57 protein-coding genes (1 of these 57 running past the window's edge) are annotated in these 57671 nt (G+C 31.4%); 25 read left to right on the forward strand and 32 right to left on the reverse strand.

All coding sequences use genetic code 11. The features are described 5' to 3' along the window. Positions 1-168 precede the first annotated feature (168 nt). From B0A57_RS03865 to guaB, 3 genes are all read right to left on the reverse strand, one after another. Positions 169-2103 carry a DEAD/DEAH box helicase gene (locus tag B0A57_RS03865; RefSeq protein ID WP_011963925.1) on the reverse strand — a complete coding sequence of 645 codons (1935 nt, stop codon included), beginning with the start codon at positions 2101-2103 and terminating at the stop codon, positions 169-171. Positions 2104-2203: 100 nt separating this feature from the next. Next, complete coding sequence (locus tag B0A57_RS03870) at positions 2204-2776, reverse strand: non-canonical purine NTP diphosphatase (protein WP_011963926.1); 573 nt, start codon at positions 2774-2776, stop codon at positions 2204-2206. 132 nt (positions 2777-2908) lie between these two features. Next, entirely contained in the window at positions 2909-4381 is a 1473-nt protein-coding gene (gene guaB / locus B0A57_RS03875) for an IMP dehydrogenase (RefSeq protein WP_034098607.1), read from the reverse strand. A gap of 223 nt (positions 4382-4604) precedes the next feature. Between guaB and B0A57_RS03880 the strand changes: the two genes are divergently transcribed. Both B0A57_RS03880 and B0A57_RS12365 read left to right on the forward strand, forming a co-directional pair. Next, positions 4605-5297, forward strand: coding sequence for a helix-turn-helix transcriptional regulator (locus tag B0A57_RS03880; RefSeq protein WP_038466812.1), 693 nt, complete (start codon positions 4605-4607; stop codon positions 5295-5297). An 8-nt stretch (positions 5298-5305) separates the two neighbouring features. Further along, positions 5306-5461, forward strand: coding sequence for a DUF3307 domain-containing protein (locus B0A57_RS12365; RefSeq protein WP_228463455.1), 156 nt, complete (start codon positions 5306-5308; stop codon positions 5459-5461). Positions 5462-5917: 456 nt separating this feature from the next. On the opposite strand, the gene B0A57_RS03895 is transcribed toward B0A57_RS12365, so the two are convergent. Then, positions 5918-6784, reverse strand: coding sequence for a hydroxymethylglutaryl-CoA lyase (locus B0A57_RS03895; RefSeq protein ID WP_011963928.1), 867 nt, complete (start codon positions 6782-6784; stop codon positions 5918-5920). 22 nt (positions 6785-6806) lie between these two features. Further along, a complete protein-coding gene (locus B0A57_RS03900) occupies positions 6807-7859 on the reverse strand; it encodes a quinone-dependent dihydroorotate dehydrogenase (RefSeq protein WP_011963929.1) in 1053 nt (350 codons plus the stop codon). Between the two features lie 322 nt (positions 7860-8181). Between B0A57_RS03900 and B0A57_RS03905 the strand changes: the two genes are divergently transcribed. Both B0A57_RS03905 and B0A57_RS03910 read left to right on the forward strand, forming a co-directional pair. Continuing rightward, positions 8182-9366: a hypothetical protein gene (locus B0A57_RS03905; protein WP_011963930.1), complete on the forward strand. Its 1185-nt coding sequence runs from the start codon at positions 8182-8184 to the stop codon at positions 9364-9366. 53 nt (positions 9367-9419) lie between these two features. Beyond that, the gene (locus tag B0A57_RS03910; RefSeq protein WP_123960874.1) at positions 9420-10052 is read left to right on the forward strand and encodes a hypothetical protein; all 633 of its coding nucleotides are present in this window, start codon (positions 9420-9422) and stop codon (positions 10050-10052) included. A gap of 45 nt (positions 10053-10097) precedes the next feature. Here B0A57_RS03910 and ytxJ read toward each other — a convergent pair whose 3' ends face one another. The 6 genes from ytxJ to B0A57_RS03940 form a co-directional block, all read right to left on the reverse strand. Beyond that, a complete protein-coding gene (gene ytxJ, locus B0A57_RS03915) occupies positions 10098-10484 on the reverse strand; it encodes a bacillithiol system redox-active protein YtxJ (protein WP_034098620.1) in 387 nt (128 codons plus the stop codon). Positions 10485-10546: 62 nt separating this feature from the next. After that, positions 10547-11248, reverse strand: a complete 702-nt coding sequence (locus tag B0A57_RS03920) for a response regulator transcription factor (RefSeq protein ID WP_011963933.1) — start codon at positions 11246-11248, stop codon at positions 10547-10549. Between the two features lie 3 nt (positions 11249-11251). Then, positions 11252-12835, reverse strand: coding sequence for a sensor histidine kinase (locus B0A57_RS03925; RefSeq protein WP_011963934.1), 1584 nt, complete (start codon positions 12833-12835; stop codon positions 11252-11254). 68 nt (positions 12836-12903) lie between these two features. Next, on the reverse strand, positions 12904-13488 hold the full coding sequence (gene coaE / locus B0A57_RS03930; protein ID WP_034098622.1) for a dephospho-CoA kinase: 585 nt from the start codon (positions 13486-13488) through the stop codon (positions 12904-12906). A gap of 1 nt (position 13489) precedes the next feature. Next, positions 13490-14488 carry a glycosyltransferase family 2 protein gene (locus B0A57_RS03935; RefSeq protein ID WP_034098669.1) on the reverse strand — a complete coding sequence of 333 codons (999 nt, stop codon included), beginning with the start codon at positions 14486-14488 and terminating at the stop codon, positions 13490-13492. 87 nt (positions 14489-14575) lie between these two features. After that, on the reverse strand, positions 14576-16819 hold the full coding sequence (locus tag B0A57_RS03940) for a T9SS type A sorting domain-containing protein (RefSeq protein WP_034098624.1): 2244 nt from the start codon (positions 16817-16819) through the stop codon (positions 14576-14578). Positions 16820-17453: 634 nt separating this feature from the next. Between B0A57_RS03940 and B0A57_RS12305 the strand changes: the two genes are divergently transcribed. Beyond that, entirely contained in the window at positions 17454-17645 is a 192-nt protein-coding gene (locus tag B0A57_RS12305; protein WP_202819396.1) for a DNA cytosine methyltransferase, read from the forward strand. Between the two features lie 843 nt (positions 17646-18488). Here B0A57_RS12305 and B0A57_RS03955 read toward each other — a convergent pair. Both B0A57_RS03955 and B0A57_RS03960 read right to left on the reverse strand, forming a co-directional pair. Beyond that, entirely contained in the window at positions 18489-19406 is a 918-nt protein-coding gene (locus B0A57_RS03955; RefSeq protein WP_011963938.1) for a bifunctional metallophosphatase/5'-nucleotidase, read from the reverse strand. Between the two features lie 37 nt (positions 19407-19443). Beyond that, positions 19444-20223, reverse strand: a complete 780-nt coding sequence (locus B0A57_RS03960; protein ID WP_011963939.1) for a 5'-nucleotidase C-terminal domain-containing protein — start codon at positions 20221-20223, stop codon at positions 19444-19446. 57 nt (positions 20224-20280) lie between these two features. Between B0A57_RS03960 and B0A57_RS03965 the strand changes: the two genes are divergently transcribed. The 8 genes from B0A57_RS03965 (at position 20281) to fabV (ending at position 27940) form a co-directional block, all read left to right on the forward strand. Further along, positions 20281-20799 carry a DUF6913 domain-containing protein gene (locus B0A57_RS03965; RefSeq protein ID WP_038466802.1) on the forward strand — a complete coding sequence of 173 codons (519 nt, stop codon included), beginning with the start codon at positions 20281-20283 and terminating at the stop codon, positions 20797-20799. A gap of 4 nt (positions 20800-20803) precedes the next feature. Beyond that, positions 20804-21685 (forward strand): 4-hydroxy-tetrahydrodipicolinate synthase, encoded by an 882-nt coding sequence (gene dapA, locus B0A57_RS03970; protein WP_011963941.1) that lies wholly within the window; start codon positions 20804-20806, stop codon positions 21683-21685. A gap of 100 nt (positions 21686-21785) precedes the next feature. Continuing rightward, on the forward strand, positions 21786-22580 hold the full coding sequence (locus tag B0A57_RS03975; protein ID WP_011963942.1) for an outer membrane protein assembly factor BamD: 795 nt from the start codon (positions 21786-21788) through the stop codon (positions 22578-22580). 9 nt (positions 22581-22589) lie between these two features. Beyond that, positions 22590-22904, forward strand: a complete 315-nt coding sequence (locus B0A57_RS03980) for a DNA-directed RNA polymerase subunit omega (RefSeq protein WP_011963943.1) — start codon at positions 22590-22592, stop codon at positions 22902-22904. A gap of 7 nt (positions 22905-22911) precedes the next feature. Next, the gene (gene coaBC, locus B0A57_RS03985; RefSeq protein ID WP_011963944.1) at positions 22912-24120 is read left to right on the forward strand and encodes a bifunctional phosphopantothenoylcysteine decarboxylase/phosphopantothenate--cysteine ligase CoaBC; all 1209 of its coding nucleotides are present in this window, start codon (positions 22912-22914) and stop codon (positions 24118-24120) included. Beyond that, positions 24113-25000, forward strand: coding sequence for a type IX secretion system protein PorD (gene porD, locus B0A57_RS03990; RefSeq protein ID WP_011963945.1), 888 nt, complete (start codon positions 24113-24115; stop codon positions 24998-25000). The genes coaBC and porD overlap by 8 nt, the downstream gene beginning before the upstream one ends. Before the next feature lie 9 nt (positions 25001-25009). After that, positions 25010-26662, forward strand: a complete 1653-nt coding sequence (gene recN / locus B0A57_RS03995) for a DNA repair protein RecN (RefSeq protein ID WP_038466798.1) — start codon at positions 25010-25012, stop codon at positions 26660-26662. Positions 26663-26749: 87 nt separating this feature from the next. Next, positions 26750-27940: an enoyl-ACP reductase FabV gene (gene fabV, locus B0A57_RS04000; protein WP_034098629.1), complete on the forward strand. Its 1191-nt coding sequence runs from the start codon at positions 26750-26752 to the stop codon at positions 27938-27940. Positions 27941-28267: 327 nt separating this feature from the next. On the opposite strand, the gene B0A57_RS04010 is transcribed toward fabV, so the two are convergent. The 8 genes from B0A57_RS04010 to rpsF form a co-directional block, all read right to left on the reverse strand. Next, the gene (locus B0A57_RS04010) at positions 28268-28546 is read right to left on the reverse strand and encodes a hypothetical protein (RefSeq protein WP_034098631.1); all 279 of its coding nucleotides are present in this window, start codon (positions 28544-28546) and stop codon (positions 28268-28270) included. A gap of 8 nt (positions 28547-28554) precedes the next feature. Continuing rightward, entirely contained in the window at positions 28555-28683 is a 129-nt protein-coding gene (locus tag B0A57_RS12405; RefSeq protein ID WP_256948353.1) for a hypothetical protein, read from the reverse strand. 321 nt (positions 28684-29004) lie between these two features. Continuing rightward, positions 29005-29700, reverse strand: a complete 696-nt coding sequence (locus B0A57_RS04020; protein WP_038466795.1) for a hypothetical protein — start codon at positions 29698-29700, stop codon at positions 29005-29007. Between the two features lie 86 nt (positions 29701-29786). Then, positions 29787-31787 carry an NAD-dependent DNA ligase LigA gene (gene ligA / locus B0A57_RS04025; RefSeq protein WP_038466792.1) on the reverse strand — a complete coding sequence of 667 codons (2001 nt, stop codon included), beginning with the start codon at positions 31785-31787 and terminating at the stop codon, positions 29787-29789. A 72-nt stretch (positions 31788-31859) separates the two neighbouring features. Further along, positions 31860-32333, reverse strand: a complete 474-nt coding sequence (locus B0A57_RS04030) for a DUF6495 family protein (protein ID WP_011963953.1) — start codon at positions 32331-32333, stop codon at positions 31860-31862. A 141-nt stretch (positions 32334-32474) separates the two neighbouring features. Then, complete coding sequence (gene rplI / locus B0A57_RS04035; RefSeq protein ID WP_011963954.1) at positions 32475-32918, reverse strand: 50S ribosomal protein L9; 444 nt, start codon at positions 32916-32918, stop codon at positions 32475-32477. A 65-nt stretch (positions 32919-32983) separates the two neighbouring features. Next, positions 32984-33280, reverse strand: coding sequence for a 30S ribosomal protein S18 (gene rpsR, locus B0A57_RS04040; RefSeq protein WP_011963955.1), 297 nt, complete (start codon positions 33278-33280; stop codon positions 32984-32986). Positions 33281-33285: 5 nt separating this feature from the next. Next, positions 33286-33627, reverse strand: a complete 342-nt coding sequence (gene rpsF, locus B0A57_RS04045; RefSeq protein WP_011963956.1) for a 30S ribosomal protein S6 — start codon at positions 33625-33627, stop codon at positions 33286-33288. A 168-nt stretch (positions 33628-33795) separates the two neighbouring features. Between rpsF and B0A57_RS04050 the strand changes: the two genes are divergently transcribed. After that, complete coding sequence (locus B0A57_RS04050) at positions 33796-34488, forward strand: LytR/AlgR family response regulator transcription factor (protein WP_011963957.1); 693 nt, start codon at positions 33796-33798, stop codon at positions 34486-34488. A gap of 66 nt (positions 34489-34554) precedes the next feature. Here the strand turns inward: B0A57_RS04050 and priA are convergent, their stop codons facing one another. The 4 genes from priA to nadC all read right to left on the reverse strand — a co-directional run bounded on the left by priA (position 34555) and on the right by nadC (position 39725). Further along, positions 34555-37005: a replication restart helicase PriA gene (gene priA / locus B0A57_RS04055; RefSeq protein ID WP_038466787.1), complete on the reverse strand. Its 2451-nt coding sequence runs from the start codon at positions 37003-37005 to the stop codon at positions 34555-34557. 474 nt (positions 37006-37479) lie between these two features. Next, on the reverse strand, positions 37480-37908 hold the full coding sequence (locus B0A57_RS04060; RefSeq protein WP_034098643.1) for a DUF2147 domain-containing protein: 429 nt from the start codon (positions 37906-37908) through the stop codon (positions 37480-37482). Continuing rightward, on the reverse strand, positions 37905-38852 hold the full coding sequence (locus B0A57_RS04065; RefSeq protein WP_034098645.1) for a YihY/virulence factor BrkB family protein: 948 nt from the start codon (positions 38850-38852) through the stop codon (positions 37905-37907). Before B0A57_RS04065 ends, B0A57_RS04060 begins: the two co-directional genes overlap by 4 nt. A gap of 15 nt (positions 38853-38867) precedes the next feature. Continuing rightward, on the reverse strand, positions 38868-39725 hold the full coding sequence (gene nadC / locus B0A57_RS04070; RefSeq protein WP_011963961.1) for a carboxylating nicotinate-nucleotide diphosphorylase: 858 nt from the start codon (positions 39723-39725) through the stop codon (positions 38868-38870). A 202-nt stretch (positions 39726-39927) separates the two neighbouring features. Here nadC and hmpA point away from each other — a divergent pair, with 202 nt between their 5' ends. From hmpA to B0A57_RS04100, 6 genes are all read left to right on the forward strand, one after another. Further along, the gene (gene hmpA, locus B0A57_RS04075; protein WP_034098647.1) at positions 39928-41133 is read left to right on the forward strand and encodes an NO-inducible flavohemoprotein; all 1206 of its coding nucleotides are present in this window, start codon (positions 39928-39930) and stop codon (positions 41131-41133) included. Between the two features lie 7 nt (positions 41134-41140). After that, positions 41141-41560 (forward strand): Rrf2 family transcriptional regulator, encoded by a 420-nt coding sequence (locus tag B0A57_RS04080; RefSeq protein WP_011963963.1) that lies wholly within the window; start codon positions 41141-41143, stop codon positions 41558-41560. Between the two features lies 1 nt (position 41561). Next, entirely contained in the window at positions 41562-41777 is a 216-nt protein-coding gene (locus tag B0A57_RS04085) for a hypothetical protein (protein WP_080731710.1), read from the forward strand. Positions 41778-41851: 74 nt separating this feature from the next. Next, a complete protein-coding gene (gene rlmH / locus B0A57_RS04090) occupies positions 41852-42325 on the forward strand; it encodes a 23S rRNA (pseudouridine(1915)-N(3))-methyltransferase RlmH (RefSeq protein ID WP_011963965.1) in 474 nt (157 codons plus the stop codon). A 34-nt stretch (positions 42326-42359) separates the two neighbouring features. Then, positions 42360-43247 carry a glycosyltransferase family 2 protein gene (locus B0A57_RS04095; RefSeq protein ID WP_011963966.1) on the forward strand — a complete coding sequence of 296 codons (888 nt, stop codon included), beginning with the start codon at positions 42360-42362 and terminating at the stop codon, positions 43245-43247. After that, the gene (locus B0A57_RS04100) at positions 43248-44174 is read left to right on the forward strand and encodes a glycosyltransferase family 2 protein (protein WP_034098651.1); all 927 of its coding nucleotides are present in this window, start codon (positions 43248-43250) and stop codon (positions 44172-44174) included. Here B0A57_RS04100 and B0A57_RS04105 read toward each other — a convergent pair. Together B0A57_RS04105 and B0A57_RS04110 are read right to left on the reverse strand one after the other, a co-directional pair. Then, a complete protein-coding gene (locus tag B0A57_RS04105) occupies positions 44145-44564 on the reverse strand; it encodes a sugar 3,4-ketoisomerase (protein WP_034098653.1) in 420 nt (139 codons plus the stop codon). The two genes, B0A57_RS04100 and B0A57_RS04105, sit on opposite strands and share 30 nt — an antisense overlap. Further along, positions 44565-45662, reverse strand: a complete 1098-nt coding sequence (locus tag B0A57_RS04110; protein WP_034098655.1) for a glycosyltransferase — start codon at positions 45660-45662, stop codon at positions 44565-44567. It lies immediately after the preceding gene. 44 nt (positions 45663-45706) lie between these two features. Here B0A57_RS04110 and B0A57_RS04115 point away from each other — a divergent pair, with 44 nt between their 5' ends. Continuing rightward, positions 45707-46843: a glycosyltransferase gene (locus B0A57_RS04115; protein WP_034098657.1), complete on the forward strand. Its 1137-nt coding sequence runs from the start codon at positions 45707-45709 to the stop codon at positions 46841-46843. Between the two features lie 182 nt (positions 46844-47025). Here B0A57_RS04115 and B0A57_RS04120 read toward each other — a convergent pair whose 3' ends face one another. Beyond that, positions 47026-49245, reverse strand: coding sequence for a RelA/SpoT family protein (locus B0A57_RS04120; RefSeq protein WP_034098659.1), 2220 nt, complete (start codon positions 49243-49245; stop codon positions 47026-47028). Between the two features lie 225 nt (positions 49246-49470). Then, positions 49471-50259 carry a TrmH family RNA methyltransferase gene (locus B0A57_RS04125; RefSeq protein WP_038466781.1) on the reverse strand — a complete coding sequence of 263 codons (789 nt, stop codon included), beginning with the start codon at positions 50257-50259 and terminating at the stop codon, positions 49471-49473. A gap of 293 nt (positions 50260-50552) precedes the next feature. Here B0A57_RS04125 and B0A57_RS04130 point away from each other — a divergent pair, with 293 nt between their 5' ends. From B0A57_RS04130 to B0A57_RS04145, 4 genes are all read left to right on the forward strand, one after another. Next, complete coding sequence (locus B0A57_RS04130) at positions 50553-51158, forward strand: trimeric intracellular cation channel family protein (RefSeq protein ID WP_011963973.1); 606 nt, start codon at positions 50553-50555, stop codon at positions 51156-51158. A 224-nt stretch (positions 51159-51382) separates the two neighbouring features. Then, positions 51383-52360: a GNAT family N-acetyltransferase gene (locus B0A57_RS04135; protein ID WP_034098662.1), complete on the forward strand. Its 978-nt coding sequence runs from the start codon at positions 51383-51385 to the stop codon at positions 52358-52360. Then, positions 52357-53460 (forward strand): DegT/DnrJ/EryC1/StrS family aminotransferase, encoded by a 1104-nt coding sequence (locus B0A57_RS04140; RefSeq protein ID WP_034098664.1) that lies wholly within the window; start codon positions 52357-52359, stop codon positions 53458-53460. Before B0A57_RS04135 ends, B0A57_RS04140 begins: the two co-directional genes overlap by 4 nt. Beyond that, complete coding sequence (locus B0A57_RS04145) at positions 53461-54735, forward strand: O-antigen translocase (RefSeq protein ID WP_034098667.1); 1275 nt, start codon at positions 53461-53463, stop codon at positions 54733-54735. 293 nt (positions 54736-55028) lie between these two features. On the opposite strand, the gene B0A57_RS04150 is transcribed toward B0A57_RS04145, so the two are convergent. The 3 genes from B0A57_RS04150 to trmD form a co-directional block, all read right to left on the reverse strand. Beyond that, positions 55029-56255 carry an isocitrate dehydrogenase (NADP(+)) gene (locus B0A57_RS04150; protein WP_011963977.1) on the reverse strand — a complete coding sequence of 409 codons (1227 nt, stop codon included), beginning with the start codon at positions 56253-56255 and terminating at the stop codon, positions 55029-55031. A 433-nt stretch (positions 56256-56688) separates the two neighbouring features. Continuing rightward, positions 56689-57039: a 50S ribosomal protein L19 gene (gene rplS, locus B0A57_RS04155; RefSeq protein WP_011963978.1), complete on the reverse strand. Its 351-nt coding sequence runs from the start codon at positions 57037-57039 to the stop codon at positions 56689-56691. Between the two features lie 149 nt (positions 57040-57188). Then, on the reverse strand, positions 57189-57671 hold the 3' portion of the coding sequence (gene trmD / locus B0A57_RS04160; RefSeq protein ID WP_011963979.1) for a tRNA (guanosine(37)-N1)-methyltransferase TrmD. Its footprint extends 195 nt past the window's final position; only the last 483 of its 678 coding nucleotides appear in the window; its start codon lies beyond the right edge, outside the window; its stop codon occupies positions 57189-57191.

Raw genomic sequence — 57671 nt, forward strand, 5'->3', positions numbered from 1 at the left:
ATTTTAAGTGGACACTAGTGATGTTTTTTATATAATTCGTTGGTACTAGTTGCGAACAGTTAGAAAAGATTAATATAATTTAAAAATTAGATTCCGTAAAATAAAAAAGCCTTGAAAAAATTAATTTTCAAGGCTTTTAGCTTTAAGACATTTGTCTCTATGACTTATTTAACTTCTTCTTGGTCTTTTAGGTCTTTCGGAACTTGATTCTGAAGCACCACGTGGTGTAAAACCTGACCCTGAACGTCTTTCGTTTCTTGGCGCTCTATCTGAAGATTCGTTTCTTCCAAAACCACCTTCTCTTGGTGCTGATCCTCTGCTGAATCCGCCTTCTCTTGGTGCTGAACTTCTTGGGCCAAAAGCACCACCACCAGATCTTGGTGCTGCACTTCTTTCGCCTCTAAAACCGCCACCACCAGAACTTCTTCCACCACCAGATCTTCCGTTATGATCACGACGACCAGAACTTGAACCACCGTCATTTTTAGAAATTTCAACGTTTATTCTTCGTCCGTTAAGGTCGAATCCGTTCAAAACTTGCATTACTTTATCAGTATGTTCTGCATCGGTATTAAAGAAAGAGAACCCTTCTTTTACATCTACTTTAAATACATCATCACGACCTAAATCTAATGTTTCTTTTAAGAAGTCTTTTAATTGCATCCAATCGAAATCGTCTCTAGAACCAATATTTACAAAATAACGAGTTGCGCCATTGTTGTTATTTTCTCTTGGAGCACCATCTCTATCATCACGCTCACGTCTGTCTGAACCTGAAGATTGGTTGGCTATATCTCTATTTTTCTTGTAGTAAGCAATAAAACGGTTAAATTCTACAGATACCATTTTCTTAATTAGCTCTTCTTTAGATAAATCTTCGAGAACGCTATTTATAGCTGGTAAATAGTTGTCAATTTCGTGATCAACTTCTGTATCTTTAATTTTGTTTGCTAAGTGTAATAATTGTATTTCGCAGATTTCTATTCCAGAAGGAATTACTTTTTCTTCAAACTTTTGTTTGATAATTCTTTCGATAGAAGAAATTTTTCGAATTTCACTTTTAGTTACAATAACAATAGAAGTTCCTAGTTTTCCTGCACGTCCTGTACGACCAGAACGGTGATTGTAGGTTTCTATTTCGTCTGGCAATTGGTAATTTACAACGTGTGTAACATTATCAACATCGATTCCACGAGCAGCCACATCAGTAGCTACAAGCATTTGTATTTGACGACCACGGAAAGCTTTCATAACTCCATCACGTTGTGCTTGAGATAAATCTCCGTGCAAAGCAGCAGCACTATATCCATCTTCGACTAATTTTTCAGCCACAGCTTGTGTATCACGTTTTGTTCTACAAAAAACTACTGAGAAAATGTCTGGATTAGCATCGGCTAAACGTTTTAAAGCTTCGTAACGATCACGTGCATTTACTAAGTAATATTCGTGAGAAACTGTTGCAGAACCTGAGTTTTTAGCTCCCACAGTAATTTCTATTGGATCGGTCATGAATTGTTTTCCAATTCTAGCTACTTCAGCAGGCATTGTAGCAGAGAATAACCAAGTGTTTTTCTCGTCTGGCGTTGTAGATAGGATATTTACGATGTCTTCGTAGAAACCCATGTTTAACATTTCGTCTGCCTCATCAAGAATACAGTAGTTTATTTGAGAAATATCAACTAACCTTCTGTTAATCATGTCTTGCATTCTTCCTGGAGTTGCTACAATAATTTGTGCTCCTCTTTTGATGTCTCTTGCTTGTTCTGTGATACTTGCACCTCCGTAAACCGCTACTACATTGATACCTTTTTCGTATTTCGAGTAGTTTTTAAGTTCGTTTGTAATCTGCAAACATAGTTCGCGAGTAGGTGATAAAATTAACGCCTGTGTATTTCTATTGTTGGCATCAATTTTTTGAATGACTGGAAAACCAAAAGCTGCTGTTTTCCCTGTCCCTGTCTGAGCCAACGCAACTAAATCAATGTCTTTTTCCAATAGCATCGGAATCGCTTTCTCTTGTACTTCGGTCGGATTCTCAAATCCTAGATCGATAATCGCACGTAGTAGCGATTCTGTCAATCCTAATTGTTCAAATTTGTTCATTATTTATTTTTAAATTCGGTGCAAAAGTACGTCGAATAAACGAAATAAACTAATGTTAAATGGAGAATTAAAAATTTATTAACAATTGAAAATCAATACGTTAATTTTTAAAGAAGTCTATAAGCGCTCTTGTTGCTTTGCCACGATGGCTAATATTTGCTTTTTCTTCGAGCGAAATTTGAGCAAAAGTATATTGATAACCTTCTGGTTGAAAGATAGGATCGTAGCCAAAACCCTGATTTCCAATCTTATTTTTAACAATATTTCCTTTAGCAATTCCTGTAAATAAATGCTGTTTGTTATTAATATTTAAACAAATAACAGTTTTAAATTGGGCATTTCTATTGGTTTTATCATCTAATTCAGTCAACAACTTATCCATATTATCGTTGTCATTACGTTGTTCGCCAGCATAACGAGCAGAAAAAACACCTGGTTGTCCGTTTAGTACTTCGACTTCAAGTCCTGTATCGTCAGCAAAACAATCGTAACCGTATTTTTGGGTTACATAATTTGCTTTTAGAATAGCATTCCCTTCTATAGTATTAGCAGTTTCAGGAATATCTTCATGACATCCTATATCTGAAAGACTAAGTATTTTGATGCTTTCTGGAAGCATACTTTGTATTTCTAGGATTTTATTTTTATTGTTTGAAGCAAATACGAGCTGCATGATTGTATTGTTTTTTTTAACAGGATTTTTACAGCAACATGTTTAATTTCTTAATTAATGTAAATCTGTAAAAATCCGTATTAATCTTTGGCTAATTTTTCTTTTCGTATGAACAAAAGATGTGTGTTTTAATTACCTCGAATAATTGGGTGCTTCCTTAGTAATGGTAACATTATGCGGGTGACTTTCGCCTATTCCGCTGGTGGTGATTCTTACAAAACGTCCTGTTTCCTGTAGCGTCGCAATGTCTTTGGCACCACAGTACCCCATTCCTGCACGAAGCCCGCCAATAAATTGTTGCATACTTTCGTTCAATTCTCCTTTATATGGTACTCGCCCTACGATTCCTTCGGGAACTAATTTTTTGATATCGTCTTCTACATCTTGAAAATAACGATCTTTAGATCCTTCTTGCATGGCTTCAACGGAGCCCATTCCTCGATAAGATTTAAATTTTCTACCTTCAAAAATAATGGTTTCACCTGGAGATTCTTTTGTTCCTGCTAAAAGCGATCCTAACATCACACAGTCTGCTCCTGCTGCAATAGCTTTAGGAATATCGCCTGTGTAACGAATACCGCCATCGGCAATTACTGGAACTCCTGTTCCTTTTAGCGCTGCCGCTACTTCTAGTACTGCCGAAAATTGTGGAAAACCTACTCCTGCAACTACACGGGTGGTACATATAGAGCCTGGCCCTATTCCTACCTTTACAGCATCGGCACCGTTTTCTACTAAATATAGAGCAGCTTCTGGTGTGGCTATATTTCCTACTATAACATCTAAATTGGGAAATTTTGCTTTTACTAATTTTAAAACATCTACTACTCCTTTTGTGTGTCCGTGGGCTGTGTCTATAATTACTGCATCGACACCTGCATTTACAAGTGCAGTTGCTCTTTCAACTGCATCGGCGGTAACACCAAGCGCTGCTGCAACACGCAAACGGCCAAATTTATCTTTGTTGGCGTTTGGTTTTTGGGTTAATTTTGTAATATCTCTAAAAGTGATTAAACCTACTAACTCGTTTTTATGATTTATTACAGGAAGTTTTTCTATTTTATGACCTTGTAGTACAACTTCTGCTTCTTGTAATGAAGTGCCTTCGGCAACGGTAACTAAATTTTCTTTAGTCATTATTTCTACAATAGGTCTTGAGCCATTTTTTTCGAAACGCAAATCTCTATTGGTAACTATTCCTTTTAAGGTTTTATTTTCATCTACTATTGGAATACCGCCAATACCAAACTCTTTCATTGCCATTTTAGCATCTGCAACTGTAGCGGTCATTAGTAAAGTAACCGGATCGATTATCATACCAGACTCCGCACGTTTTACTTTACGTACTTTTGCTGCTTGTTGCTCGATGGTCATGTTTTTATGCAAAACACCTATTCCTCCTTCTTGTGCCATTGCTATTGCCATAGCACTTTCGGTCACGGTATCCATGGCAGCAGAAACTATGGGGGTGTTTAGTGTTATATTTCGTGAAAAATGTGTTTTTATACTTACTTCGCGTGGCAATACCTCTGAATAACTTGGAATAAGTAATACATCATCGTAAGTTAGTCCTTCTCCGATGATTTTAGAATTGTGTGCTTTCATATGCAATTTGAAGTTGTAGTTAAATTGCGTGCAAATATAGTGTTTTAATTTTAGATTTCAGATGTTAGATTTGAGATTTATAAAATCAAGTCAGTTTTGAATTGGGTTTATTCTAAAATATAGCTAAAAAAGGCTATAAATATAGTTTATAGCTAAAAAAGGCTATAAATATAGTTTATAGCTAATAAAAGCTATATATTTGTTTTCTTTAAAAGTAGAAAAGATGAATGAGAAAATAGTTTTATCTGGAGATATTATTGCTTCTACTAGTTTAGCCAATGAAGCAAAATCGACTTTAGAATTGGAGTTAAAGACATTAATTTTAATATTAGGAAATAATTTTTCTATTTATGGAAGAGTTATAAAAGGTGATTATTTAGAAATGGTAATCGAAAATCCTGAAGATGCTTTAGCTATTGCAATCATAATAAAAAGTTATATAAAATCGATTGTTTTAACTACAGATATTGATTCCTCAAGAAGTAAATACTTTAAAAATTATGGCATTCGATTGGCAATTGGATATGGAGAACTGACTAGATATGACAAGCTAAACGGAGTTATAGATGGTGAAGCGATTTACTTTTCCGGAAGAAGAATAAGTGAAGAACGTACTACTTATGACAAAGAACGAATTGTAATAAAAAACACACTTTTTTTTAACTCTAATAACGAGAATTTAAATGAAAATATAAATTGTATTGTAGCTTTATTAGATGTTTTAATAAGTAATGCAACAGCTAAGCAATGTAAAATTTTATATCTTCGTTTATTGGGATTGAGCGAACAAGAAATTGCTACTCAAATTGGAGTGAAACAACCAACAGTGAACAAACAACTAACGAGTATTGGCTGGAATGCAATTGAGAAATCTGTAGTTTATTTTAGTTCCCTTTTTAAAGAAATGAAATTATGATGGTAAAAATGCTTATTTTACAAATAATAGCCCACATATTGAGTGATTATTTTTTTCAGACAGATGCTAGCGCAAAAGAGAAAAATGAAAATGATTTTAAAAGTCAATTTTTATTAAAAAATGCTTTTAATTACTTTTATCTGTTCGTGGTTATTTTCGTTTGATGTAAACTTAGAGAAACCTTTGTTGCGGGTAAAATTGAAAGTATTTCAGATACTATTATCGAACTTAAAAATGCTGGAAAACTAATTGGAATTTTAGAACGAATCTTAGTATTAACATTTGTAATTATTGGAAAACTGGAAATAGTAGGGTTTCTTATTGCTGCAAAATCTATTTTGAGATATAAAGATACTAATACAATTAAGACTGAATATGTGCTAATTGGAACAATGCTTAGTTTTGGGATTGCAATAATGATTGGATTGCTAATTGATTAATTCTAGTATTTATTTATTACTGATGATTTAGCCCAGATTGTAGTGGAAAACATTTTGAAATACAATTGTATTTTTTCTTGGCAAAAAACAACGACCAAAGGAAGTTCGTTTTTTGACTTAGAAAAAAATAATTGTATGAGAAATTTTGTAACGAAAAGCTGGAAATAGCTCCTAAAAATACTAATGATATAAATTGAATATTTTTGATGCTTCGTTATAAGCACTTTCGAAGCTCATCGGGCTGGTGTTTGTGTTTTGTTTTTGAGTGGTAAAATAGGATAATATTTTTTCGGTTGGCATATTTCCCGTTAAATCGTCTTTTGCCATAGGGCAACCGCCAAAGCCCTGAATTGCTCCATCATAACGGCGACAACCTGCTTTGTAGGCGGCGTCTATTTTTTCATGCCATTTGTTTGGGGTGGTATGCAAATGGGCACCAAACTCAATATTTGGGTATTGGGGTATTAAATTTGAGAATAAATAACTAATTACTTCTGGTGTAGATGAACCCACGGTATCAGACAAGGAAAGGATTTTGACCCCCATATTGGCTAATTTTTCTGTCCATTCGCCTACAATTTCGACATTCCAAGGGTCACCATAAGGATTACCAAATCCCATAGAAATATAGGTTACGACTTCTTTATTTGTTCTATCGGCAATGTGTAAAATTTCTTGTAAAGTAACTAGAGATTCTGCAATGGTTTTGTGGGTATTTCGCATTTGGAAATTCTCTGATATAGAAAACGGGAATCCTAGATATTTAATTTCCTTGTAAATAGATGCGTTTTGGGCTCCTTGTGTGTTGGCAATAATGGCTAATAATTTGCTTTGAGTTTGCGATAAATCGAGTTGTGCTAAAACTTCGACCGTGTCTTGCATTTGCGGAATGGCTTTTGGGGATACAAAACTTCCAAAATCGATGGTATCGAAACCTACTCGCAAAAGCGATTGAATGTAGGCTACTTTTTTCTCGGTAGGAATAAACGCTTTGATGCCTTGCATGGCATCACGAGGGCATTCGATAATTTTTATTGGTTGGTTCATGTATAAAGGCAAAGTGGTAAAGTTACAAACTTTTTTTAAGAATTTCTTTATTTATAGCTTTTACTAGTGCGGGGCCTTCGTAAATGAAACCGGTATAAAGCTGAATTAGGCTTGCTCCTGCTTCTAGTTTTTCGATAGCATCTTGTACGCAATGTATTCCTCCTACGCCTATTATTGGGAATGCTTTGTTGCTTTTTTGGGATAAAAAACGAATGACTTCGGTAGATCGATTGGTGAGTGGTTTGCCTGATAATCCTCCCATTTCTATTCGATTTATAGATTGTAATCCTTCGCGAGAAATGGTGGTGTTTGTTGCTATTATACCTGCAATTTTTGTGGTTTTTACAATATCGATAATATCTAAAAGTTGCTCGTTTGTTAAATCGGGGGCAATTTTTAGCAAAATAGGTTTAGCTCCGCTCGATTGGGCTCCGTCTCGGGTTTGTTTTTGCTTGTTTTGGTTTTTATTTTGAAGTGTATTTAACAATTGTGTTAACGGCTCTTTTTCTTGTAGCTCACGAAGATTTGGTGTATTAGGCGAACTAACATTTACTACAAAATAATCGACATAATCATATAAAGCATCGAAACAAATTTCGTAATCGGAAGTGGCATTTTCGTTTGGAGTGAGCTTGTTTTTACCTATGTTTCCGCCTATTAGAACTCCGTTATTTTTCTTTAATCGTTCGACCGCTTCGAGAACCCCGCCGTTATTAAAACCCATTCGATTAATGATTGCTGAGTCTTCTTGTAAACGAAATAATCGTTTTTTAGGATTTCCTTCTTGCCCTTTTGGGGTTAGTGTACCTATTTCGATAAAGCCAAATCCGAAATTGGATAATTCTTTATAAAGCTTGGCATCTTTATCGAAACCAGCGGCAAGTCCTACTGGATTTTTAAATTTTAACCCAAAAACTTCTCTTTCTAATCGTTTGTCGTTTACCTCATACAAAGATTTGAAAATTGAGGTAAATCCTGGAATTTTAGCTATTGTTCTAATTAATGAAAAAGTGAAATAATGCACTTTTTCTGGATCAAAGCAGAAAAGTATTGGTCTAATAATGAGTTTGTACATTTGTTGTTGTGTTGTGTTTTGCAAAAATATAAAATTGGTTTTAGATTTAAGGTTTGAAAACTTTAAAATTAAAAAAATTAAATATTGAAAGTTAAATACTTTAAAACACCGAAATGTACTAGCCCCTGATGAAGTAGAAATCATTTTTTGAGATTTTTTAAACAAAAAACAGAACTTCAATAAAATTTTATTTTAATAGCATTTTAGCAAACTTCCTTATGAAACTAATAGCAGGAAATAGCGCCTTATTTTTTTTATCATAAAAACGGCATCTTTTTTGAAGTGCCATTAAAATAAAATACATTTGTAAAAATTAAGAATCATGCGAAAATTTACTTTACTATTAGCTATATCACTCATTATTTATTCCTGTGGTGTAAAAAAAACACAGTCTTTACTGAGTGATGGCGATTATGATAGTGCTATAAATCGTGCCGTTAGTGCTTTACGAACTAAAAAAGAAGCCAAAGGAAAACAAGATTATGTATATTTGCTCGAAGAGGCTTTTGCCAAAGCTAAAGATCGTGATTTGCGCAATATAGACCTCCTTGCTAAAGATGCTAACCCTGCCAATTTAGAAAAAATATACAATACTTATTTGCAGTTAAATAATCGCCAGGAGCGCATTCGCCCTTTGCTTCCACTGCAATTACTAAGAGAAGGAAGAAGTGCTTATTTTCCTTTCGATAATTATTCTGACCCAATTATAAACAGTAAAAATGCGTTGTCTAAATATTTGTATGACAATGCTACAAAGCTTTTGAAATCTTATAATAAAATAGATTTTAGAAAATCGTATGATGATTTGGCTTATTTAGAAAGCATAAATCCTGGCTATAAAGATGTAAAAAATTTAATGAGTGAAGCCTTACAAAAAGGCACTGATTTTGTGAGTGTTTATACAAAAAATCAGACCAACATGGTTATTCCTGATCGTTTGCAAAATGATTTACTAGATTTTAGCACTTTTAGACTCAATGACAAATGGACAGTTTATCATAGCAACAAACAAAAAGGAATTAGTTATGATTACGGATTAATTGTTAATTTTCGTGAAATAAATATTTCGCCAGAACAACTAAAAGAAAAAGAATTTATTAAAGAAAAACAAATAAAAGATGGTGTAAAAACATTGTTAGACTCTCGCGGAAATGTGATAAAAGACAGTTTAGGTCGTCCGATAAAGGTAGATAATTTTAAAACTATTCGTGTAGATATTTATGAAATGAAGCAGTTTAAATCATGCCAAGTAACCGCAAAAGTTGATTATATAGATTTTAGAAACAACCAACTTATTGAAACCTTTCCTATAAGTAGCGAATTTGTTTTCGAAAATATTTATGCTACCTATAACGGCGACAAAAAAGCGTGTGACGATAGTTATACACCATATTTTAATAAGCGTGCTGTTGCTTTTCCTACTAACGAACAAATGGTTTACGATTCTGGCGAAGACCTAAAAGCGAAGTTAAAGGATATTATTGTTAGAAATAGGTTTAGGAGGTAGGATTGAGTTACATTTGTATGATTAATTACACAAAACTTGAAGTATACACAATTATGAAAAAACTGCTTAAAATAGCTTTTCTAAGTTTTGTACTTTCATCATGTACATTAGGTAAAAATATTTCAAAATCAGATGTAACTAAAGTCTCTATTGAAGAAAGTGAAAGTGAAGAAAACCTGAATATTACTTTTCAAATTATTTCGGCTATAGGTAATTTAGCAACTTTTGGCGCTTTCATTTTTCTATTTATTAGAGATAAAGACAAGCAAAACCAAATTAACAAATTAACCAATTTAGTATCCGCTTTAAAAGATCTAAAAGATATAGAAAATAAAAAACTAAATCTTTCAGTAAGGCCTGATGTAAAAATAACAAGTACGATGAGTCAAGGTACTGATGGGGAATTACAAATCGAAATCGAAAATATTGGAGAAAGAACCACTTTAACAAAATTCGAACTTATATCAGAAGATTTAATACTTCATAATGAACATTTACCATTTGTTATGGAAAAAGGTACTAAAAGGAGAATTTTTTTAAGAATAATTGGTAAAAAACATATTCTAGCTTGTGAATATGAAATATACATACACCATAAAGACAAAATTGACAATTGTCATATTTCAATTGTAAAAGGGAAAGGCATCAATAATAAATTGACAGAAACCAAGTATAACTGTTCATAACAGCTGTTTCATGAAATTGGAATTTAAGGCATAATTAAACACTTTTCACACAAATCTCCCTAAATCATTTGCATCAATACTTTCGTGAGATGCATTATAAACAGCAACGCCATTTTGTATCACAATAAGTTGTGGCGATTGGTGAACAATACCAAAACTATTGGCAATTTCGTTCGAAATATCTCTATGTTCTAGCAAATCTAAAAAATATAATGCTAGCTTATTTTCTAATTTATATTCGTTTTCAAATTGCTTCAAAACCATTCGGCTTACACTACAACGTGTGCTGTGCTTGAAAATAACAACTGTTTTTTCGTGCGATAAATCTTTAATCTCATTTAGCTGACCCAAATCCGAAAGTTGCACCCAATTTAATTTTGAAACCGTTTTTTCAACTTCGGAATGACCAAATATATTTTTAAATAAACTCATTTTTGTTATTGTTTTTAAAAAAAGCTTCGATTTTCTCGAAGCTTTCCTAATTTTTATACTGCTTATTTTTTTATCGCTAATCTAAATCCTTCACCGTGAATGTTGATAATTTCGACACCCTCATCTGGTTTTAGGTATTTACGGAGTTTGGCAATATACACATCCATACTCCTAGAAGTAAAGTAGTTATCGTCTCTCCAAATTTTTGTTAATGCTAATTCTCTTGGCATCAAATCGTTTTCATGAAGTGCTAACATTTTTAGCAATTCGTTTTCTTTTGGTGATAATTTTATGGTTTCTTGACCTGGAAAATCTAAGAAACGTAATTTTGAGTTTAAGTCGAATTTTCCAATTTTAAATTCAAATTTTGCAACATCTGCTTTTGTTTCTGAAGCTTTACGTTGAATAATTGCTTTAATTTTCATCAATAAAACTTCCGAATCGAATGGTTTATTTAAATAATCGTCTGCTCCTACTTTGTATCCTTTTAGCACATCTTCTTTCATAGATTTTGCTGTTAGGAAAACGATAGGCACTTCTTTATTTTTTTCACGTATTTCTTTGGCTAATGTGTAACCATCTTTGTAGGGCATCATAACGTCTAGAATGCACAAATCGTAATTGTCTTTCTTAAATTTTTCGAAACCTTCCATTCCATTTTTTGCAAGTGTTACCTCAAAATCATTCATAGAAAGGTAATCGCGAAGTATCGAACCAAAGTTTGGATCATCTTCTACTAGTAATATTTTTTTATTTGCTTCCATAGTTTAATAAATTAGGGGTAATTTGATTATAAATGTGCTTCCTTTTCCTTTTTCGCTTTCTACCATTACTTCTCCGTGGTGATCGCCAACTATTCTTTTTACATAGGCTAAACCTAGTCCGTGACCTTTTACGTTGTGTATATCTCCTGTGTGTTCTCTATAAAACTTATCGAAAATCTTTTTTTGAGATGCTTTGCTTATTCCTAATCCTTGGTCTTTTATTTTAATAATAATAAAATTCTTAACATTTTCAGAAGTTACTTCTATAATTGGTTTTTCTGGCGAATATTTTATTGCATTTTCTAATATATTTACTAATACATTGGTAAAATGCACATCGTTTAGCAGCACATTTGTCTGCTTTGCTTTTAGATTTATGCTTATTTTTCCTTCTCTGTCTTCAATTATTAAATTTACGTGCTCTATAGCTTCTTCGATAATATCGTTCATATTATAAGCTTCTTTTGTAATATCGAGTTCTCTTTTTTCTAATTTAGAAATTTGTAACACGTTTTCTACTTGCGCATGCATTCGTTTGTTTTCGTCCTTTATCATTTGCAGATATCGAAAAACTTTCTCTTTATCATCAATAACCTTAGGGTTTTTTATGGCATCTAATGCTAAATTGATAGTAGCGATAGGTGTTTTGAACTCATGGGTCATATTATTTATAAAATCTGTTTTAATTTGAGAAATATGACGTTGCTTGTTCAACTGGTTTAATCCGCTATAATATGCCACAATAATTATGGCTGTAAACAAGAATGCAAGTATTGCAATCCCTATTAAATCAGAGATTAAGAATTCCTTTTTTTTAGGAAAACTAACCAACAACTGGTATTTACTCACGCCATCATTGTCTGTAAAAACTGGAATGTCGTAAGTATTTTTCTTGTCATACTTAAATTTTTCCGATTTTACTTTTGTTGCTAAACCATTACTGTAAATACCAAATTCGAATGGCGTTTTTATACCATAACCGCTCAATTCATAAGCTAATAAACCGTACAATTGCTTGTTAGAAACTCGTTGGGTTATAGATCGTGTGGCTGCTATATCTTTAAAATACACGCCAAATGTTGCTTTGTCTAGAATATCCATTCGTCCAGATTTCTCTATTTTTTCGTCTGGTAATAATTTACTACTTAGGTTATTATCATTAATAGTATTTCCGTTGTAAACTTCGGTAACACGTTTAGAAATGTAATTTTTAAGCTTTGCTGAATCTTTATTTTTATCAAAAAAAGATGAAGGTAGCGAATAATCTTCTGCAATCAAACTATTAGAATAAATAATTGTTTCGTTTGTTACTGCATTTTTTTCGACATAAAAAAACTTAAGTAATTCGCTTTGTTGCGGGTTTTTTCCTATACTATCTTTAAGTTTGTTGTATGTACTTAAAAAAGTGTAAGTTTCTTGCTCTTGTAATTTTTTAGACACATTGTCTATAACTTGCTTTACTTGGTATTTAAACTGTTCGTCTTTATTTTTAAAAGATGCGTTTATCAAATAGCCTTGCACAACAACGATCCCCAACAAGGAAAGTGTCATTAAAATTACTACAATGCGAAACAATGTTTTATTCATTAATACAAATCTAATATTTTAACATTTAAATCCTAAATACATTAACCAAATATTAACAAATGGCACTTTTAATATAGATTTTTTAATTTTTTAAGAATTTCTTGAAATTGAAGTTTGGCTTCATTTAAGTTTTCGTTTTCAATAATATAGTTACTTTTTGAGGTTTTCTGGCTATCGGTATACTGGTTTTTTATCCTCTCTAAAACTGCTTCTTTAGTACACTTATCCCTTAGCATCACTCGATTTACACGTGTCTCTTCCGAGGCGATTACGGTAATAATTTGATCACAATATTTGTAACTTCCGCTTTCAAAAAGAATTGCGGTTTCTTTGATTATAAATGGTGATTTTTGTTTTTTTACCCAATTATCGAAATGTTTTTTCACCAACGGATGAATGATTTTATTGAGTTCTTTTAGTTTTTCTGGGTGATTGAAAACAATTTCCGATAATTTTTTTCTATCTATTTGATGGTTTACAATTACTTCTTGACCGAAACATTCTCTAACTAAATGAATTGTTTCTGGGAGAATCATTATTTTTTTTGCTTCATCATCGGCAATATATACAGGAATTCCTTCGGCTTCAAAAAGTCTTACAATGGTAGTTTTACCACTTCCTATTCCGCCAGTTAAACCTATAATTTTTGTCATTTTAAATTTTAAAAAACAATTCAGGAAACGCTTCTTGAGGTTTTTTCTTTAATATATTGATTTTAAAAAATGATTCTATAAAACCCAATCCGTAACCAAAAAACTGTTTCCAAACTGCTATTATTGAAAGATAACCAACATATATATTTTTATTTTTAATAGATGATATTATGAAGATTAAAACGGTATAAACAAAGTATAATTGTAAAATTATATCATTATTTAAGAAAAAACTAATAATTCCGAGAAAAAAACCAATTACAAATATTGATGGCAAAAAGAAAGTTGGCTTTGCGTATTCTGGATACCAATGATTAAGAATTGGTCTTGCTTTACCAAATTTATTAACTTGAATATAAAATTTTTCCCAATCTATTCTTCTTTTGTGGTACACAAATGCTGCTGTGATTAGTTTGGTTTCGAAACCCAATTGCCACAAACGAATACTCAAATCTGGATCTTCGCCCGGATGAATATTTGAAAACCCTTTTGAGGCTATGAATGCTTTTCTTGAAATTCCCATATTGAAACTTCGTGGCTGAAATTTTTCTATTTTTTCTGATCCCCCGCGAATTCCTCCAGTTGTAATAACAGAAGTCATTGTGAAGTTTATTGCTTTTTGTACGGCCGAAAAACTAGGTAACATAGCATCTGGGCCACCGTAACAATCTACATATTTATCAGATAAGCTTTTAGACACTTCTGTTAAATAATTTTCGGGAATAATGCAATCTGAATCTAAAATAATAAAATAATCTGATTTAGATTGGCTCATACCAAAGTTACGAGAATCACCTGGTCCTGAATTGTATTTCAAGTAATATGTGATGTCTAATTTACTTTTATACTTATCTATAATATGCTCGCAAGGAATAGTAGAACCATCTTCAACGATAATAATATCGAAAGGTGCCTTATAGCTTTGTTTTGTTAAACTTTCTAAAAGTTCCTCGATTTCTTCTGGACGATTGTAAACTGGGATAATAAACGAAAAATTCATTGTTAAAAAATTTTGACAAAGGTACGTTTTTTTATAAAAAAAAGCCATTCGACTAGCGAATGGCTTCAAAATTTAAAAAAAATATTGTTATTGTTTTACGACTTTCAATGTTTTTACCAATCCATCTACAGTAACTTTTACTAAATAAGTTCCGTTTGATAAGTTTGACATATCTATTTTAGATTGACTTGCATTAACAGCTTTTGCCATTACTTCCTGACCTAATAAATTATGCACAGACACATTAGAAATTTCTTTCGTGTAAGACAAATTTAACACCTCGTTTACAGGATTAGGATAAGCTGAGAAACCTGCCATATCGAAAGATTGTGCACTTAATGAAGCATCGTAAGTTGAAACTTTAAATTGTCCAAAAGAATTATTACCATATTCCCAAACTCTATAATAAAGTACTTCTCCAGGCGTTCTTGCAGTTACTGTAATTAACGGATGATCATTACCCGCTAAACTAGAACTATCATTACAACTAATTAAAGCTAACGATCCGCATGAGCCACTATATACGGCACCACCAGTATCTGTGATTCCTCCCAATTCTGTATTATTTTCAAAAGTTAACGAACCCGAGGCTGGCACTGTTACTGAATACCAAACATCTCCCCCTAAATAACTTGCACAACCTGGAGCAACTTCCCCTACAGATGTTGTAGCACCTACATTAGTACCTACAATAGAATTTGAAGAAAAATTAACTCCCGGAACTAAAACTGTAGCTGTAGAACAATTATCATTTGATGGAGGTGTTGCAATAGTGGTAAACGAAACTGTTGACCAAGGACTATAAGTAGATCCCGCACAAACAGTTCTTACGTGAAAGTAATAAGTCGTAGACTGTGCTAACAATAAAGCATTGTAAGTCTCTACCGTTAATACTGTACCTGCTCCTGCAGGATCTGTCGCAACATTATCTAAAACATATTCATAATTACCTGTGGTTGCAGCCCATGTTGTTGTAGCAGCCGAATTTGTTACCGCAGACACCACTAAACTAAGCGGATTGGGACATGCAGGGGTAACAGTTATAGAAATATCATCTAGAGATAGGTAAAAAGGAGTAGAATTCATTTTACCCTTTACTCCCACATAATAAGTTCCTGTAGTTGCAGGCGTAAATGACCCCACAATTTGCTGGTAATTACCATTTGTAATTCCTGTTGCAGCAACAACTGTATTTGTCATACTCACAGCATTAGCAGCTGTTCCGTAGCTAATAGACACATCAGAATCTGTAGTTGTAGCACCATCTTGACGTGTAAATAATGAAGCTGTATAACTAGTTCCGCCTACTAAATTAATTGGCACAAAAATCCAATCCTCATTACCATAACCAAGAAAAGCATTCCAGCTACCTGTTCTAGGAGTCCTATTATAAGTTGTAAAAGAAGTATTGGCAGTCCAAACTCCTGATCCTGTTGTTGATTCTTGAATTAAACAACTTGTTAGCGGTGTATTGTGAGTATATCCAGCTTCGAAACCTTCAAAATAAGGAATAGTATAGGCAGAACAAGTAGTAAATGAAGATTCTGTACAACCCGTAGCATTACCATTAGGATTATAAGGTATTACAGTTACATAGTACGTTGTACCTGCTAATAATGCTCCTAAATTGTAGCTTAATACATTTGAAACATCAAAATTATTTAAAACAGAGGTACCGCCTGGAGTGGTACCAACATTTAATTTATAGCCCGTTGGAGCGCCAGTAGCAGCCGCCCAAGACAATATACTCGAGTTTACACTTACCGCTCCGTTTGAAGGAGTAGATAAAACAGTACAGTTTGGTGGTGTAGCAGTAGCTTGTATGGCTATAATTTTATCTAAGTAAAAATAGCAATCGCCAGAGGTACGAGTTCCATTAAACTTTAATTTAAAATCTGAACCATTAGGAACTGTACCTGCAGGAATAGACCCAGTCCATGTAGCACATGTGGTCACAGCAGTTGTGGTAACATTTCCAAATGTAATCCAGCTAGTTCCATTATCTATTGAATATTGCACATCTACATTTATTCCTACACCTGAACCAACAGAAAATTCAGTTGATTTCCAATCGAATGAAACATTAATTTGAGTCCCGTTTGATACACCAGTATAGTTCTGACTAGTAACAGAACCTGTTAGTCCTGAACTCCAGAAATTTTTTCGAACCGAAGCCAAACCAACACAAGGCGTGGTTGTAGATCTAGAAAAGGAGCTATAAGTCCAACCTACTGGGGTTGTAGCTCCTTCAAAACCTTCGTTTACTGATACCTGCGCATTTATTTGCCAGCTCACTGCTAGCAATAAAAGTAATAAAGTAATTTTTTTCATTTTTAAAATATTTTAGTTTAGAGATGCAATATATAAATTATATCAATAAATTGTTAAAATATTAATAATATATCTAAAAAAGTATCTAAAAAAAATACTAAACGTTTTTATGTTTTTATCAATATTAACACCATACCGCCTAAAATAACACAAAAAAGACTGTACAAAGAAGTACTACAATGACTATATGACCTATTTTAAATTGCATATTGCTTCTTAAATAACAACTTCTCGAAAAGTTTTTTTACAAAGCCATATATTCCCTTTACAGAAGGAATCCTAAGACCTGCTCAAAGTTACCGGATATGCGACTTCGCCAGAACGCAATAGAAAACGAGAATATTTAGTTTCAAAATTTTAAAAAATAAATTGCAATTTTGTATAAACTAAAAAAGTAAATGATAGCAGTAAAGGAAAATAAGTATCGAGGGATTTGATGGTAAAAACTATTAAATAAAACTTATTAAACATTACAACAAAGCACTGATTACAAATTACTTACACAATAACAGAAACGGAGTTTCAAAGCATTATAAAAAAGATGCTGTAAAAATTTTAAACAACTTTGTTGCATACAAACAAGAGGAAGAGAAAATAAATATTGTTGCAAAAGATGCTTTGTAACAATTACTTTTTGAGGTTGAAAAATGTTCCGTTTCCAACACCCGAAAATTATGCTTTTAAATTTATTAACCTATTGGCAGGTATTGGCGGATTTAGATTGGCAATGCAAAATGTTGGCGGAAAATGTGTATTTACTAGCGAATGGGAAACATCAGCTCAAAAAACTTATAGAGAAAACTTCGGAATTTATTTTTTGGCTTAATTTATGGAACAAAAAAGAAATAAACACCAACATTATGAAATTCTGAATTTACTTGGATTGTTACTTTGGTTTTAAATATGAATGATTTACCAAATTTCTTAACTATTGAAAATCCAATACATAACTTAAAATTTGATAAAAGGACAATAAAATCAAAAGAAACCAAAGAATATCATTTATCAAAAGACATATGCTGACTTTTGAAGAAAAAATAATTTATTTAGAAAACCGTTTGAGCAAAACTGAAGGGAATTATTATGATAATTTCAAAGAAGATATTGTTGTTTTTTTGATGAATTTAATGTCAAAAACGAACGCTTATTTTTTTTAACTAATTTTGTTTCATTTACTGAAATTGACAATTGGCTTGAAAAAATATCATCAAGAATTGTTTTAAAATTTGATGAAGAATGCGAACAAATTAATGATTTTATCTATGATTTCATAGAAAACGGTTAGCCCTAGCCCCGATAGAAGTGGAAATCCTTTTTTGGCGATTTTTCTTCGCCAAAAAAGATTGGAACGTATAGCGGGAAATAGCTCCTAAAAAACTTCTTTCAGTAGTTTCAAAGCTTTCGGGTTTGTTTAGCGAAAGTGTTGTTCCTTTCAATAAATTATTGCAATTTGAAGATGGCAACAATTTTTACTCTTTCAATTATTTATAAATACTAATAAAATGAGTTTTTGGTTGCTAATAAGTTCTATGTTATTTGGCTTTATTCAGTTTATAATTACAATAAAAATGTATTATATTAGGATGCCTATTTTCCAGTCTATTGCAATGGTACTTTATGCTGTTGCGCAATTTTCGTTTTATAAATTCATGATTTTATCGGAGAAAGATTAAACAATAATTTTTCTCCCACCAGCTGCAGCAACATTTTTTTGGCTATCTAAATAAAAATCTATTCGGCCTAGGTTTATTCCGTAGCACCCTACTTGGTTTATCAAAACTTCTTTGCCATCAATATTTTTTTCGATAACAGGTTTGTCTAAGAAAGTATGGGTGTGTCCACCAATTATCAAATCGATATTTTTAGTTTTTCTGGCCAAATTTATATCTGATGCTTTTTCAGGTTCATTTTTATAATTAAAACCCAAATGCGATAGGCATATTACAATATCACATTTTTCATTTTCTTTTAAAATATGTGACATATCTTGTGCAACTTCAATAGGATTGTTGTATTTGGTTTCTTTATATAATTTTGCGTCAACAAGGCCTTGTAATTCGACTCCAAGACCAAAAACTCCTATTTTTAGTCCAGCTTTCTTAAAAATTTTATATGGTTTTATAAAAGTATCAAGTATGGTGTTTTTAAAATCATAATTTGCTGAAACAAAATCGAATTCTGCATGAGGCATTTGTGCTAATAAGCCATCTATTCCGTTATCGAAATCATGATTTCCTATTGTTGCTAAATCATATTTCATCATGCTCATTAGCTTAAACTCAAGTTCTCCTCCATAATAATTAAAATAAGGAGTTCCTTGAAAAATATCTCCAGCATCTAGTAATAATACATTTTTTTCTTCCCTTCTTATTTGTTCTACAATAGCGGCACGCCTAGCTACACCACCCATATTTGGATTTTTAGGGTCTGTTGCGGGAAAAGGGTCTATATGACTGTGCACGTCGTTTGTATGCAGAATTGTTATTTTTTTAATATTATTTGTTGTAAAACTGCTTAAAGACAATCCTCCAAGTGTTAGTAACGTTGCGCTTGCTGCTGTTTTCTGAATAAAATCTCTTCTTTTCATTTGTGTCTTTTATTTGTAGTACAATATAATTGTATTATTATTTTTGATTTACCTTAACTTTTTTAGTGATAGGAATTGTATCTACATCTTTAAAATAGTCAATCAATATATTTCTAAGTTTATAATCTAAATCGTATGTTTTTGTATTTTTCTTAAAAAAATTCATGCTATCACCACCATTGGAAAGGTAATCGGAAGTAACCACATAATATATTTTAGTAAGGTCTAACGGTTTTTCGCCAACCATAATATCTGTCGCTTTATTTTCGGTGTCAATTGTAAAGGTTATACCAGAAATAGGATGTGGTTTTTTCTCTTTGATAAAGTAATCTACAAATTCAGCAATTTGTTCTCCAAGTAAGCCAACTACTACGGTTGTATTTTCAAACGGCATGATTTCGAAAGCAGTTCTTGTAGTTACCTCGCCTTGTGGAAGAATAGATCTTATTCCGCCATGGTTCAAGATGCAAATATCAATATCTAATTTTTCACGTTTTTTGAAAATAGGATTGGTTTTTTTTAGTGTAATGTCAGCAAGAAAATCGCCAATATTGGTTTGCCATTTTCCTTTACTTTTGTCTAAAGTTTCTGGGCAAATTGCTAGAACGGTGTTCAATTCACTGTCAATGTGTGCTTTATAAGGAGAAATATAAGCATTGTATTCTGCAAGGGAATATGTTTTTTCATTTATGTTTATTTGTTTTCCTTCTATTTTTGAAATAGCTAATTGCGCAGCACAATTACTCCCAAATGCGATTAACGTTAAAATTAAAACAAAATGTTTTAAAACAAGGGCACTCTTTTTTACATTTACCATGACATTTGAATCTTATTTGATTAAATTTGTTTTTCAAGATTAATATGTAAAAGTAATATGTTTATAAAGTATATAAAAGAAATTTCTTTAAAAAAAATATTAAAAAGAAGTTTACATAACGTAAAGCCTAGTTTGTTAACAACGCCAATACTAACGGTGGGGTTGGTAATAGATGAAAGTTATTTCTCAGATAAAGAACAGCTTACAAAAGAATTAGTGGCTTGCGGAGTTAAAGAAAGTAACATAAAAATGATTGTTTTTAGAGATAAAATAAAAAAAAATGAAACTTTCTCTCAGCCCACATTTAGTAATAATGATATGAGTTGGAAAGGAACTTTAAGCCCAATTTTCGTTAAGGATTTTATAAATATACCTTTCGATATGTTAATAAGTTATTATGATACCGAAAAAGCACCATTATTGCTTATTACAAACCATTCGAAAGCCTTGTTTAAAGTAGGTTTTTCAACTGTCGATAAAAGATTGAATCATTTAATGATTAATACCAATGCCGAAAATTATAAAGTTTTTGTTCACGAACTATTTAGATATTTAAAAATTTTAAACAAAATATAAAACCATGCAAGCATTTATTGGAACAGGAGTTGCACTTGTAACGCCATTTAAAAAAGATTTTTCTGTAGATACCCAAGCCTTAAAACGTATCGTAAATTATGTTATTGATGGAGGTGTCGAATATCTAGTAGTTTTAGGAACAACTGCAGAATCTGCAACGCTATCTCAAGACGAAAAAGAACTCGTAATTGCAACAATAGTAGATGCTAACAACGGAAGGTTACCTTTGGTTTTAGGTATTGGAGGAAACAATACGATGAAAGTAGTTGAAGAACTAAAAACAAGAGATTTTTCTAAATTTTCGGCCGTACTTTCAGTTTCTCCTTATTATAACAAACCAACTCAAGAAGGTATTTACCAACATTTCAAAATGGTTGCCGAAGCTTCGCCAATTCCAGTTATTTTATACAATGTACCAGGAAGAACAGCAAGCAATATGCTACCAGAAACAGTTTTAAGACTGGCAAAAGATTTCAAAAATCTGATAGGAATAAAAGAAGCAGCAGGAGATATTGTACAAGCCATGAAGCTAATACAAGGAAAACCAAAAGATTTCTTGGTTATTTCTGGCGATGATATGATTACACTTCCTATGATATTAGCAGGAGGATCAGGAGTAATATCAGTAATAGGTGAAGGTTATCCAAAAGAATTTTCGCAAATGGTTCGTCTTGGTTTACAAAGAAAAGTAGATGAAGCTTACATATTACATTATAAACTAATGAACAGTATCGACATGATTTTTGAACAAGGAAATCCAAGTGGTGTAAAAGAAATCTTCAAATCATTAGGCTTATCTGAAAACACAGTTCGTTTGCCTTTAGTTTCCGTTAATGAAGATCTATCAAATAGATTAGATTTGTTTACAAAACAGCTGTCAAAATAAGAACTAAAATAAAGTTTTGTATATAAGAATTAATAACTAAATTTGCAGTTCGATTTTCAGAACTCAGAAAGTCAATAAAATCGATAGTTTTAAAATAAATATGAAGAAAATACTATACACATTCCTAATAATTGCTTTATTTTCGTCATGTAGCGAATATCAAAAAGCAATTAAATCTGAAGATGTAGCCGTAAAAACCGCTGCAGCTACAAAAATGTATGAAAAAGGCAAGTATGCAAAAGCAATTCGCCTATTCGAACAAATTTCTCCCGTATTAAAAGGAAAACCAGAAGCTGAAAATGTATTTTATATGTTTTCCCAATCTTATTATAAGACAGGACAGTATTATTTATCAGGATATCAATTCGAAAGTTTTGCAGCTTTATATCCAAAAAGTAAAAATACAGAGGAAGCAGCTTTTTTAGGTGCAAAATCATATTCAGAATTATCACCTACTTATTCGCTAGATCAAACAGATACCGATAAAGCAATTAACAAGTTGCAGAATTTTATAAATAAATATCCAAATTCTAAATACCTAGCAGATGCAAACGTAGTGGTAAAGGATTTAAGAGAAAAATTAGAGAAAAAAGCATTTGAAATTGCAAAACAATACAATACAATTTCAGATTTTAAACCCGCAATTAAAGCTTTAGATAATTTTATCGCAGATTATCCAGGAACACCATACAAAGAAAAAGCATTGTTTTATAAACTAAATGCAAGTTACCAATTAGCAATAAACAGTGTGCCATCTAAAATGCAAGCAAGGTTAAATGTTGCAAAAGAAGCGCAGGAAGCTTTGCTTAATTTTAATCCCAATACAGAATTTAAAAAAACAGCTGACGAAATGTTGGTTAGAATTGATAAAGATTTACAACAATTTTCTAAATAAAAAAAAGTCATGGATTTAAAAAAGACTACAGCTCCAGTAAACACAGTTACTTACAACAAAACAGTAATTGAAGAGCCAACTGGAAATGTTTATGAAGCGATTACCATAATGGCTAAAAGAGCAAGTCAGATTAATGCTGAAATAAAAAAAGAACTAATCGAAAAATTAGAGGAATTTGCTACTTATAACGACAGTTTAGAAGAAGTTTTCGAAAATAAAGAACAAATTGAAGTGTCTAAATTTTACGAAAAATTGCCAAAAGCACACGCCTTAGCAGTCGAAGAATGGTTAGATGATAAAATTTATTACAAATCAACAAAATAAAACAACCATGTCTGTTTTAAGCGGTAAAAAAATAATACTAGGCGTTTCTGGTGGAATTGCTGCTTACAAATCAGCCTCGTTAGTCAGATTATTCATAAAAGCAGGAGCGCATGTCCAAGTGGTCATGACTCCTGCTTCTAAGGATTTTGTAACCCCACTAACCCTATCTACACTCTCTAAAAACCCTGTTCATTCTTCTTTTTTTAATGAGCATGACCAAGATGCAGTTTGGAATAATCATGTCGATTTAGCACTTTGGGCAGATTATATTGTCATTGCGCCAGCAACAGCAAACACCATGTCTAAGATGGTTTCTGGTAATTGCGATAATTTACTTATTGCTATCTATCTTTCGGCAAAATGCCCTGTATATATTGTACCAGCTATGGATTTAGATATGTACAAACACCCATCTACAAAAATAAATTTCGAGGCTTTCGCCAAATTTGGAAACACCATTATTCCTGCAGAAAGCGGCGAATTAGCCAGCGGACTTTCTGGAGAAGGGCGTATGGCAGAACCAGAAAATATCATTTCATTTTTAGAAAAAGATATCGAAAATAAATTACCACTAAAAGGAAAAAAAATTCTCATTACAGCAGGGCCAACTTATGAAGCAATAGATCCTGTTCGATTTATAGGAAACCATTCTTCAGGGAAAATGGGCTTCGATATTGCTATGGTCGCTGCAAATTTGGGCGCACAAGTTACTTTGGTTTCTGGACCAACACATTTTCAGGTAAAAAATTCATTAATAAATCTAGTCAGTGTAACCTCTGCCGAAGAAATGTATAATGCTTGTCATCAGTATTTTAATGATGCCAATGTTATGATTGCTGCTGCTGCTGTGGCAGATTATCGTCCGAAAAATGTTGCCCTTCAGAAAATAAAAAAGAATGAAGCTACGTTTACTATCGAATTAGAAAAAACCAAAGATATTTTATCATCATTGGGTCAAATTAAGAAAAAGCAGTTTCTTATAGGTTTTGCTTTAGAAACCGAAAATGAAATTGAAAATGCAAAGCTAAAAATTCAGAAAAAAAACCTAGATTTGATTGTTCTTAATTCTTTAAATGATTTGGGTGCTGGTTTTGGAAAACCAACAAATAAAGTTACATTTATAGACAAAAATTTTAAGATAGAACCACAAGAACTAAAATCGAAAGAAGCCGTAGCTATCGACATTGTAAATAAAATTGTTTCTTATTATGCGTAAAATAATTGTTTTTTTATTTCTTTTATTTTTTGGGTTTACACAAGCTCAGGAGCTTAATTGTGCTGTAAATTTCAATACAGATCAGGTTGCTGCTACAAATCAGCAAGTGTTTAAAACGCTCAAAAAATCTCTAACCGAGTTTGTAAATAATACAAAATGGTCTGATAAGACTTACAAAGGTATCGAAAAAATAGAGTGTTCATTCTTTTTTACCATCGCTACATATAATGCAGATCAGTTTACAGGAACCCTGCAAGTTCAGGCATCAAGACCTATTTATAACTCAAATTATTTGTCACCAATTTTAAATATAAATGATAAAGATATCGATTTTAAATATTTAGAATTTCAAAACCTAACTTTCGATGCTAACTCTTTCGATTCTAATTTACTCTCTATAATGGCATTTTATTCTAACCTAATTGTAGGTCTAGATGCCGATACTTTTTCGTTAGAAGGAGGTTCTAAATCGCTCGAAAATGCTCAGAATATTGCAACCCTTGCCCAACAAAGTCAAATAAAAGGCTGGAGTCAATCTGATAAAACTCAGAACAGGTATTTTCTTATAAACGATATGCTTTCACCTACTTTTGTAGCCTTTAGAAAAACGATGTACGAATACCATTTGAAAGCTTTAGATAAAATGGCAGACAATCCCAAAGAAGCAAAAGAAAATATAAAAATTGCTTTAAAAACATTATCAGAAATAGCAGATACAAGACCAAATGCTTACTTAACTAGAGTTTTTTTTGATGCAAAAGCTGATGAAATACTCAGTATTTATGCCGATGGTCCAAAAGTAGATGTCACAGAAGTTATTAATTCACTCAACAGATTATCTCCTACAAATTCCAGCAAATGGGGAAAAATTATTTATTAATTTCTTACTATGTTAGCTTCATTATCTATAAAAAATTTCGCATTAATAGAACAGTTAGAAATAAATTTTTCTGATCAATTCTCTATTATTACAGGTGAAACAGGTGCAGGAAAATCGATACTTTTAGGCGCTTTAGGATTGGTATTAGGCAAACGTGCCGATTTAACATCTCTAAAAGACAAAGAGCAAAAATGTATTATCGAAGCACAATTTCAAATTTCAAAATACAATTTACAAGATTTTTTTGCTACAAACGATTTAGATTATGAAGAGATAACAATCATTCGTCGTGAAATTTTACCTTCAGGGAAGTCTAGGGCTTTTGTAAATGATAGCCCAGTAAATCTTACCGAATTGCAAGATTTGAGTGAGTATTTGCTAGATATTCATTCGCAACATCAAACCCAAGAATTGTCTAGCGAAGCCTATCAAATACAAATTATTGATGCCATTGCAAACAATCAGCCTTTGTTGTTAAATTACAAACAAAATTTAGCCCAATATAAATCTGCAAAAAGCGAATTAAAGAAATTGCATGCTGAAAAAGAAGCATTATCAAAAGAACAAGATTATAATTCCTTTTTGTTAGAAGAATTGCTTTTGGCAAACTTAAAAACTGGCGAGCAAGAAGAATTAGAAAGTGTTTCCGAGAAACTAAATAATGTCGAATTTATTAAAGAATCTCTAGATAAATCTTTAGCTTTAGCTAATGATGAGCAATTGGGTATCATACAAAATCTGAAAGAGGTTAAACTTTCGTTGCAAAAAATTTCAGGATTATCTTCGGAATTTCAGGATTTTTTTGAGAGAGTTTCAAGCACATTAATCGAATTTGAAGATGTTTTTATCGAACTCTCACAACAAGCAGAGAAATTAGTTAACGATCCGGAAAAATTAGAGTTGGTAAATCAAAAACTACAAACTATTTATTCCTTACAAAAAAAACACCAAGTAGAATCGGTTGCAGATTTGTTAGTCATTCAAACTAATTTAGACAATAAATTAGTTTTGGTAGATGATTTAGAAAATAAAATTCTGAAGATAGAAAACACCCTAAACGAAAGTATATTAATTTTAGATAAAATAGCGTCTCAAATTTCCCAAAATAGAAGCAAAGCCATTCCGGTTTTAGTTACTCAAATTAATGAGATTCTTGTACAATTGGGAATGCCAAATGCCAGATTCCAATTCGAAATAAGTAACACAAAAAGCTACTTGCCATTAGGTAAAGATGAAGTACAATTGTTGTTTTCAGCAAATAAAGGTACTGATTTTGGATTGCTAAAAAAAGTAGCTTCTGGCGGAGAAATGTCTAGGATTATGCTAGCTGTTAAAGCAATTTTAGCAAATTATTCGAAACTCCCAACTATTATTTTTGACGAAATAGATACGGGTGTTTCTGGAGAAATAGCCCATAAAATGGGTGATATAATGAAAAGAATGAGTAGCAAAATGCAAGTTTTTGCTATTACGCATTTGCCACAAATTGCTGCAAAAGGAAACCAACATTATAAAGTTTTTAAATCATCAGAAGGCGAAAATACGATTTCAGAACTTAAATTACTCTCGCAAGATGAGAGGGTTATAGAAATTGCCGAAATGCTGTCAGGAAAAGATATTTCAGATTCAGCGCTTAATCACGCAAAAGCATTATTAAATTAGAAAATTAGAACACTAGACTTCTTACTATTGTTAGATTTTTAGTATTTTTGAATAGCAAAAAAAAAATAACCGAGTAAAAAAAATAAAATGATTATAGAACCAAGAATGCGAGGATTTATTTGTCTTACAGCACATCCTACAGGTTGTGAGCAAAATATAAAAAATCAAATAGCTTACATAAAATCTAAAGGACATATCGAAGGAGCAAAGCGAGTTCTAGTGATTGGAGCTTCAACAGGTTTCGGATTGGCTTCAAGGATTACAAGTGCTTTTGGTTGCGATGCTTCTACAATTGGGGTTTTCTTCGAAAAACCTGCAAGCCAAGGCAAAACAGCTTCACCAGGTTGGTACAATTCTGCAGCTTTCGAAAATGAAGCTAAAAAAGCAGGTTTGTATGCAAAAAGTATCAATGGCGATGCGTTTTCTAACGACGTAAAGCAACAAACTATCAATTTAATAAAAAAAGATTTAGGTCAGATAGACTTAATTATTTATAGTCTAGCATCACCAGTTCGTTTGCATCCAACAACTGGAGTTCTGCATCGTTCAGTTCTAAAACCAATAGGCGCAACATTTACCAACAAAACTGTCGATTTTCATTCAGGGAAAGTTTCAGAAATTTCTATTGCACCTTGTGAGGGCGATGATATCGAAAACACAGTAACTGTAATGGGTGGCGAAGACTGGTCTATGTGGATCGATGCGTTAAAAAAAGAAAACTTGTTAGCTAATAATGCCACTACAATTGCATATTCATATATAGGACCAGAAGTTACCGAAGCAGTTTATCGCAAAGGAACAATTGGTAAGGCAAAAGACCATCTTGAAGCGACCGCTTTTTCTATTACAGATAGTTTGACAGATTTAGGCGGAAAAGCCTATGTATCAGTAAATAAAGCATTGGTAACACAAGCGAGTTCGGCAATTCCAGTCATACCTTTGTATATTTCATTATTATATAAAATTATGAAATCCGAAGGTATTCATGAAGGTTGTATCGAGCAAATGCAACGATTGTATGCGCAAAGATTATATACGGGAAATGAAATTCCTACCGATGATAAAGGCAGAATTCGTATTGATGATTGGGAAATGCGAGCTGATATTCAGGAAAAAGTAGCCAAACTTTGGTTAGAAGCAACTACCGAAACATTACCAGAAATTGGTGATTTAGAAGGATACAGAAGTGATTTTCATAATCTTTTTGGATTTGGGTTTGAGGGTGTAGAGTATAAAGCAGATACTAACGAAATGGTAAATGTTTCGAGTATAATATAATTATAACAATAGTAATAAGAAAGAAGCTGTTCGAAAAGTAATTCATCTATACAAAATTCTAGTATGATTTTTTTTTTGAATAGGTATCTAAATATTTTAGTATAAAAAGAGGCGGTCTATGTTTTATGGCGGTCTCTTTTTTTTATTCTCTAGACGATGTAACAGGTTATAAATTTTCATTGCAATTTTATCATTCATTCATTACCAAACTTTTTTTTACAGGATTCAACTCTAGACAATACGGCGTAATTGTCATTAGTATAATGTTTAGGATAAGTCTATATCTTTCATCAAATGAAAGGTAGCATGATCACGAACTATAATTTTTTAGTTCCTGATGTTTATATTTACTTGATTTAAACCACTACGCTCAAAAATAAATTTCTCGTTTTTATGAATACCGTAAAGTGGCAAAATCACATAATTTTCGCCTTTTACAAGTTTGTCGGTTGCAGTTTTTAAATTTTTGTTTTCTTCAAAAAATTCAAGCAACAAAGAATATGTATCTTCAATTATATCAATTGGTAAACGAAAATCATTTTTAGGAATTATAAACTTTCTAAAAAGCGTACTATTTATAATATAATCTGCCAGCGGAAAAACCAACTAAAAAACTAATAAATACTACCTGCATTATATATATACAAACCACTCCCTAGCTCGTCTATTGCTAAAGTAGTAACATATAAAAAAATAATTGCAAAGGGAATAGTTGCCAAAATAACTGGTAAATAATTTGGCATAGAAACAATTTTTACAACAAGATAAATAATTAATATCCGGTAAAACATAAAAAAGAGTGACCCTAATAGTATCGAGTTAAAATCTTTTGCTACAAAAAATATATTTGCAATTAATCCAAAAATTAAAGCAAGGATAAAACAATTATTCCTCTTAACCGATGATTTCCAGCATATAAGAATTAGCAACGGACAAATTAATGCTTTTAAAAAATAAATAAAACTCACAAAACAAAAAAATTCTGCCACAACTTCTGTCAAAGTAACACCAAAAAACAATAAAATAAGAATATTAACTTCGTTTGCCGCTTTAATATTTATGTTTTATTTTTCATTTTGCAATAATATTTCCTTCTTAGAATTACTAGTTATATATTTTACCATATAATAATAAGATATAAACTGAATCGTTACATTTAAAAACATAAAAATTACTAAATTTAAATAGAAATTATATATAACAAAAAAAACATCAGAAGTAATAAAACAAATACACATAAGCAATGCGTAAAATGTTTTTTCGTTTTCTTGGTTTAAATAATTAAACCCAATAATAGAGGCTAATATAGATAATAAAATTCCGTAAATAGTATATAAATTATTAGTAAAACCATCTATACCAGGCATTAAATCTAATACAACATGCAAAATTAGAACACAACCCATTACAATTAATACAAAATATAAAAAATTTAAATTAGATAGGTTTTTTAGTGAAATATCCTTTACCGAAAGATATATAAATATCAAATAACCAAACATATTTAGTAATGCAATTGGGAAATTTCCCTCTGGAAGTTCGAATAAAACTAACATATCCGAAATAAAATTACTTAATAATATTATTAGAAATAGGCAATTAACCTTTTCAGTTCTTATTTGGATATAGTAGAATAAAATAGCTGGTATGATCATAGGCTTCATTAAAAGTATCATAAGCTCATTCCCTATAAAAATTCCTATACTTGCAAATATACTTGCAAATAAATATAAAAACAATGATGAATTATTTATTTGCATCTTATACTAAAAAATAACACGCTAGAAGTAAAATAACATAACATATTAATCTATTTTTAAATATTAATAACCCTTTAACAACAACTTTACGAAGTTAATAAAGCACTAAAATCACTTTCACTAATAATTGATACTTTTAGTTGGTTTGCTTTTTCTAATTTTGCTGGCCCCATGTTTTGCCCTGCAATTACATAATTTGTCTTTGCAGAAATAGAACTCCCCACTTTACCACCATTATCCTCGATTGCTTTTTTTAACTCGTCACGAGAATAAATCTCAAAAACTCCCGAAACAACAAATATTTTACCAAGAAGCTTATCCGAAACAACTGTATTATTTTCTTCAGAGATTGCTAACTGAATTCCGTTATTTTTTAACCTCTCTAGAACACTTATATTTTCCTGATTATCGAAAAATTCGACTACACTTTGTGCAATTTTATCTCCAATTTCATCTACCACGACCAATTCTAGTAAATTAGCATTAGCAATAGCATCAATATTTTTGTAATGTTTGGCTAACTTTTTAGCAACCGTTTCCCCTACATAGCGAATCCCGAGTGCAAACAAAACATTTTCGAAAGGAATATTTTTAGAATTCTGAACACCTTGTACTAAATTTTCGGCACTTTTTTGTGCCATTCTTTCCAATGGCAAAATTTGTTCTACTGATAAATCATACAAATCGGCATAGTTTTTTACCAATCCATTATCATATAATAAAGCAACCGTTTCTCCTCCCAAACCTTCAATATCCATGGCTTTTCTGGAAATATAATGCTGTATTCTACCTATAATTTGTGGCCGACAACCATAAAAATTAGGACAATAATGATTGGCTTCGCCTTCTTTTCTTTCTAATTTAGTTTGACATTCTGGACAATGTGTAATATAAGCCGTCTTTTGGGAATTTGAAGGTCTTTTTTGTAAATCGACACCAATAATTTTAGGGATAATTTCGCCTCCTTTTTCTACAAAAACGGTATCATTTATTCTAATATCTAATTTTTCTATCTGGTCTGCATTGTGCAAAGAAGCACGTTTTACAATCGTTCCTGCTAACTGTACAGGTTCTAGATTTGCCACTGGTGTGATAGATCCTGTTCTCCCAACTTGATATGAAATTGAATTTAATTGTGTAAAAACTTGTTCCGATTTAAACTTATATGCTATTGCCCAACGTGGTGATTTTGCGGTATAACCTAACTCATCTTGCAAGTGCAAATCATTTACTTTTATGACTACCCCATCTGTTTCGTAAGGTAAAGTATGCCTATTTTTATCCCAAATATTTATGAAATCGAAAACTTCATTCATGTTTTTAGCCAAATGACTTTGTTTTGGAACTTTGAATCCCCAAAGTCTAGCTTTTTCTAATCCCTCAAAATGAGATTGAAATGGCAAATTATTTCCGATTAATGAATACAGCAAACAATCTAAGGGACGTTTTGCCACTTCGGCACTATCCTGCAATTTTAAACTTCCCGAAGCTGTATTTCTTGGGTTAGAATAAGGAGTTTCCCCAATTTCTATCAAATCTTGATTCATTTTTTCGAAACCAGCAAAGGGCAAAATAATTTCTCCACGAATGTCAAATTTTTCAGGAAAATCGCCTTTTAGTTTTATTGGAACTGCTTTTATAGTTTTAATATTATTGGTCACATCATCACCTTGAAAACCATCGCCACGAGTTACCGCTCGAACCAATCGACCGTTTTCGTAAGTAATAGAAATAGAGGCGCCATCGTATTTTAGCTCACAAATATATTCTAACGGTACATCGCCAAGTGCTTTTTGAATCCTATTTTCCCAATCTAACAAATCTTCTTTCGAATAAGAATTGTCTAACGAATACATTCTGTAATCGTGTTTTAGGGTTTCGAAGTTTTTTGTAATTGTACCACCAACTCGTTGTGTGGGTGAATTTTCGTCGAAATATTCTGGGTTATTTTTTTCTAAAGACTGAAGATCAGCTAGTTTTACATCAAAATCATAATCTGAAATCGTAGGATTATCTAAAACGTAATAATTATAATTGTGGAGATTAAGCTCCTCACGCAATGATTGTATTTTTTGTAAAACGGTCATAAATAATAAAAATTGGCTATTCTAGTTTCTGAGCACTAAAATAACCAATTTTATCGAATTTAAACCCTAAAATTAGGAATTCATTATACCATTTATTTGTTTAAATAATTCGCCATCGCTCAAAAAAGCACCTTGTTTGATTAATTCGAAAAGAGAGGTGTTTCTTTCTTCGGTAAATTCTTTTTTACCTACTTTCATTTCAATATTATCGGTAAACATGTTGTCGCTTAACCATTGCAAACCTTCTTTGGTTAGAAAGTTTGTTTCCGGAACCACCGATTTCAAAACTATCGATTGCACATGAGTATCGAAACAATGAAAAAGAAAAATATAATTTTTAGAGAAGTGTTCTAAATATACTGCCCTTGTTAGCACACCTTCCCAAATTAAATCCGAGAAAACATCTAATTCTTGTTCGGCTACTTCTGGTTTTTCTAGTTTAATTTTGTCCCATTCTCCTTTATCTATAGATTGAGTTGAAAGAAAATTTATAAATTCTGGATGCAATTCTTCAAATTGCTCTTTGGTTAGTCTGTCGTATTTCATTTTAGACTTCTTAGATTTGTTAGATTTTTAGACTTCTTAGATTTCAAAATCAAAAATGTTGAATGTTGAAAAACGAATTTTGAATTTTGAAATAAAAAAAAAGCCTTCTTTTACAAGAAGGCTTTTAATATTTGTTAGAAATTATGCTTGTTCAGCAACAATTTCGTAAGCTAATTCTACAATTACATCACGGTGCAAACGAACTGAAGCATTATATTTTCCTGTTCTTTTCACGATACCAGAAGTAATAAATTTTCTGTCTATAGATTGACCACCTTTAGCTAAAGCTTCAGCGATATCTATATTAGTGATAGAACCAAAAAGTTTTTCACCACCTGCTTTTGCAGAGATTTTAATTTCGATAGCTTTAAGAGCATCTCCTAATGTTTTTGCATCTGCAACAACTTTAGCTTCTTTATGAGCTCTTTGTTTCAAATTTTCAGCTAATACTTTTTTCGCAGAAGAAGTTGCCATGTGAGCAAATCCTTGAGGAATTAAGTAGTTACGACCGTAACCTGCTTTTACAGATACGATATCGTCTTTAAAGCCTAGATTTTGTACGTCTTGTTTTAATATAAGTTCCATGTTGATGTCCTTTTAGAGAAGTTAGGTTTTCATTTTAGAAAAACCAACAACTTTTAGTTTTAAAATTATTTTAATAAATCGGCAACGTATGGCATAAATGCTAAGTGACGCGCTCTTTTTACAGCTACTGACACTTTACGTTGGTATTTTAATGAAGTTCCTGTAAGACGACGTGGTAAAATTTTACCTTGCTCGTTTACGAATTTCAATAAGAAATCTGCATCTTTATAATCGATATATTTGATTCCAGATTTTTTAAAACGACAATACTTTTTAGTTTTGTTCGTATCAATGTTTAAAGGCGTTAAATATCTAATATCTCCGTCTTTTTTTCCTGAAGCTGATTGTTGTAATGTTGACATAATAATTACGCTTTAGTTGCTTTTAGTTTTGCTCTTCTTCTCTCAGCCCATGATATTGCATGTTTGTCTAAACTTACAGTTAAGAAACGCATAACACGTTCGTCACGTCTAAATTCAGTTTCAAAACCGATTAACACTTCTCCTGGAACTGTAAATTCGAATAAATGGTAAAAACCACTTTTTTTGTTTTGAATTTCGTAAGCCATTTTTTTCAAGCCCCAATCCTCTTTGGATACCATTGTAGCTCCTTTTGAAGTTAAATAATCTTCAAATTTGCTTACTGTTTCCTTTACCTGAGTTTCAGATAAAACGGGATTCAAGATGAAAACAGTTTCATAATGATTCATAATATAAAATTTTATTTGTTAAAAATATGGGTGCAAAAGTAGTGTTTATATTTTAATATACAAGGGAAATATATAAATAATAGACAATTATGCCTTTTTTTACTAAAAATATTTGATTACTAAATAAAAAAAACTATATTTATTGTACCAATGTATTAAAATGATATTATGAAACTGAATTGTATTGTTGTAGATGATAGTGCTATACAAAGAATTTTGGTAAACAAACTAGTAGAATCCCATCCTAACTTAAATTTGGTTGACGATTTCTCTAATGCTATTGAAACTAAAAATTGCTTAATAACCAAGCCTATAGATTTACTTTTTTTAGATGTAGAAATGCCTATAATAAACGGTTTTAATCTCCTAGATGGTCTAAAAGAAAAGCCTCAAACCATATTTATTACCTCAAAAGCCGAATATGCAGTTAAAGCTTTTGATTATGATGCTACAGATTATTTGCAAAAACCAATTACAAAAGAACGTTTCAATGCCGCTGTAAAACGGGCGTTAGATATGCACCAACTTCGCAGAGATAACCTTGAGGAAGAAGGCGATCATATTTTTATAAAAAGCAATTTAAAGAAACTAAAAATATATACTGCAAAAATAAAATGGATTGAAGCTTACGGTGATTACGTAAAAATAGCTACCGAAGATGACAACCATCTTGTTTTGTCGACGATGAAATCCTTTGAACAAGATTTACCTAAAGAAAAGTTTATCCGTGTTCACAAGTCGTATATCATTAATATTGAAAAGATTGAAAAATTTAATAGCAAATTTGCCGAAATAGGAGTTACTAAAATCCCGTTAAGTCGAAACAAAAAAGAAGATTTAACAAAAGCTTTAAATTATTAATTTAACTTTTAGACTTCTTCTTTTTTTAGATTACAGTATTATCATGGCTGAAAAAGCAAATTATAATCAATAAAAATCGACATTTACCCCTACTTTGATAGCTCTAAATTGCGAAACAGACTCGAAACTATTCAGAATTTTCTGAATGGTTTTTTTTGTATTTCCTAATGATTTTTCTTGCGGGATTTTTATCAAAATTGTTCGAATATACTCGTTTCGAATACGATTTATAGCTGGTTCTTCTGGTCCAAGAACTGGAATATCAAACTGCTGTTTCAAAACTTGGTACAACCACATAGAGCCTTCTTTTAGCTTATCGAAGTCTTTTTGTTTTAAGGTTAATTTAATTAACTTGAAATAAGGCGGATAATGGTATATTTTTCTCTCATACAATTGCTCATTAAACATAGACAAATAATCATTTTGCACTACTTGCTGAATCGTATTGTGATTAGTATTATAGGTTTGAATAATCACTTTTCCTTTCTTATCAGACCTTCCTGCCCTACCCGATACTTGTGTCATCATCTGGAAACTACGTTCGAAAGCCCTAAAATCTGGAAAATATAGCATCGAATCGGCATTAAGGATTCCTACAAGCGATACATTATCAAAATCTAAACCTTTGGCAAGCATTTGTGTGCCTACTAGAATATCTATTTCTCTATTTTTGAAACTACCAATCAATTTTTCGAAAGCATATTTACCTCGAGTAGTATCTTGGTCCATTCGTTTGATGTTTTTTGTTGGAAAAAGTGAAGCCAATTCTAATTCTATTTGCTCGGTTCCAAACCCTTTAGAAGTTAAATCGATACTAGAACAAGCATGACAATTAGTGGGTTTGGCAATACTATACCCACAATAATGACAACGCAATTGGTTTTTGAACTTATGATATGTTAAACTCACATCACATTGCGGACATTGTGGTACATGACCACAAGTCATACACTCGATCACTGGCGAATAACCACGACGGTTTTGAAACAAAATAACTTGTTCCCCGTTAGATAATGCTTCTGCAATAGCATCTATTAGGTTTTGACTAAAATGCCCTGTCATTTTTTTGCGGAAATAGCTATCTTTTAAATCGACCAATTCTATTTCTGGTAAAACAGCATTTCCGAAACGTTCGTGCAATTCGACCAATCCGTATTTGTCGTTTTTAGTATTAAAATAAGTTTCAATGCTTGGTGTTGCGGAACCTAACAACACTTTGGCTTTATGAAAATTTGCCAAAACAATTGCTGCATCACGAGCATGGTATCTTGGTGCGGGGTCAGTTTGTTTAAATGTTTGTTCGTGTTCTTCATCGACAATAATGAATCCTAAATCTTGAAAAGGCAAGAATAGTGCCGAGCGGGCTCCAATAACAATTTGAGCTTTTTCGGACGAATTTAAAACCTGATTCCAAACCTCAACACGCTCATTATTGCTATATTTCGAATGAAAAACAGCTACTTTATTCCCGAAATGTTTGGTTAATCTAGAAACCAATTGTGTGGTAAGCGCAATTTCTGGCAACAAGTACAAACACTGTTTTTTTTGCTCTAAAAATTTTTCAACTAGCTTGATATATACTTCTGTTTTTCCCGAAGCGGTGATTCCGTGGAGCAAGCAAACTTCTTTTGAAGTAAAAACTGTTTCAATTGCCGATAAAGCTTTGTTTTGTGGTTCGCTTAATACAATCTGACTTATGTTTACATCATCAAACGAAACTCGATCTTCTTGGATATAATATTCTTCGAAAATTTCTTTATCGATTAGTGCTTTTATAACTGCCAAGGTTCCTCCAGAAAATTCAGTCAATCCTTTAACCGAAATAGGCTTTTTTGTAGTAGCTTGCAACTGAAAATAACTTAATAATATTTCTTTTTGTTTTTGTGCATTTTTTAGAACCAATAATAATTCTTCCAATTTATCATTAGAATTAAACTGGGAAAACAACCGAATATAACGCACCAATTTGGGTTTGTATTCTTCAATCATTTCTTCTTGAAGTGTAATAACATTTTTAGCCAAAAGTTGCTGAATGATGGGTAAAACTTTCTTTTTGTTTAATACCGAAGTAACCTCGCTAATTTTTAGAGAGCTTTGCTGTTTTAAGGCTTCTACTAATAAATATTCCTCGTCCGAAAGCTCGTTTTCATTAATAATAAAATCTTTTTTGGCAGAAATAATTGTTTCGCTTTCTAATTGCAATGCCGATGGCAAAGCGCACCTAAAAACTTCGCCCAACGTACACATATAATAGGATGCAATCCATTGCCAATGTTGCAATTGTACCTCGGTTACAATAGGTTTCTGATCTACAATTTGATGAATTTCTTTGGCCTCATATAAAGTTGGCGCATTGTGATGTAGCTCCAAAACCAAACCTGTATAAAATTTACTTTTACCAAAAGGAACTGCTACCCGCATACCTATTTTCAGGTACTCGAATTCTGCCTCCGAAACGCTATATGTAAACGTTTGCGGAAGTGTAAGTGGTAAAATAACTTGAATGAAGAATGGCATTTTTAGTTTGAATTTTAAAAATTAAAATATTACACCTATTTTAGTAATCCTTATTAATAACAAGTTCCTTTGTAACAATAAATATAGGTATGATATAAATTTAAGATAAATACAACTTTAATTAGAGTTGTAGCTATTCGTTTTGCATTAAATACTTAATTCTAGAAACAACATTTTTTTTAATCTCATCTTCAGAGGTTGCCACATGGATTAGAATTTACGCTACAAACGAAGTTTACGGAACTCCTAAATATAATGAAGTAATCTTTTTGAGGCAGAAAAAGCCTCAAAAAAGATTTTTACTTCAATTCCTAATGCAAAATACTGTAATTAATAGCGTTAATCTATGAATGAAAAAAAAAATGAAGGAATCCTAAGGCAAAATGGAATAACAAATAAAATTGAGTGCTATATTTTACCTTTTTACTTTAGCGGAATTCATTATATGGTTTTATAATTCTTCAGACTAAATTACTACTTCACTCTAACCCAAGTTTGCGAACGTCCTATTAAGGAAAATCCCATATAACCACGAACTTCGAGTTTGTCTTTACCCGCTAGTTTTATAAAACATTTGTAAATGTTCCCAGTTTCGGGATCTAGTATTTTTCCGCCATTGTATTCGTCATCTTCTTTCTTAAGGCCTTTTATAATTACTAGCCCTAAAACGGGTTTGTTTTTATCTAGACCTTCACATTTTTCGCATTTCCTATTGCGTCTAGAAGGATCTATAATTTCGATAACTTCTCCGTAAACTTTTCCGCTGTTTTCGTAAACTTCTACAATAGATTTTGCTTGTCCCGTTTTATCATCGATGGTTTTCCATTTTCCGAAAACAGTTTGGGATTGCATTTGAAAAGATCCAATAAGTAAAAGCAAAAGTGTCATTTTTTTAATCATCATAAATGTGGGTTTTTAGTTGGGTGGTGTTTTAATTTATATATAGACGCATCTAATTCGAAACCTAAAAGCAGTACCATACAGTTTAGCCAAAGATAAAACATTACGATGAGTAATGTTCCTATCGAGCCGTATAATTCGTTATATTTTGAGAATCTTACTACCCAAATCCCGAAAAAATACGAAGACAAAATAATTAAAATAGTGGTAAATACAACACCTATTGTTATAAAAGCACGCTTTCGTGTTTGTCGTATTCCGAATTTAAAAAGTATTCCTATTGACATGATTATCATGATAATGATAAAGGAATATCGACCAAATTCTATTAGCGAAATTTTGTCGGAAATTCTACTAGAAAGTACGTCTTGAATGATGGTTCTTTGTATAAAAACTTCAAAAATAATAATCGCAGAAACGGTAATTAGTAGGATAAATGTAAGCAACATCGATATAAACAATGCTACAAAATATTGCCTAAAATAGGCTCTTTTTTCTACAATATGTTGCGAGGTTTCGAAACCACTCATTACAGCATTTACGCCATTTGTCATTAGAAAAACAGACAAAATACCCCCTGTAGACAATAATCCTGAATGACTATTATGTAGAATATCGTTTATAATATTATCTATCGCATCGAAAGTGGTTGGTGGCACATTTGCTCGTACAAATCCTAAAAAATCTTCTTGAAAACCTGTTATTGGAATGTAAGGAATAAGATTTAAAATAAATAACATAAACGGAAATAGCGCCATAAAAAAGCTCCATGCTACGGCTGCTGCCCTATAACTTAAGGCACCTTGAACAATTCCTGAAAGATAAAAATCGATTAATTCATATAAAGAAATTCCTTGTAACCAAGGGAGTTTTATGTTTTGTAAAATAATAATTAATTGCTTAATTACTGGGATTTTTTTTAATATTTCTTCTGTAGTTTGACTCATAATTTAGGTTGCAGGTTAAATTGCTTTCAAACTCAAATCTATATTATAAACTGAATGCGTTAAAGCACCTGATGAAATATAATTGACACCACATAATGCGTAATCACGAATGGTTTTCTCGTTGATATTTCCTGAAGATTCTGTTAAACATTTATTTCCAATTAATTTGACAGCTGTTTTTGTGTCTTCAAAATTAAAATTATCGATTAAAATTCGATAAACGCCTTCGGATTGTAATATTTCTTCTATTTCGGCTATATTTCTAGCTTCGACAATAATTTTTAAATCGAGATTATTCTCTGCAAGGTATTGTTTTGTTTTGGCTATAGCCAAAGTTATTCCGCCAGCAAAATCATTATGATTATCCTTAAGCATAATCATATCATATAAAGCGAAACGATGATTTTCGCCACCGCCCATTTTTACTGCCCATTTTTCGGCAGCACGAAAACCTGGAGTTGTTTTTCGAGTGTCTAAAATTTTGGTATTTGTACCTTCAAGTAATTGTACGTATTTATTAGTTTTTGTAGCAATAGCACTCATTCTTTGCATCGAATTAAGGACTAATCTTTCTGCTTTTAGGATAGATTGTGAACTGCCAGAAACATGAAAAACTACGTCACCATACGCTACCTGGCTTCCGTCTTGTATAAAAGTTTCAACAATTAGATTAGAATCTACATGATTAAAAATCATTTTTGCAAATTCGACACCCGCAATAATTCCTGTATCTTTTACTAATAATTTGGCTTTTCCCATTGCTGAAACAGGAATACAAGCTAGCGAACTATAATCGCCAGATCCTATATCTTCCCGAATACCATTTGTAATAATTAATTCTAATTCTTGGTTAAACTGTGTTTCTGAAATCATATTGTATAAAATTATGAGGCTAAAATAATACATATTTAAAACAATTGTAGTCTTTAAAAAAGATAAAATTACGCAAAGGCATAATTATTTAGCTTTTGTATCAAATTGAAGTAGATTTATTTTTTTAAAATTAATTGTTTCATTTTAAATACAACTTATAAAAAATGTATTAGTTTTGTATAAAATTTTTAAAAACAATAAAATGACAAGTACACAAAAAGACCTAATAAAAGCTACTATTCCTATTTTAAAATCTAATGGGGAAGACTTGGTTAAATATTTTTACAATCGCATGTTTATACATAATCCAGAATTAAAAAATCTTTTTAATATGGGAAATCAATCAAGCGGAAAACAACAAAGCGCATTAACAGGTGCGGTACTAGCTTATGCAGAAAACATAGACAATCCAACGGTTTTAATAAACACCTTAAAATTAATTGGAAACAAACACGTGAGTCTTCAGGTAACTGCAAAACAGTATGATATAGTAGGAAACCATCTAATTGCATCTATCAAAGAAGTTTTAGGAGCTGAAACAGCCACAGAAGAATTACTGCATGCGTGGACTATTGCTTATACACAACTAGCACAAATAATGATCGATATTGAAGAAGGTATGTATAAAGAAAATATCGAAAAAGAAGGCGGTTGGAATGGATGGAGAGATTTTAAAATTTCAAAAATAGTTACCGAAAGTACTGAAATAAAATCTTTTTATTTAGAGCCTACAAATGGAGAAAAGTTACCTTCATTTAAACCAGGGCAATACCTATCTATAAAAACATATATCGATGCTTTAGGACATGAACAACCTAGACAATATAGCTTATCATCTGCAAATAGTGACAAATGGTATCGCATTTCGATAAAAAAAGAAATGGGAAACCAAAACAAACCAAACGGTATTTTTTCGCATGCCATGCATGACAAAAAAATAGGCGATATAATACAAGTTAGCGCTCCCTCTGGAGTATTTCATATAGATAACGAAAATAAAAACCCCTTAGTTCTTATTAGTGGCGGGGTAGGAATTACCCCACTAATGAGCATGTTAGAAGCTAATACTCACGAACTAAAACAACATAAAACAGTCTGGATACATAGTTGTAGAAACAAAGAGGTACATGCCTTTAAAGAAGATATTAAAAAATTAGAGCAAGCAAACCAATGGCTAACCACGCATCTTTACTACGAAACCAATACAAGTGGTGAGCATGATGCAAAATTAGGTCGAATTAATATCCCCGAATTGCAAAAAGAGATTTTAGTAAACGATGCAAAATATTATATTTGTGGCCCAGAACTTTTTATAAAAGCACAATACACTGCATTATTAGAAATAGGCGTAAAGGAAGAATTTATTTCTTTTGAAGAATTTGGACCACAATTACTTAATTTGAATTAAAACAAAAATGAAACTGAACCATTTTACTGATTTTAGTATGCGTATTTTAATGTATCTTAATCATCAAAAAGAAGGAAAAACAACTTCTTTAGATGAGTTATCAGATCAGTTTAAAATATCAAGAAATCATTTAATTAAAGTGGTTCAGTTTTTATCTAAAAACCAATACATACACACCAAAAGAGGTAAAAATGGAGGAATTCATATTTCAAACGAAACAAAAACCATACCCTTGGGAAATTTAATAAATATCCTAGAGCAAGACAATTCTCCTATCATAAACTGCGATAGCAAGCCTTGCGTTTTAGCACCTCATAATTGCAAATTAAAATATATTTTCCAATTAGGATACCAATCATTTATAAACACACTTAATCAATTTACGCTATCCGATTTAACATTTGAAAATTGGGATAAAATTTTTTAAAATGAAAAACAAAATAGCAAAAAGTTTTATAACCACTTTGTTTATAACATTTGTACTAACCATTGTAAACACAAACACTTTCGGAACGCTACCTTTTTTTTTCATCTGGATTCGCTCTTGGTGCATTGCAGGAACAATTGCCAGCTTCTTTAATGTTTTTATCTTTTCGAAAACCAATACGCATTTAAAAACCGTATTCTCCTACTTTAACAAATAAAATTTATTTTTTTGCCAAAATAAACAAACCCTTAATTGTACTTTATTAAATTTGTATTCATTTATACAAATAATATGAATATCAAACTTATTGCCATTGGTAAAACCGATAATAAAAATTTGCAAACCCTAATTGATGATTACACAAAGCGCTTGTCATTTTATATTAAATTTGATTTAGAAATCATTGCCGATATTAAAAACGTAAAAAACTTATCCGAAACGCAGCAAAAAGAAAAAGAAGGCGAGCTTATTTTGTCTAAAATTACGCCAACAGATCAGTTAATTTTGTTAGACGAAAACGGAAAAACCTTTTCCAGTGTTGCTTTTTCTGACCAATTACAAAAAAAAATGAACTCAGGAATTAAAACATTAGTTTTCGTAATTGGCGGACCGTATGGATTTAGTGATGACGTTTATAAGAAAACTTTTGGCAAAATTTCGCTTTCTCAAATGACTTTTTCGCACCAAATGGTTCGGCTATTTTTTATCGAACAATTGTATCGTGGATTTACAATTTTGAAGAACGAACCATATCATCATCAATAGAAATGATTATATTTGGATTTTTAAAACTTAATTGATGCTTTCAATATTAATTCCTACTTATAATTACAATGCTTTTTCATTGGTTGAAGAACTAAATAATCAAGCTTTGGCAACTGGAATTAAGTATGAAATAATTGTTTTAGATGATGGGTCAAATTATTTTTTAAAAGAAAATCAAAAAATAAACGAGCTAGATAATTGTAGTTTAAATGAGCTTTCTCAAAACATCGGATATAGCAAAATAAGAAATGTACTCGCTAAAAAAGCTAAATATGATTGGCTCCTTTTTTTAGATAGCGACACTTTTCCAAGGTCAAGTAGTTACATTTCAAACTACATCAAACTCATCACAAAAAATAAAAAAGTGGTGTTTGGAGGAATAGAATACCCTAAAAACAAACCAGAAAACGATAAACTACTTCGTTGGAAATATGGAAAAAAAAGAGAAGTTAGTTCATTAAGTAATAGAATCAAAAAACCATACAATTCCGTTTTTGTTTATAATTTTTTGATAGAAAAAACAATATTTAGTTCCATTTTGTTTGATGAGAAAATAAAAAAATATGGATATGAAGATTTTATGTTTATTCAAAATTTAAAGCTAAAAAACATAAATATTTATCACTGTGAAAATACCGTATTTCACTTAAATTCAGACACCTCAGATGTTTTTTTAACAAAAACACGTACCGCCTTAAAAACACTTCAATTCCTTTTTGAAAATCAGAATATTTTTTACATTGAGACAAAAATTACGAAAACTTACAACATATTATATCGCCTGAAATTAGTTGCAACTATTTCTAGATTATTTCAAAAACATCAAAATAAACTAGAAACAAATTTAAAATCAAAAAAACCTTCTCTTTTTATTTTAGACTTATACAAAATCGGTTATTTTTGCTTGATAAACACTAAATAAATGCCTTTTTTTTCGATAATAATTCCGCTTTACAATAAAGAAAATTATATAGAGTACACTCTAAAAAGTGTTCTCAATCAATCTTTTATTGATTTTGAAATTATTATAGTAAATGATGGATCTACCGACAATAGTGAACAAATAGTGTTTCAATTTAATGATAAACGAATACATTATTTTCATAAAAAAAATGAAGGTGTTTCTATTGCTAGAAATTTTGGAATTGAACAGGCAAAATCAGATTTTATTTGTTTTTTGGATGCCGATGATTTTTGGTATGAAAATTATCTAGAAATAATGCAAACTTATATTGAAAAATTTTCAACATATAAAGTGTTTTCTAGCGCCATAGAAATAGAAACTTCTAAAACAATTTTCCCTGCACAATACTCGATAAAGAAAAATGCTGATTTTGAAATTATAAACTTCTTTGAAGCTAGTGAAAAAGAATGTGCCATTTGGACATCTAGCTCCGTTTTTCATAAAAGTATATTTAAAAAAACTGGTGTTTTTGATCCAAATATAAAAATTTCAGAAGATACTGATTTATGGATTCGTATTGGTTTGCAATATCCTATTGTATTTATCTGGAAAACAATAGCACGATATGTATATGATGAGCAAAGTGTATCTAGAACTTCTAATTATATTTTTGAAGAAAGTAGTTTTCTAAAATATGTAGAAAAAGAAAAAACCAATAAAGAGTTAAAAAAATATTTAGATTTAAATCGTTTCTCTGCTGCAATAAAAAACAAATTAAATGATAATTATGCAAGCTTTGAGAAAGTAATAAAAGAAATTAATTTAACTAATTTGAGCTTCAAAAAAAGGCTTTTACTTAAATTACCTACTCCCATTTTAAAAAAATTAATCCTCCTAAAATTATTTTTAGCTAATTTAGGAATTGGAAATTCTATTTTTAAATAATTTAAATTCTTCAAGATCTCTTATATAATCCTCTTCATCAAAAACATCTGAAGAAACAACTAAACATACAGAACCAGATGAAAAATTAGCTAATTCCCTCCAAATTCCGTTTACGATTAACAATCCGAAATTAGGTTTATTAAGTGTTATTTTTTTTTGCTTATAACCATCTTTTAATATAACATCAAAACTACCACTTAGCGCAATTAAAATTTCATGTTGATGTATATGACAGTGCCCTCCTCTTTCAGCGCCACTAGGCACATCATATAAGTAGTAAACTCTCTTAATTTCGAAAGAGATTGTACTGCCCTCAATAACTGAAAGATTCCCTCGAGGGTCTTCAATTTTAGGGATTTCAATAAGTCTAACGTCGTGTATTGTTGTCATTTAACTTTCTAATAATTTATTCCACTCTTTACTAATATTTTCTAAAGATAAATATTCTATACTATCTTTGGCGTATTTTTTACAAAGACTATACAAATCGTGATCTAAAACCATTTTATTCATGGCTTCACTAAGTAATTCTATGTTATTATTATCTACTAAGAGCCCGTTTTTTTTGTTAATAATAATTTCTTCAGGACCTGATTTGCAATTAACAGAAATTACTGGCGTATTTAGAGCAAGGGATTCGATAACAACCCTAGGAAACCCTTCAAATTTACTTGTTAATACCGTACAAATTGCTTGTTTAACATACGGAAATGGGTTTACCTGTTTGTCACAAAACTTAACTTTATCTGATAATTTTAGTTTTACTACTTTATCTTTCAATTTTTTTAAATCTTTCCCATCGCCTAATATATAAAGAAAAATATTGTTTTTAGGCAATTCGGAAAAGCTATAAGCGTCTATTAATAAAGAATAATTTTTTACCTCATCATCTATTCGCCCATAGGCTAATATATATTTTTCAGAAATTTTGTATTTTAGAGCTAATTCATTAATATTTTCAAAATCAATCGGATTATAAATACTTCTTACATTATTGTATTGATAAGTTTTTTCGATTTCATTTTTAATCTCTTTTGACACACCTATAATATATTTTGCTGATTTATAAATATTCTTAGCTACTATTTTATTTTTAGGAAAATACCAACTAATATTAAAACTTCGAACCATATAAATCAGATTAGATTTTTTAGTGTAAAATAATTTCGAGAAAATAATTTCTACTAATGTTCTATATCTTGTTCGGCTGTCTATAATCCAATCAAATTTATGTGTTTTTATGTATTTTTTATAAATTAAAAATCTTTTTATACGTCCCAAAAAAGTATTGTTAGCCTCTTTTAGTTTGCCCATATTAAAAAGTACTCCTTCATATCGAAACTCAACTTTGTCTAGAAAAGTAACAATATGAACTTTATAGCCCATCTCCGACAATAAAACTGATAACAAACCCGTAGATCTTTCAGCTCCACCTTCTGCCAATGAAGTAGTAACTAGTAGTATTTTTTTTTTAGGTGTGATACTCATTAATATTATAAATAGTAAATATATTTGTTGAATATAACAAATATATGAAAATATTATTAGTAGGAGAATACAGTAGGCTACATAATACCTTGAAAGAAGGCTTAGAAAAACTTGGCCATCAAGTATTCGTAAATGGATTAAATGATGGTTTTAAAGATTACCCTGTAGATTTTAAGATTTATCGCAAATATAATAAAGGAATTATAAGTAAAATTAAAAACCTGGTTTTTGTACTAACTGGTTTTGACATTTCTTCCTACGCAACATACAATCAGGTAAAACATAATGCCTCTAGATTTTCTGGGTTTGATGTGGTACAACTAATTAACGAGAATAGTTTTATGTGCCAGCCAAAACATGAAATTAAAATCATAGCATTTTTAGTAAAAAACAATACAAAATTATTCCTACTTTCTTGTGGTGATGATTATGTTAATGTGGATTATAATTTTAAAAATCCGTATAGAAAATCAGTTTTAAATCCGTATTTCGAACAATCAAGTATTAAGAAAAACTTTATTAATTCATTAAAATTTAGAAAAAAATCATTTAAAAAGTTACACGAATATATTTACGAAAACTGTAATGGTGTTATAGCTACTGATTTTGACTACCATTTACCATTACTTAAGAATTCTAAATATTTAGGATTAATTCCAAACCCAATAAATAGTACTCATTTAAAGTACATAAATTTAGCCATTACAGATAAAATCATGATATTTTTAGGTCTAAACAATCAGAATTATTACAAAAAAGGAGGGAATCATTTTGAAGAAGCTTTAAGCATAATTAAAGCAAAATATTCTGAGAAAGTTGCCATAATTATAACCCAAAATATTCCTTACAGTACTTATATAAATCTATATAATAATTGCCATATTTTATTAGATCAAACCTATGCAAACGACCAAGGTTATAATGCACTAGAGGCTATGGCAAAAGGAAAAGTTGTTTTTACTGGTGCCGAAAAGGAGTTTAGCGATTATCATAATATTCAGGAAAGGGTTTGTATAAATGCAAAGCCTGACATTAATTATTTAGTAAATGAATTGTCTTTCTTGATAGAAAATCCTAAAGAAATTCTTGCCATTAGCAAACGTGCTAAAGCTTTTGTAGAAAAAGAGCATAATTATATAAAAATTGCTGAAAGATATTTAGAAGTTTGGAGCAATAATTAGATTGCAAGACTAAATATCTTATTTGTCTTCTTTTTAATAAATTTAAAATCTCGCTCTAATTATTAACATCTAGTTTAATAAAAATCTGATTCTTAAATTTCAAATCAAAAATTGATGTGTGTGTTTTGTAATATTACAAACTAAGATAATTTCTATTATAGTTGTATTTTTTAGTTTTTGAGTTAATTATTATATACTCTAGCAACCCTATCTAGTCCATCAATCTTTCTGATATTATCTATTAGTTTTTTAAGAATTGTATTATTAGGAACAACAACAGTTAGCGTTCCTTTGAAAATTCCTGCATCACCGCTTAAGGAAATACTCTGAATATTTACGTGCATATTGTTTGAAACTACTCGGGTAATTTCGTTAGTTAAACCTATACTATCCATACCTGTAATTTCGAGAATGGCTTTAAATTCTTGTTGTGAGGAATCTATCCATTTGGCTTGCATGATTCGGTAAGCATAATTAGATTGCATACTTATTGCGTTTGGACAGTCACGTTTGTGCACTTTGATACCTTCATTAATAGTAACAAAACCAAAGACTGAATCGCCAGGAATTGGATTGCAACAAGCAGATAATTTATAATCTAATTTGTCTTGTTCTACTCCAAAAACGAGCATATCATAATTACTAGACAACTCATTTTTGTGAATTATATCGGTATTGGTAGATGGGCTTCTTTTTATTTTATTTTTAAAGAAGTTCATAAATGCGTTACTTCTTTGTGCGGCAAAATCACGCAATTGTTGGTTGTCTATTGCGCCAATTCCTACTCTGTAAAACAAATCTAAACTGGTTTTTAGTTTAAAATAATTTACTAGTTCGTTTACTGTGGCTTCGGTTAGTGATAGTTTTAATTGCTTTAGTTTTCTAACTAGGGTTTCTTTTCCGTCTTCGGCAATTTTCTTAATATCCTCATTAAGGAAATTTCTAATTTTATTTTTGGCTCTCGATGTGGTTACATAATCGAGCCAGTTTATAGTAGGCTTTTGGTTTTGAGAAGTAATAATCTCAATTTGATCACCACTTTTTAATACATGATTTAGTTGAACTAATTTTCCGTTAACTCTAGTTCCTCTGGTTCTAATTCCTATTTCGGAGTGAATACTAAAGGCAAAATCTAACGATGTGGCGCCTTTGGGCAAAGATTTTATTTCGCCTTTGGGCGTAAAAACATATATTTCTTTGGCATATAAATTCATTTTAAAGTCTTCTACAAAATCGACTGCGTTTGTTTCGGAATTTTCGAGTGCTTCTTTTAGTAAATTTAACCAAACATCTAGTCCGCTTTCTTCGGTTGCGCCTTGTTTGTATTTGTAATGGGCTGCGTAGCCTTTTTCGGCAATTTCGTTCATTCGTTCGCTACGAACCTGTATTTCTACCCACCGCCCTAAAGGCCCCATAACGGTAATGTGCAAGGCTTCGTAACCCGTAGATTTGGGTGACGAAATCCAATCTCGCAAACGACTCGGACTGGGACGATAATGGTCTGTTACTATCGAATATATTTTCCAGGCTAAGAATTTTTCGTCATTCGGATTTGATTTGTAAACGATGCGTAGGGCAAATTTGTCGTAAACCTCATCGAAAGTTACGTTTTGTGCGGCCATTTTGCGGCGTATGGAGTAAATAGATTTAGGCCGACCTTTTATAACATACTCTACTCCTTCTTTGTCTAGGGATTCTTTTAAGATGTCTGATATGTTTCTAATATACTCGTCTTGTTCTTCTTTAGTTTCTTTTATTTTACTTACAATGTCGTTATAAACTCCTGGTTCTGTATATTTTAAACCTAAATCTTCGAGCTTTGTTTTTATATTATATAATCCTAATCTGTGGGCAAGGGGTGCGTATATGTATAAGGTTTCTGATGCAATTTTAACTTGTTTGTGATCTACCATAGATTCCATGGTTTGCATATTATGCAATCGGTCTGCGAGTTTTATGATAATTACACGAACATCATCGTTTAGTGTGAGTAACATTTTTCGGAAGTTTTCGGCTTGCATCGAAATGTTCATGTCTTTTTTTACTTGAGAAATTTTAGTTAATCCTTCTACAAGTTGTGCTACTTTGGGATTAAACATTTGCTCAATTTCTTTGATGGTAATATCAGTGTCTTCTACCACGTCGTGCATTAATGCTGCGGCAATGGCTGTTGCGCCCAAACCTATTTCGCCTGCTACAATTTTTGCCACAGCGATGGGATGAAAAATATAGGCTTCGCCAGATTTTCGGCGTTGGTCTTGGTGGGCTTCGACGGCAACATCGAATGCTTTGCGGATTAGTTTTTTGTCTTCGGGTGTAAGGGTTTGATAACTTATTCTAAGTAACTCCTTGTACTCCTGAGCAATAGCTTTATTTTCCTTTTCGATATCTATTTCTACCATAATATTGCTGTTCGATTCCTAAAGTTAGGTTAAATAAATGAATTATGAAAGTTTTTTTTTGTTTTTGAAATTGAATTGTGTGCTGTGCAACATTTTGCGTTAGGGATAGAAACGGAAATCCTTTTTTGAGGCTTTTTTGCCGATAAAAAAGATTGAAGTGTATAGCCCGACCCTTGTGGTAACGCCCAACAGAGGCTGAAAGTGAGAACTGCTCAGGCTTTTTTTTTAGAATCCTCTTTGTCGTTTGGCTTCAAAAATTAAAATAGCGGCTGCAACTGAAACATTCATGCTGTCTATTTCGCCTTGCATGGGGATAATGATGTTTTGTGTTGCGTTGTTGCGCCATTCTTGGGTTAGTCCTGTGGCTTCTGTGCCTACAACTAGTGCGGTTGGTGGGGTATAGTCTTGAGTGTGATAGGGGGTTGCGTTTTGTAAGGTAGCGCAGTAAAAATTAATTTTGTTTTCTTTTAGGTAGGTTATGATTTCTTGTGTTGTGCCGGTTGCGATTTGTGTTGTGAATAGGCATCCTACGCTAGAGCGAACGATGTTTGGGTTGTATAGATCTGATTTTGGATTGGCAATAATTACGGCATCGAGATTTGCAGCATCGGTGGTGCGAAGTAATGCGCCTATGTTTCCTGGTTTTTCGGGTGCTTCGGCAATGAGTATTAATGGGGTTTGGGATAATTTTAAATCTGTTAAAAGGAAGGGTTTTGTTTTGGCTACGGCTAAAATTCCTTCGGTGGTGTCTCGATAGGCTAGTTTTTGATAGACTTCTTTCGAGATTTCGATTATATCGTGTGCTTGATTTGTGATTTGTGTGATTTGTTTTTGGGATATTAAATCGGGTAAAAACAAGATGGTTTCTATTACAAACGCGCCTTTTTGCGCTAATTCTATTTCCCGTTGTCCTTCTATAAGGAAGGTTCCTGATTGTTTTCTGGCTTTCGATTTTTCTTGTAATAGAACTAACGATTTTATGTACGGATTTTGTGAGGAAGTTATTTGTTTCAAGGGAAAAGTTTCTGAGTTTTTGAGTTGCTAAGTTACTAAGTTTTTTTAAGTTTAAAATAAATATTTATAAACTGTTGGCTAAGCAGGTTATTTTTTTTTTGCCACAGTTTTTTACATATTAATGAAATGTAGATTTATATTTACAAAAAAAATCTGCAGCAAAATCATTATTAGTCTTACTTACCGATGGTCTTAAATATTTAACAACTTAAAATAGGTTTTTTAATGCAATAGGTTTTAGCGTATTTTATGTAATTTTGCACAACTTAATTATAAAAAATTATAACTTTACCATGTTTTACCTTTTAGATATTATAGGAACAATGGCTTTTGCTATGTCTGGTGCGCTTACAGCGATGAACAAAAAAATGGATCCTTTTGGTGTTTTTATTATAGCCTTTGTAACAGCGCTTGGTGGTGGTACCTTGCGTGATGTTATGATTGGCAATACACCCGTGGGTTGGATGAAGGATTTGAAAGGAGTTTATGCTATTATCGTAGCCTTTTTATTAGCCTTTCTTTTTAGAAATAGGTTTGACAAACTAAGAACGTCCTTGTTCTTATTTGACACCATCGGATTGGGGGTTTTTACTCTAATTGGCATTCAAAAAGGAATTAATATTCACTTACACCCTGTTATTTGTGTTGCTGTTGGAACAATGACAGCTTGTTTTGGTGGGGTTATACGTGATATTTTGTGCAACGAAATTCCTGTAATTTTTAGAAAAGAGATTTATGCAACCATTTGTATTATTGGAGGAATCTTTTTCTTTGTTTTAAAAAAATTAAATTTTGAAGATGACCTAATTTATATAATGACTTCATTAATAATTGTAATTATTAGATTGATGGCTGTAAAATTTAAATGGAGTTTAAAACCAATTGTAAACAAATCCTGATTATTATTGCAGAAAACCAAGTAACAATAGCCATTTAAAAAACACTTAGACGATAGCTATTGTTATTAATTTGAGAAAAAAACAACCCTATTAATTCCCTTTATTTGCAACACGTTTTTCTCTGGTATAAAAATTAAAAAAAGATAGTATTTTTCTAATTTGGTGCTTCTAAATTAGAAAAATTTATAAAAAATGTGTATTTTGCCGAAATTTAAACATATTAGGTGATAGATTACTCAGTTAGACCATACCAAACAAAAGATTATACGCTTTGGAATACTTTTATTAATGAAGCAAAAAATGCTACTTTTTTGTTTCATCGTGATTTTATAGAATATCATAAAGACCGATTTGATGATTTTTCCTTGATGGTATTTTGTAAAGAAAAACTTGTAGCTGTTTTGCCAGCAAATAAAATAGAAGACGCTGTGTTTTCTCATCAAGGGCTTACTTATGGCGGGTTAGTATATTCTGATAAATTAAAATTAGCTACGGTTTTAACGATTTTTCAGACGGTTTTAAGATTTCTTAAAAATAGCAATATAAATACTGTTAATATAAAAACAATTCCAGCTATTTACCATACAAAACCAGCCGAAGAACTTTTGTATGCTTTGTTTTTAGTTGATGCAAAACTGCACAGACGAGACAGCTTATCGGTAATTAATTTGCCAAACAACAGCCATTATTCAACAATTAGAAAAAGAGGAATTCAAAAAGGTTTTTCGAACGATTTAGTTATAAAAGAAGTTAATCTTTTTACCTCTTTTTGGGAAGAAATATTAATACCCAATTTAGAACAACGACACAGTGCAAAACCAATTCACACTTTGACAGAAATAGAAAGTTTACAAGCTAAATTCCCAAAAAATATTCGTCAGTTTAATGTATATTATGATAACAAAATAGTAGCAGGAACAACTATTTTTGAAAGTAATCAAGTAGCCCACGCACAATATATCTCGGCAAACGAGCGCAAAAATGAACTAGGAAGTTTAGATTTTTTGTTTCATTATTTAATTACTACTGTTTTTAAGAATAAAAAACATTTCGATTTTGGTATTTCAAACGAAAACCTAGGAAAAAAATTAAATAACGGATTGTCGTATTGGAAAGAAAGTTTTGGCGCAAGCACAATTGTTCAGGATTTTTATGAAGCAAAAACAAGCAACTATATTTTATTAGATAATGTAATGATATGATTCGATTTTTAGATTTAAATAAAATTAATAAACCTTATGAGGTAGCTTTTCAAGAAAAATTACAATTTGTGATGAACTCTGGTTGGTATATTTTAGGCAATGAAGTAAAAACTTTCGAAGAAAATTTTGCTAAATATTGTGACAGTAAATATTGCATAGGAGTTGGCAATGGTTTAGATGCCTTGGTACTCCTATTTAAAGCGCATATTATATTAGGAAAATTGCAAAAAGGAGACCAAGTTATTGTACCCGCAAATACTTATATTGCTAGTATTTTAGCTATTTTACAAGCGGATTTAATTCCAGTATTAGTCGAACCAAAATTAGAAACCTACAATATAAATCCAGATTTAATTACATCGAAAATCACATCGAAAACCAAAGCGATTCTGGCCGTACATCTTTACGGACAATTAGCTGATATGAATGCTATAAACGCAATTGCAAATCAGCATAATTTATTGGTTATAGAAGATGCAGCACAAGCACATGGAGCGTCATTAGAGGGTAACTTTAAAAAAGCAGGAAATCTTTCTAACGCTGCTGCTTTTAGTTTTTACCCGGGCAAAAACCTAGGAGCTTTGGGCGATGCAGGAGCAATAACTACAAATGACCACGAGTTAGCTAAAACCATAAAATCATTGCGAAATTATGGCTCAGAAACTAAATACTATAATGATTATATTGGTGCAAACTCTAGACTAGACGAACTTCAAGCGGGATTTTTGAATGCGAAATTGCCTCATTTAGATTCTGATAATAAAAGAAGAAAAGCAGTCGCAAAACGCTATCTTTTAGAAATAAAAAACAATAAAATCACTTTACCTTTTTGGGATAATAGTACCAACCATGTTTTTCATTTGTTTGTAATTAGAACAGAAAACCGCAATAAATTACAACAATATTTATTAGAAAACGGAATTGAAACCCTCATACATTATCCAGTGGCACCACACAAACAAAAGGCCTTATTAAACTATAACAACCTATCGCTTCCGATCACCGAAAAAATACACCATGAAGTTTTAAGCTTACCCATAAGCCCCGTAATAACAGATCATGAAGTTAGTTTTATTATCGAAATTTTAAACCAATACTAATTGAGTTCTTTTAAAAAAATAACTTCCTCACAATTATTTAAAGTCAGTTCTTTAAATAGTATTAGTGTATTAATTAAGATAGGAATAGGACTAATTACATCTAAAATTTTAGCTGTCTTTCTTGGTCCGTCAGGAATGGCTTTGATAGGAAATTTACGTAATTTTTTAACAACCGTAGAATGCATTTCGACTTTAGGATTTCAGAACGGAATTGTCAAATATATTACAGAAAATGGAAAAAAAAACATTCAATTCAAAAAAATATTTTCTACTTTATTTTTTAGCCTGCTTACTGTTACTCTTGCTATAAGTAGCGCTTTGTTTATATTTTCAAATTATTGGAATCAAGTTGTTTTTGGCGATAATTTAGATTATTCTCATGTGTTTAAAGTCTTGGCAATTGCACTACCACTATACGCTTCTTCTATATATTTATTGGCAATTATAAACGGTTTAGGTCTATTTAAAACAGTTATTTATATTAATATTTCAGGAAATATTATAGGATTTTTTGTTTCCCTATTATTTATTTGGAAGTGGTCTATTCTCGGGGCTTTGTTAGCAATTATCATAACTCCTTCTTTATTATTTTTCATCACATTATACTACATTAATAAAGAGGTTTCAATAAAAAACGCTATAAAATTAAGTTTATTTGATTTTAAAATCATAAAAGAACTATTGCATTATTTCCTAATGACTTTGGTTTCCGGAATTCTTGGCCCCATAGTTTTTTTAGCTATTCGGAATCAAGCTATAACTATTGTTGGTCTAAAAGAAGCCGGTTTTTGGGAAGCAATGACAAGAATTTCTACTTATTATTTACTTTTCATAAACACTTTACTTACGATATATTATTACCCTAAATTAATATTAGCAAAGACAACCGAAGAAACAAAATTAATATTTTGGAGTTATTATAAAAATGTACTTCCTTTATTTGCACTCGGGTTATTTATCATTTATTTATTCCGAAGTCTTATGATAAGAATACTCTTTACCCAAGATTTTGAACCAGTTGGTGATTTGTTTATATGGCAATTGGTTGGTGATTTTTTAAAAGCAACTTCTTGGATTTTGGGTTTGCAATTTTTCGCAAAAAAAATGACAAAAGCATTTATCGCTACCGAAATTTTATCATTAACAATTCTCTATATATCTAGTGTTTATTTTATTGGTATATTTAAAATAGAAGGAGTTATCATAGCTCACGCATTTACTTATGGAATCTATTTATTGGTTTTAGTAATTTATTTTAGAAAATGTTTGCTTTAAAGTGTTTTGTCTTTTCCTCTTTTTAGCATTCCTATGTCACCTTTTCTGTTTCGTAAATAATACATGATCGAATACATTTAGATCTAACACTTTATTTATTTTTGTATTCCGAAACAAATTTTTTAGTTTTTTTATTTCAACTAAGAATTAAATTATTGCTAATCAAATTGATGGCTCTAAAACTTGAATCCGCCACTATATAAAAAAGGGGCTAACTTTTATTAAAAAGAAAACCCCTTTATTTTTAAAATTGAAACGTTTTGAGTAAATATTTTGTAATCCTTACTAAAGGATTAAGCTAATTTCTTATCTAAATTTTCTTTTATTGCGGCTAAGAAATCTTCGGTAGTTAAATAATCAGCATCGGTTAGTCCTTCAGGTTTTACTAATGTAGCTAGATCTTTAGTCATTTTTCCGCTTTCTACAGTTTCTATACAAACTTGCTCTAGTTTTAAACAAAAATCTATTAATGCTTGATTATTGTCTAGTTTCCCTCTATGCTCTAATCCTCTTGTCCAAGCAAAGATAGAAGCAATTGGGTTGGTAGAAGTTGCTTTTCCTTGTTGGTGCATACGGTAATGACGAGTCACTGTTCCGTGTGCTGCTTCTGCTTCAACCGTTTTTCCGTCTGGAGTTACAAGCACAGAAGTCATTAATCCTAATGAACCAAATCCTTGTGCCACGGTGTCTGATTGAACATCGCCGTCATAATTTTTGCAAGCCCAAACAAAACCACCATTCCACTTCATTGCCGAAGCTACCATGTCATCTATAAGTCTGTGTTCGTAAGTAATTTTTAGTGCTTCAAATTTAGATTTATAGTCACTTTGATATACTTCTTCAAAAATATCTTTAAAACGTCCGTCGTAAGCTTTTAAGATTGTGTTTTTTGTAGATAAGTATAATGGCCATTTTTTTGTTAATGCCATTTGAAATGATGAATGTGCAAATCCGTAAATACTCTCATCAGTATTGTACATAGACATAGCAACTCCGTCTCCTTCAAAATTATATACTTCCCAGTTTTGAGTTTCTCCTCCGTTTTCTGGAACAAAAGTCATGGTAAGTTTTCCTTTTCCTTTTATAACGGTATCGGTAGCTTTATATTGGTCTCCAAAAGCATGACGACCTATTACGATTGGTTTTGTCCAACCTTGCACATAACGAGGAACATTACTCATGATAATAGGCTCACGAAAAACTGTTCCGCCTACAATATTACGAATAGTTCCGTTTGGCGATTTCCACATTTTAGAAAGGTTAAACTCCTTAACACGTTCTTCATCTGGGGTAATGGTAGCGCATTTTATACCTACATTGTATTTTTTAATTGCTTCTGCAGAATCTATTGTAATTTGATCCTTCGTAGCTTCACGACTTTCTATCCCTAAATCGTAATATTTGATATCTAATTCAAGATATGGAAGTATTAATTTCTCTTTAATAAATGTCCAAATAATTCTTGTCATTTCATCGCCATCTAGTTCTACAACTGGATTGGCTACTTTAATTTTTGCCATTATAATGTGTGTTAGTTTATTGTGTATAAAAAAATTATGATAGCAAATATAAGAAATCAAATTTTAAAATAATTACTTTAAATAACTATATCTATTGATTTATGATTTTCTTAATTTTGTAACTTGTTATTATTGAATCCGTAATTTTGAAAAACTAAAATACAAACTATTTAATAAACCCTATAAGTTCATCTAAGCCGTTTGCCCTATACAAACTTAAATAACTGTCTGGTAAGGGTGCTAAATTTATTATTTGCCAGAGTTTTTTGCATATTAATAAAATTTGGATCCAAATTTTATTCAAAAAACCTTTTAAATCTGTGTGCAAAATTATTACTAATACTAGTAGCAAACAGCCTATAAACTTATATAATTTTGCAATAAAAAAGCCCCAAATTTCTTCGGAGCTTCTATAATATAAGAAAATATTTGACTATCTTCTTTTATCTCTAATTTTTGCTTTTTTACCAGTAAGCTCTCTGAAGTAGAAAATTCTAGCTCTACGAACTGCACCTTTTTTGTTGATTTCAATTTTCTGTAAAGCTGGCAAGTTTACAGGAAAGATACGCTCTACTCCTACTGCACCTGACATTTTACGAATTGTAAAAGTTTCAGTATTACCTGAACCTCTTCTTTGAATAACAACTCCTTTAAAAAACTGAGTTCTTGTTTTTTCACCCTCTTTAATTTCGTAGAAAACTGTGATTGTGTCTCCAGCTCCAAATACAGGGAAATCTTTTCTTGTTACAAATTCGTCTTGAACGAATTTCATTAAATCTGCCATGATAATTATTTAATTATGGTTGTAAATCAGAGCAACATTCACGGATCTCGCCAGAGGTTGGTCTAATAGCCCACAAAAGTAAGAAATTATTAATAATTTACAATGAATAATTGATAATTTTTATAACTGTAAAGTTTCATTGTAAATTATTAATTATCTAATAAATCTGGTCTTCTATTTTTAGTATGTTCGTAAGCCATATCTTCACGCCATTTGTCAATTTTAGCAAAATGCCCGCTAGTAAGAACCTCAGGAACTTTCCACCCTTTATAATCTGCAGGGCGAGTATATATAGGACCCGACAACAAATTATCCTGAAAACTATCTGTTAATGCCGAAGTTTCATCGCTTAAAACACCAGGTATTAATCGTATTAAAGCATCACATAAAACCAAAGCACCCAATTCGCCACCAGACAACACATAATCACCTATAGAAATTTCTCGAGTAATAAAATGATCTCTCACACGCTGATCTACACCTTTATAATGACCACATAAAATAATAATATTACCTAATAATGACATCGAATTAGTCATTTTTTGATTTAAAGTTTCGCCATCTGGCGTCATATAAATCACCTCATCGTAAGTCCTTTCAGATTTCAAATGAGTAATACAATCATCAATAGG

Origin of the sequence: Flavobacterium psychrophilum DSM 3660 = ATCC 49418, from assembly GCF_002217405.1 — a bacterium.
Lineage (GTDB): Bacteria > Bacteroidota > Bacteroidia > Flavobacteriales > Flavobacteriaceae > Flavobacterium > Flavobacterium psychrophilum.

What these genes read in the sequence shown, in the direction of transcription:
- B0A57_RS04030 (WP_011963953.1), bottom strand. Translation starts at nt 32,333, where the DNA reads ATGAAATACGACAGACTAACCAAAGAGCAATTTGAAGAATTGCATCCA.
- B0A57_RS03975 (WP_011963942.1), top strand. Translation starts at nt 21,786, where the DNA reads ATGAAGAAAATACTATACACATTCCTAATAATTGCTTTATTTTCGTCA.
- rlmH (WP_011963965.1), top strand. Translation starts at nt 41,852, where the DNA reads ATGAATATCAAACTTATTGCCATTGGTAAAACCGATAATAAAAATTTG.
- B0A57_RS04020 (WP_038466795.1), bottom strand. Translation starts at nt 29,700, where the DNA reads ATGCAAATAAATAATTCATCATTGTTTTTATATTTATTTGCAAGTATA.
- rpsF (WP_011963956.1), bottom strand. Translation starts at nt 33,627, where the DNA reads ATGAATCATTATGAAACTGTTTTCATCTTGAATCCCGTTTTATCTGAA.
- coaE (WP_034098622.1), bottom strand. Translation starts at nt 13,488, where the DNA reads ATGACAAAAATTATAGGTTTAACTGGCGGAATAGGAAGTGGTAAAACT.
- porD (WP_011963945.1), top strand. Translation starts at nt 24,113, where the DNA reads ATGCGTAAAATAATTGTTTTTTTATTTCTTTTATTTTTTGGGTTTACA.
- B0A57_RS03900 (WP_011963929.1), bottom strand. Translation starts at nt 7,859, where the DNA reads ATGTACAAACTCATTATTAGACCAATACTTTTCTGCTTTGATCCAGAA.
- B0A57_RS03965 (WP_038466802.1), top strand. Translation starts at nt 20,281, where the DNA reads ATGTTTATAAAGTATATAAAAGAAATTTCTTTAAAAAAAATATTAAAA.
- ligA (WP_038466792.1), bottom strand. Translation starts at nt 31,787, where the DNA reads ATGACCGTTTTACAAAAAATACAATCATTGCGTGAGGAGCTTAATCTC.
- rplI (WP_011963954.1), bottom strand. Translation starts at nt 32,918, where the DNA reads ATGGAACTTATATTAAAACAAGACGTACAAAATCTAGGCTTTAAAGAC.
- rplS (WP_011963978.1), bottom strand. Translation starts at nt 57,039, where the DNA reads ATGGCAGATTTAATGAAATTCGTTCAAGACGAATTTGTAACAAGAAAA.
- ytxJ (WP_034098620.1), bottom strand. Translation starts at nt 10,484, where the DNA reads ATGAGTTTATTTAAAAATATATTTGGTCATTCCGAAGTTGAAAAAACG.
- B0A57_RS04105 (WP_034098653.1), bottom strand. Translation starts at nt 44,564, where the DNA reads ATGACAACAATACACGACGTTAGACTTATTGAAATCCCTAAAATTGAA.
- B0A57_RS04130 (WP_011963973.1), top strand. Translation starts at nt 50,553, where the DNA reads ATGTTTTACCTTTTAGATATTATAGGAACAATGGCTTTTGCTATGTCT.
- recN (WP_038466798.1), top strand. Translation starts at nt 25,010, where the DNA reads ATGTTAGCTTCATTATCTATAAAAAATTTCGCATTAATAGAACAGTTA.
- coaBC (WP_011963944.1), top strand. Translation starts at nt 22,912, where the DNA reads ATGTCTGTTTTAAGCGGTAAAAAAATAATACTAGGCGTTTCTGGTGGA.
- B0A57_RS03925 (WP_011963934.1), bottom strand. Translation starts at nt 12,835, where the DNA reads ATGAATAAAACATTGTTTCGCATTGTAGTAATTTTAATGACACTTTCC.
- fabV (WP_034098629.1), top strand. Translation starts at nt 26,750, where the DNA reads ATGATTATAGAACCAAGAATGCGAGGATTTATTTGTCTTACAGCACAT.
- B0A57_RS04095 (WP_011963966.1), top strand. Translation starts at nt 42,360, where the DNA reads ATGCTTTCAATATTAATTCCTACTTATAATTACAATGCTTTTTCATTG.
- nadC (WP_011963961.1), bottom strand. Translation starts at nt 39,725, where the DNA reads ATGATTTCAGAAACACAGTTTAACCAAGAATTAGAATTAATTATTACA.
- B0A57_RS04065 (WP_034098645.1), bottom strand. Translation starts at nt 38,852, where the DNA reads ATGAGTCAAACTACAGAAGAAATATTAAAAAAAATCCCAGTAATTAAG.
- B0A57_RS04140 (WP_034098664.1), top strand. Translation starts at nt 52,357, where the DNA reads ATGATTCGATTTTTAGATTTAAATAAAATTAATAAACCTTATGAGGTA.
- B0A57_RS03920 (WP_011963933.1), bottom strand. Translation starts at nt 11,248, where the DNA reads ATGGAAGCAAATAAAAAAATATTACTAGTAGAAGATGATCCAAACTTT.
- B0A57_RS03895 (WP_011963928.1), bottom strand. Translation starts at nt 6,784, where the DNA reads ATGAACCAACCAATAAAAATTATCGAATGCCCTCGTGATGCCATGCAA.
- B0A57_RS12405 (WP_256948353.1), bottom strand. Translation starts at nt 28,683, where the DNA reads ATGCCAAATTATTTACCAGTTATTTTGGCAACTATTCCCTTTGCAATT.
- B0A57_RS03910 (WP_123960874.1), top strand. Translation starts at nt 9,420, where the DNA reads ATGAAAAAACTGCTTAAAATAGCTTTTCTAAGTTTTGTACTTTCATCA.
- dapA (WP_011963941.1), top strand. Translation starts at nt 20,804, where the DNA reads ATGCAAGCATTTATTGGAACAGGAGTTGCACTTGTAACGCCATTTAAA.
- B0A57_RS04085 (WP_080731710.1), top strand. Translation starts at nt 41,562, where the DNA reads ATGAAAAACAAAATAGCAAAAAGTTTTATAACCACTTTGTTTATAACA.
- B0A57_RS04110 (WP_034098655.1), bottom strand. Translation starts at nt 45,662, where the DNA reads ATGAGTATCACACCTAAAAAAAAAATACTACTAGTTACTACTTCATTG.
- B0A57_RS03980 (WP_011963943.1), top strand. Translation starts at nt 22,590, where the DNA reads ATGGATTTAAAAAAGACTACAGCTCCAGTAAACACAGTTACTTACAAC.
- B0A57_RS03865 (WP_011963925.1), bottom strand. Translation starts at nt 2,103, where the DNA reads ATGAACAAATTTGAACAATTAGGATTGACAGAATCGCTACTACGTGCG.
- B0A57_RS03870 (WP_011963926.1), bottom strand. Translation starts at nt 2,776, where the DNA reads ATGCAGCTCGTATTTGCTTCAAACAATAAAAATAAAATCCTAGAAATA.
- B0A57_RS04120 (WP_034098659.1), bottom strand. Translation starts at nt 49,245, where the DNA reads ATGGTAGAAATAGATATCGAAAAGGAAAATAAAGCTATTGCTCAGGAG.
- B0A57_RS03955 (WP_011963938.1), bottom strand. Translation starts at nt 19,406, where the DNA reads ATGAAAAGAAGAGATTTTATTCAGAAAACAGCAGCAAGCGCAACGTTA.
- B0A57_RS03935 (WP_034098669.1), bottom strand. Translation starts at nt 14,488, where the DNA reads ATGAATTTTTCGTTTATTATCCCAGTTTACAATCGTCCAGAAGAAATC.
- hmpA (WP_034098647.1), top strand. Translation starts at nt 39,928, where the DNA reads ATGACAAGTACACAAAAAGACCTAATAAAAGCTACTATTCCTATTTTA.
- B0A57_RS12365 (WP_228463455.1), top strand. Translation starts at nt 5,306, where the DNA reads ATGCTTATTTTACAAATAATAGCCCACATATTGAGTGATTATTTTTTT.
- B0A57_RS03940 (WP_034098624.1), bottom strand. Translation starts at nt 16,819, where the DNA reads ATGAAAAAAATTACTTTATTACTTTTATTGCTAGCAGTGAGCTGGCAA.
- guaB (WP_034098607.1), bottom strand. Translation starts at nt 4,381, where the DNA reads ATGAAAGCACACAATTCTAAAATCATCGGAGAAGGACTAACTTACGAT.
- B0A57_RS04100 (WP_034098651.1), top strand. Translation starts at nt 43,248, where the DNA reads ATGCCTTTTTTTTCGATAATAATTCCGCTTTACAATAAAGAAAATTAT.
- B0A57_RS04060 (WP_034098643.1), bottom strand. Translation starts at nt 37,908, where the DNA reads ATGATGATTAAAAAAATGACACTTTTGCTTTTACTTATTGGATCTTTT.
- B0A57_RS03905 (WP_011963930.1), top strand. Translation starts at nt 8,182, where the DNA reads ATGCGAAAATTTACTTTACTATTAGCTATATCACTCATTATTTATTCC.
- rpsR (WP_011963955.1), bottom strand. Translation starts at nt 33,280, where the DNA reads ATGTCAACATTACAACAATCAGCTTCAGGAAAAAAAGACGGAGATATT.
- B0A57_RS03880 (WP_038466812.1), top strand. Translation starts at nt 4,605, where the DNA reads ATGAATGAGAAAATAGTTTTATCTGGAGATATTATTGCTTCTACTAGT.
- B0A57_RS04115 (WP_034098657.1), top strand. Translation starts at nt 45,707, where the DNA reads ATGAAAATATTATTAGTAGGAGAATACAGTAGGCTACATAATACCTTG.
- priA (WP_038466787.1), bottom strand. Translation starts at nt 37,005, where the DNA reads ATGCCATTCTTCATTCAAGTTATTTTACCACTTACACTTCCGCAAACG.
- B0A57_RS04080 (WP_011963963.1), top strand. Translation starts at nt 41,141, where the DNA reads ATGAAACTGAACCATTTTACTGATTTTAGTATGCGTATTTTAATGTAT.
- B0A57_RS04050 (WP_011963957.1), top strand. Translation starts at nt 33,796, where the DNA reads ATGAAACTGAATTGTATTGTTGTAGATGATAGTGCTATACAAAGAATT.
- B0A57_RS03960 (WP_011963939.1), bottom strand. Translation starts at nt 20,223, where the DNA reads ATGGTAAATGTAAAAAAGAGTGCCCTTGTTTTAAAACATTTTGTTTTA.
- B0A57_RS04150 (WP_011963977.1), bottom strand. Translation starts at nt 56,255, where the DNA reads ATGGCAAAAATTAAAGTAGCCAATCCAGTTGTAGAACTAGATGGCGAT.